This window comes from Citrobacter sp. XT1-2-2, from assembly GCF_023516235.1.
GTDB classification, from domain to species: Bacteria; Pseudomonadota; Gammaproteobacteria; order Enterobacterales; family Enterobacteriaceae; genus Citrobacter; species Citrobacter werkmanii.
Genome location: NZ_CP097324.1, coordinates 3,906,538 through 3,964,208, shown reverse-complemented (window position 1 = coordinate 3,964,208; position 57,671 = coordinate 3,906,538). Strand labels below are relative to the sequence as shown.

Below are 57,671 nucleotides of genomic sequence, written 5' to 3'. Positions count from 1 at the left end.
ATGATATCATTGAATTTTCATCTTGGGAGAAAGGTAAAGATATTTTAATGAATTATGATATCAAACTTCAGGATTAAGTGATTATGCTTAGCGCGAAAACTGTAGTCATTACAGGCTGTCTACAAGGGATTGGTAAAACCACTCTTGAAACCTTCGCGAGATCCGGCGCAACAGTATTTGCCTGTTGCCAGTTCCCTGATCCTGACTTCATGGATTTTATCGGTGATCTTAGCGAAAAATATCAGGCAACTATTATACCAGTATATTTTGATTTGCTGGATGGCAATGCGATTAAGCAAGCAGCTATGTCTATTCAGAAAACTAAAAAACCAGTTGATGTGCTGGTTAATATTGCTGGTGTTAACTTTGATGCTAATTTTCAGATGGTCACACAGGAGCAATTGCAAAAGACATTTGCTATTAACTTCTTCGCGCAGATAGCGTTTACACAATATATTGTTCGGATAATGTTACGTCAGAAAAAAGGTAGCATTATTAATGTATCCAGTATATCTGCTCTTGATGGTAATCCGGGGCAGCTTGCTTATGCTAGTGCTAAAGCAGCATGGATTGCAGCGACCAAAACGATGTCTGCAGAGCTGGGGCCACAGGGGATTCGTGTTAATGCTGTTGCGCCGGGAATTATCAGTACTGCAATGACAGCATCGTTGTCAAATGAAGTAATGACACGTCAAATGGCGCGTTGCAAATTAAAACGCCTGGGAAGACCAGAGGATGTTGCTAGCGCATTACTCTGGTTGGCATCTGATATATCGAGCTACACCACAGGGCAAATTATTCGCATTGATGGCGGTATGGGGTGAGGATGTTACCAATGATGTTAATGCAAGGAAAAACAGTATTAATTACAGGTTGTCGGCGTGGTATAGGACTGGCTATGGTCGAAGTTTTTGCTGCCAGTGGCGCGAATATCTATGCGCATGTGCGTAACATCGATAATGCTTTTATCGAGTGTATGGATGAGATCAGTCATCGCAATAATGTCGAAATCTGGCCAATTAGTTTTGATATGACTGATTATAACGCCATGAAACTGGCCGTTAAAAAGATCATGGCTGACAAACGCTCTCTGGACGCTGTGATAAATAATGCAGGGATTACATTAAACAGCCTGTTTCAAATGACTAGCGAATCGCAGTTGCGGGAGCAGTTTGAGGTCAATTTCTTCTCCGTCTATATCTTTACGCAATATATAGCTAAATTGATGACCCGGAATCAACATGGCAGCATTATTAATATAGCTTCCACAGCGGGTGAAGATGGAAATCCGGGAAAATCGGCTTATGGCGCATCAAAGGCTGCGATTATTGCTATGACTAAATCTATCGCTGCAGAGCTTGGTGAAAAGGGGATCCGTGCTAACTGTATAGCACCTGGTATTACTGATACTGAAATGTTGTTGACGATGCCCGCTCAGGTGGTAGAGGATGCGAAAAATAGCACCGATCTGGGGCGAGTTGGCATGCCTACCGAAATAGCTCGGGCAGCTCTGTTCCTGGCAAGCGAGCTTTCTTGTTATATCACCGGTCAGACGATTCGTGTTGATGGTGGTCTTAGATGACCAAAAATCTCTCACAGCTTCATGGTGCCGCGCGGCGTATACGTACGCGTATTTTGACCGTAGCTCATCATGCACCAGGTGATGGTGTTCATGTTTCACCAGCCTTATCAATAGTCGATATTCTGAGCGCCCTATACGGTAGCGTAATGCACTACGATGCAAGAACTATCACTGATATGCATCGTGATGTATTTATTCTCAGCAAGGGACATGCCGCGTTGGGGCTTTATGCGACGCTCTCTGAGTTTGGTATTATCACTTCCGAACAACTTGAAACCTTCGAGCTAAATGGGTCAGTACTGCAGGTACATCCCACAAAATACGCCGAGTATGGCATTGATTTTTCAGGTGGTAGTCTGGCTCAAGGCCTATCTTTCGCTACGGGACTCGCTTTGGGACGGCATCTGAAAAACGAGGTTTGGCACACCTATGTACTTGTGGGTGATGGTGAATGTAATGAAGGCGCTATATGGGAATGCGCTTTTATGGCTGCACATTATAAAGTAGATAACCTGACGCTGATTGTTGATCGTAACGGCTTACAATCCGATGGTCATACTGACGATATCATGCAGATGGATCTTGAGGCCCTGTGGAGAGCCTGTCATTGGGAGACAATAGTGTGTGACGGTCATAACCTGCGAGCACTGCTTGATGCTTTTGCTGCACCGTCCAACGGTAAACCTAAAGTCATTATAGCCAATACGGTAAAAGGCAAAGGCGTCTCTTTTATGGAAAATAATAAAGAATTTCATCGTAATCGCATTTCGGCACAGCAATTAAATGACGCACTATCTGAGCTTGACGGGAGTTCGTCATGCTAGATATTAAACCTTCTGCTATTCGCGCATGGTCGATGCTGGGATCGCGTGGAACATTTGGTCTGGCGTTGTTGGAAATGGCGCGTGAAAATCATCAGATAGTGGCGCTTTCTGGCGACCTGTGCAAATCTTCTGGTCTTGACCGTTTTAGTAATACCTGGCCTGAGCGTTTCTTTAACACCGGCATTGCAGAACAGAATATGGTGGGTATCGCATCGGGTCTGGCTGCAAGTGGATTTGTACCATTTGTCACGTCGTTTCCTAACTTCCTCACTTTGCGTGCAGCTGAACAGATTCGCTTGAATCTGGGCTATATGCAGGAGAATGTGAAGCTGGTGGGGCTCGCTTCTGGGCTTGCAACCGGTATGTTTGGTGCCACGCATCATGGCATTGAAGAACTGGCTATGCTGCGTTCGGTGTCCAATATTGCCATTTTCTCTCCAGCAGATTGCACTGCAACAGTGAAGATGACGCAGCTTGCTTTTGAACATCAAGGCCCCGTTTACTTGCGGCTGACAGGAGGGATGCGGGCACCAATTGTATATAAAGACGACTTTGAACTGGTGCCAGGTAAAGCGATTCATCTCAAAGATGGTAAAGATATTGCTATCGTTGCAACGGGCAGCATGGTGCATGTTGCGCTGACTGTCGCCAGGCAACTGGCGGATCATGAGGTCGATGCTGCGGTTATTGATATGCATACCCTTAAACCACTTGATGAAGCACTGCTTGCCTTACATCTTGATAAAAAATTATTGGTAACAGTTGAGGAACATAGCGTTATTGGTGGATTAGGAAGTGCGGTTGCTGAGTATGTTGGCGGAGTTGAGGTGCGACCAAAATTGCTTAACATTGGTATCCCACAAGGGTACCCCCCAGCAGGTGACTATAGTTGGATGCTGGAGCAAAGCGGGCTTACTGCAGAGAAAGTTACTTCAAGGATTCTGGGAGCTCTGTAAATTATGGCATTCTGGCACACTGAAAATATTTCATCTACGCAGCCTGCCTTAGTGGACTCTTCCGGCATCAATTTAACCTATGGTGAGCTTACTGACTGTGTACAGGCAGTTGCTAAGGATATACCTGAGCGAGCATTAGTATTTATTTTTTGCAATAACGACTGTGAGACTGTTATCGGTTATCTGGCATGCCTTAGAAAAAATGCTGTCGCATTAATGCTCGATAGTGATCTTGATAATGAACTTCTTTCTAAGCTGATTGATACGTACCGGCCAACGCTGCTTTGGTGCGCTGATGGAGAACATTATCGATTACAACCAACTGGGCTAACACCATGGCCAATGCATGAATCACTTGCACTATTGGTGACAACATCAGGCTCAACAGGTAGCCCAAAACTGGTTCGTCTGAGCCAACGTAATCTGGAAAGTAATGCCAGTAGCATCAAGCGTTATCTGGAAATTGAAAGCAGAGAACGTGGTCTGGTAAACCTACCTGTGAATTATGTGTACGGGCTATCGATTATAAACAGTCATCTGAGCGCTGGCGCAACTCTGCTGCTGACTCGGGACAGTGTTATGCAGCGTGAATTCTGGCAATTTGTGCACACTGAGCAAGCAAGCTCCTTAAGTGGGGTTCCATACACATGGGAGTTGTTGAAAAGACTACGTTTTATGCAAATGAACCTCCCGTATTTGCGCACTTTGACGCAAGCTGGTGGAAAACTTGCGCCTGCTACACAGCAGGAATATACCGATTACGCTGAGCAGTGCGGCAAGAAATTTATTGTGATGTATGGTGCTGCTGAGGCGACCTCTCGTATGGCCTGGCTGGCACCCGAACATGCTCGGTGTAAATATGGATCTATTGGCCGTGCGATTCCTGGTGGCGAGTTTCTACTGCTTGATGCGAATGGTCAGGTTATTACCACACCGGATACTGAGGGTGAATTACTCTATTGTGGTGAAAACGTGGCTCTCGGCTATGCGCAGTGTGGTGAGGATCTGGCGCTCGGCGACATCTTCGGCGGTACATTGCACACTGGTGATATTGCTCGTTTTGATAGTGAAGGTTTCTATACCATTGTTGGGCGTAAGAAACGATTTTTGAAAATATTTGGTAACCGCGTTGGGTTAGATGAGATGGAAGCGTTGCTCAAAACCGCATTTCCAGGGGTGGCTTGTGCATGCGAGGGCCGTGATGATCTTTTGTGCATCTTCATTACCGAAACTTCTTTAGTTCGGGCAGTGAAACAATATGCAAGCAAGATCAGCAAAATACATCATTCTGCATTCCGAGTAATCGTGCTTGAAGAAATTCCTAAAAATGCTGCTGGCAAAACGCTTTATCACAGGCTGAAAGATCATGTGCTGTTCGTTTGAAGATCTCTTATCATTGGGGCCGTACTCGCTTGCGCATAATGAAAAGCAATCAATATTGTTTAATCAATTGCGGTTGCTAACTGAACACCATTATGCACAATGTGAACCCTATCGTCGTATGTTGGATGCCCAGTCATTTATACCTGCCACAATGGATGACGTTGCAAAACTGCCATTTTTACCTGTGTCGCTTTTTAAATTGCTTAATTTGAAAAGTATATCTGATAGTGAGGTAGTTAAAACTATGACCTCCTCAGGGACCACAGGACAACACGTATCACGAATTTATCTGGATAAAATGACTGCCTCCCGTCAGCAAAAAATACTGGTTAAAATTGTTAGCCAGTTTACTGGTGCAGGGCGTTTACCATTGCTGATTATTGATTCGCCAGAAGTATTAAAAAACAGATTTCAATTTTCTGCTCGTGGGGCTGGTATCTTGGGATTTTCGCTTTTTGGCAGCGATCGCGCTTGGGCATTAGATGAGAAAATGTCATTGAATTTTAATCTGGTTCAGGCGTTTCTGCAGAAACATCAAGGGAAACGGATCCTGCTCTTTGGTTTTACCTTTATGGTATGGCAGCATTTTTATAAAGCACTTATTAACAGTAACTGCAAACTGGATTTAAGCAATGCGTTGCTGATCCATGGTGGGGGGTGGAAAAAGCTGCAAAATGAAGCAGTGTCACCTGAAGAATTTATTGAAAAACTTTATTATACCTGCTCGTTATCATCAGTACATGATTATTACGGTATGGTTGAACAAACCGGTTGTATCTACATGCAATGTGAACATGGTCATCTGCATACTTCTATTTTCTCAGATATTATTATCCGTGACCCTCAGGATTTTTCTATTTCAGCTGTTGGTCAACCTGGAATTATTCAGGTGCTATCAATATTGCCCAATTCCTACCCAGGTCATTCACTATTGACCGAAGATGAAGGAGTTTTGCTGGGCGAAGATGACTGTCTATGCGGGCGTAAAGGTAAGTATTTTCGAATTATGGGACGTCTCAAGCAGGCTGAATTACGAGGATGTAGCGATATATATGCCGCACAGTTTTGAAGATTTAACATTTACCCTTGGTAATGAGGCATTGCTACGTGTAATGCCAAACCTTAATTCTCTACCTCCTTTTTCTCCAGAGGTTAAAGCCTTTCTGGACAGTTTTTCACGCTTGGTATTAAGGAGTAGAGAAGCGAAAGTTTGGCCAGACGTGATAAGTCTGGGGTTTTGGTGCCGTTTGGCCTCAGTTGCGTTTATGCAAGCTAACTGTGGTTCACTGGAACATCGCTTTGGGCGTGGTATGGTGTTTCATATTGCTCCGGGGAATGTTGCGGTTAACTTTGCATATTCGCTTTTTACTGGTCTGCTGGCGGGTAATGCAAATGTCGTACGTTTACCTGGGCGTGACTATCCACAGGTTGTTATTATCATCAAGTTGATGGCAGCTGCACTGGAAATTCATCCTGCAATAAAATCAAGAGTTTGTTTGGTTCGTTATGATAAGCAAAAAAATATCAACGATATCCTCTCTGCGATGTGCGATACGCGTATCATTTGGGGAGGGGACGAAACGATTGCCCAGATACGGCTCTCTCCTCTCACAGCGCGTGCGTTCGATATTACTTTTGCTGATCGTTACTCTATCGCATTAATCAATGCGGAACACTATCTTGCGCACGATGAAAAATATCAGCTGGCACAGTCATTTTATAATGACACGTTGCTAAACGACCAAAATGCGTGTTCTTCCCCGTCTTTGGTTGTGTGGCTCGGTAAAGAAACCGAGCGTGCCAGGGAAATATTTTGGCATCACTTCGATGCTCTGGCGACAGCGCGCTACGAGTTTGAACCTATTTATGCAGTTAACAAATTGGCTCAACTCTACATGATAAGTGCTCAATTTTCAGGGGTGAAAAAAATAGGAGGGGAAAACAATAGAATCGTGCGCGTCGAATTGCCATCACTTACAGTTGATACGCTGAATTGGCGTGGTAACTGTGGCTTCTTTCTGGAGTATATAGCAGGCTCGATTGATGATATCAACCCAATTTGTCATTCACGTTGCCAGACATTGGCTGTGTTTGGTATTGAAGATGATATACTTAATGACTGGCTTGCCAGTGGCCACCGAGGAATTGACCGAGTGGTAGGTCTGGGACATACACTTGATTTCTCTCTAAAATGGGACGGCTATGATTTAATATCAATGCTGACGAGGACGATTAATATCAGTGCATAATCGACCCTCTCACTTTTTAATGGGGCATCTTATGGTTTAATCTCGCTAGTACAGAAAATTAGATAAGGGTAACCTTTATTATGAGCCAGTCCCTATGGTTTTTAACTTATCTGATATTTATGGCAACTCTACATATGAATGGTTTTTAATATTTACTCAATGCTTCAATTAAAAAGTTTAAGCGAGAAGTTCTGTATGAGTAATGAAATTTCACTGAAATCCATGTTGGTAGAATAAATTAACAATATCAATACATAAATGATGAATATGAGCAGCTTTATAACAAAATTCAATATGGATATTTCTTGATGATACTCAGTAACAATTTGATCTTATAAAAAACAATAGACATAAAATAGAGGGATAAGTGTCGTACGCGATCTATTCATCTACATATTCTACACCAAAAATTATTTACGAAAGATCCAGTGCTATCAAGTGGTTTTTTTAATTAGAGTGATAGATGTGAAGTCGTTATCAGATAATAATGTCATTCTATCGTAGATGAATGTTAACTATGAACCTACATTTTGTCTGCATATAATACAATGCTTCATTTGTTTCTTCCGGTTTCGTCAGGTGATAATAATATATATTATTTCAATCGTTTTGAGTTTCTCCTGCCTTCTGTGAAGGCAGGGGGAAGAATATGAATGCGTAATTTATTTTTTATTTTTAAACAAAATAGATAACACTTTGACACCAACTTTAGGGTGTTTTTTATGTAGCATACCTAGGATAGTCAGGGCGAGTTCGTAGCTATTACTTTTTATAATATTGGGTAAGCGCCACCAACAAAAATATGTAGAAGAAACTCTGGTAAACCATTCATCAAGCTGATAGCGAGTGAGCCCATTTTTATGGGCTAATTCAATTGTTTCCTCTAGATGGCACATGAAAAGCTCATCTATATATATGTCAGTAGGTGCATTCATATTGAAAGTTATACTTTTTTCATGTATGCGGTATATTGAGGAAATACGGTTTATAAAACCGACATTCCCTGCTAACATTAATCGTGAAAAAAGATGAAAATCACTTACCCCTTCATGTACAATTGCTTTTGTTTTTATTGCAGCAGAACGTCGAAATACTGTAGTTAGAAACATAATGCCTGGGAAACCTGATTTTTGAATGTCTAAAAAATATTTTTTTCCATTAGTTATATTATTTGTTGTGGCATAGTAGTTTGCATTTGATATCATGTTTTTTGCTTCATGCAATTCAAGGTAACGAGCAAAAACAAATGCTAGGCTTTTATCTTTCTCCATTAATAAAACAGCATCCATTAAATAATCTCTATCGAGCAGAAGATCATCATGATCGATAATGAAAATATATTCACCCTTTGTATGTAGATTTAACCCCGACCTGAGATTACCAGCTCCTTTTTGATTTGTCTTATTTCGTATAATTGTCAAGCGCGGATCATCGATTTCAGCTAAACGCGCTGCTGTATGATCAGTAGAAGCATCATCAATTACTACAACTTCTATATTTGGGTAGCGCTGACGAAGAACGCTACTAAGTGTTTTCATCAGGACGTCTACTTGATTATAGGTCGTAATAATGACTGATAATAATGGCCAGTTGGTATCTTGCTGAATTTTTTCATTTTCACCAGTGTACTGATGGTGGAAATAATCAGCTATCTCATACATTCCATGAGAGCGATAAAGTTTCGATAATTCATGATAATCTTCTGCAAGTGCAGTTCCATTATTAAATTTGGCGATAAGTCTTTTTTCCAATTTATTACGTTCTTCAGGAAGGGTTGACAACAACGGATGGAAAAAAGAATATATATTGTTTTCGATTGTTTTATTAGATTTATTGCTATTATTTTTCTTAAAAGCAGCACATGGCCAAATCCCAAGCCATCGATGCTGAGGCATTAATTTATTCCAATAGATATCTATAGGATATTCATGCTTGATTATATTTTTAGCGTTTTTATCAAAATCCTGGACATAATTACCAATTAGTGTTTCATAATAATTTTCATTAACAGCATAAGCTCCCATCATTTGCGCCGCATCAATCTTCAGACAGCAACTGTTTTCTAGAAGCGATGAAGTCTTCTGGTAGTTAGCTGAAAGTATTGCAACATCCCATTTTATATTTTTGAGTAATAGAAAGAAATGATTGCATTGTTTATCTGTTTCAATACTTTGCACAAATGAAACATTATCTTCAATAATGAGTACGTTTTTCCATTTTTGCTCACGAGCCATATGCAATACTGCTATATGAGGTAGCATATGATCTGCACCAATAATATCAGTCTGGATAGCATTGAAGTTGATGATTTTATCTTCTGGTATTTTTAGTCTATCTATATTAAAAGAAAATAGTTCTTCTTCATTGGGGGTGTCTGGTGTTTTAATATATACTATTTTTTCGAAAATAGACCAGTCGATTTTGTGTTGAAAATTAAGTGTGGGTATTTGTACAGAAATATCGTTCCTGGCAAGTTCTGTTGAACGGTAAAATAACCCGGTATTTGTCGCGTATTCCAGGTTATCAATGACGGTTACTGGGCAATTATTTTTGTTCAATTGAATAAAAGGTTTTCCCAGAGATGCTTCATCGCCTTGGGTATTGAACCATATACCCAGTGTTTCATAATGGTGGCGGTGGAAACAGAGTGAGGCTAAATGGCTGAAATGATCAGCCCGGGAATTTATACAGCATAAATAGTCAATAGTAGGAATATAGACTGGTTTTAGTGTTGAACCCAGGATTTTATCGGGAGATTGAGTTGAGAAGTTATTAAAATATTTCTCTGGATACAAAACATCTGGCATAATAAAATGCCAGATATCGCCACGTGCATGTCGATTTAGCAGCGCTACTTTTTCCTCTGGTGTTGAGCATTCAGGTGCATAGAAATAGTGAATTTTCAACATTATTTCTTTATTTATTTTTAGATTTGCGAAGAAATCTTTGCGGTCAATATTTCCTGAGTCAACAAAGAAAAGTTCCCCCGAATTAACTACATTCTTAACAAATGTCATAATGATATTAAGGTATTGCTTTTCACTGCATGGTGTTATACATAACAAATTGATCGTGCGACTGGACATAGTGTTAAGCTCTTTTTTTGATAAAGGGTGACTTAGCTAATACTTCGGAGTTAATAAAGCGCTAAGCGTCTTACGGGTTAGGAACCAAAATTGCAGTATTTTAAAATTTATTCCATGTTTTTCTCTATGCGCATCATGGTATCCCCTCAGTGTTAATATTAACCTTGCATTGTTAAATGGTGGCTATCTAAAGTGGTTAATACCTCCATGTCGGACGGGGTTAATAAATAATTTAACTATCCAGTATCTTGTTAACCATCATTAAAATGGGTGCTGCATTTTGGTCGCTATGTAACTTGTATATTTTTACAATGTCGTTAATGATTGTTTTAAGTAAGGCTCGATATATTGGGCCTATAGTTTTTACGTTTTTTCCTGAATCCGGTTTAAGTAATAGGCCAATTATTTTTATTGGGCTAAGTTTCTGGGTGTTTAATGATTGATTCCTGATGAGAAATATATTTAGTATATGTCTGATGTTAATGTACATGCTTTTTATCGTATCGGGATTTGTTAATTTGTCCGATAATTCTAAGAGTGAGTTGATAGCATCGAGACAACACCTTATCGACTGTACCTGCATAGGAGAAGTCGTGATAGCACCATTTCTTATATAATGAATATGAAGGTTTTTATTTATATGTTTTATTTTTTGTGTTGGGTTTAATAATAAAAGAGCCGTGGTAAAGTATTCATCTTCGAATGTTTTTTGCAAAAAACGTAGGTCGCTATTTGTTTGTCGCTTATAAGCATATGCCCATACAACTGCGGGATAACCGTAGCCATACTTAACCATATATTGTATCGATTTATTATAGAAATCCTCCGTTGTGAATGTCTTGTTATTAATAGGCTCAGGTCTTTTATAATACATTAACATTTTTTTGTCTGGTTTTTTCTCATCGGAAAATATTATTTTTGATGAAAAAGCAACTATATCAGTTTTGTTTTTATTAATCTCATTGCAGATTTCATACAAACAATTTGGCAGCAATTCATCATCAGAATCGAGAAAAAGAATGTAATCACCAGTTGCATTATTTAACAGATGGTTTCGAGCATTACCTAATCCTTGATTAGGTAATGTACTGAGGCGGATTTGTTTATATTTATCGTTATATTCAGCCAGAATAAATGGTGTTCTGTCCGTTGATCCATCATCAATTATATCTAGCTCATAATTACTATAGGTCTGATTTATAACAGATTTTAGGCATCTCTCAATATGCTTTTCGTCGTTGTATACCGATACGATGATACTTATTTTAATTTCCACATTGAATTCCGTTAATTTCTTGTTATTTAATCTTTCTGAGATGACGGTTTTTTAAAATATTTAGTGACTAATTAAATATTTTCTTTCTTAAATTCAACCATAGACTATTAGTTGGTGAGGGTTCATCTAATGAAGTAGCAATCTCATGCGCTGCCCTTTCCCCGGCATTACCATCCATAAAGGCATCGCAATATTGATGGCGAATTTCATTTAGACGCGTCTCTAACGAGGTCCAGTCAAAAGTATTCGCTAACACAAGACGTAACGTTTGAATATTATTGGCTACAGGGAGAATCTTGCGAATATGGCATTCGGCATTTTGCGGAGTAGCCAATTCTCGTTGTTCTTCCGGGTGCGAGTTAGTTTCTGTGCCGCAAAGTAAAATAACGCGCTTATTCATATGAAGAGCGTCAAAAGCAAACTCACTGCTCTCAGTCAAGACGTAATCAACTTGTGCAAGAAGTGCCAGCAGCAGTTGAGGGCTATCGATTCTTCTCTTTAAATGTCGTTGTGCCAGCGCCAGTGAAGGGGCTTCACTTGGGTTATAACAAGTTTCGTGATGGAGCATGGTGACAATATTATACTCATGGCAGAGCCGTCCTAACTGTTCTGCCCACTGTGGGAGCGAGCTTAGGGTGCCATATGTTGGAAGATAAAGAATAGTCTGCTTTTTAGCATTCAACTTAAGACTTGTCGGGAGCATTTTTACGTAAGTGTCGTTGTGCCACTCATCAAAGCGTGGATTTCCTACCAGTTTCGCTTTTCCTCCGATATCCAGTGCCTGCTGACTGTAAGGGCTATGACAAAGGATACGATGATAAAAAATATTCCACCAGGCGTGATTTCGCTCTTCTTCCATCTGACCATGTATTGCCCGGATGTGTATATCAGAAAGGTTGTTGAGCAATGGCGTGTAATAGGGGCTAACAACACATTTATAACGCTGATGTCGTTCCAACACTCCAGAAAGACGAGCGCCTCCTAATGCTGGGTCATCAATGGTTGCTATCATTGCCAGCATCTCGTCCATGAATGACTTATGGACCCGGTCGTTTATCAGTAGTGAGCAGGGATGGCCCATTTTCTGTAGAGCGGCAATAATTGGACGGTACGTCGTGTAATGCGAAGCCTTCTCCAGATAGAAACCGATGGTATTTACCGCTGCAACATTACGTGGATAAGGCGTATTCGCAAGCGTGGTATGGTTTGTCGGTGATTTATTAACTTTATTAAAGTAAAAACCAATGTTATCGGTTACTTTTTTCTCAATATCACTGTACCCAACCCGCTGGTAGCAGATACTTGGGTAACAGGCTAGCCATTTTCCTGTGTGCAGCAACGGTTGCCATTGTTCTTCGGGCGTAGCAGAAAGATCATCTGCCATTTGTTGCGCCAGCGTGGCGTAATATTGACTGTTAACCAGATACGCGCAGACCTTATGGCAGTCCCGGGCATGAACCAGCCCTTCCAGGCTTTTTAGCACCGAACCTTGTTTAATCTGTCCGCCCAGAATAATCACTTCCCAGGGAAGCTTAGTTAACGTTCCCAGAAGAGTACTCAAGACGCGGGTATGTTTTTCCTGTTTCAGGATAACGCAGTCATCCTCTAACAACAGGTAATTCTTCCAGCCTTTTAGCTGTGCCATTTGCAGCGCCTGCAAGTGCGAATGACGGCGGCCCAACAGGCCATTGGTTTCTTCGCAGGCGGCAAGACGGGTGATCTTATCTGTCGGAACGTTCAGTTGCGCCAGTTCCTGTTGGATCTGACTCAGACGATCGATTCGTTTATCCAGGTTGATGACGATGATCTGATCGATGGCCTCCCACTGCATCGGTGAGTTGTGCGTGGCATTATGCAGGCTTTGATACCAATTTTTGAGCATGGGATCGGCAACCCACTGCTCAATGTTCCCTTCTAAAGGTTCACTTGAACCAAGGACAAAATCTTTATCAAAGGTGTTCTGGCTGTGCGATACACAGATAATTGTCCGTTCTCCGGGTAACTGGAGCGGCTCAACGGTGAATTTATTGGTGAACCCTTCTTCCTCGCCTAAATTGCATTCATCAACGTAGCGGTGTTTTTTCAAATAATTGCGGTGATAGCAAAATGTCCCGTTCAAAATATGTCTTTTGCCGAAAGAATGCGTCTTAAAGATGCGGTTGATATGGCTATACCAGATGGGGATCTGATCCGAACCAGAAATTAACGCCCGGTGGCGCAGCATCATGTCGATGGTGTAAGAGATTTTATCTGATGGGTAATAGTCGTCGTCATCCATGCAAAGAATATACTCACCTAACGCCAGCTCATTGAGCATATTGCGTTTTCTGCCCAGGTCGAGCTTTTCCGGATGATAGATATAGCGAATATTAAATCTCTCTGGGTGGTTTTGCGTCAGCCTGTCAATGACCGACTGATGGCTTTGTGGGGAATCATCAAGGATCACCAGCTCCCGACGATCGGCAGGGTAATCCTGGTAGCGGAACATATACAGTAAATAGGGTAAGAAAGCGGCGCGGTTCCATGTTGGGGTAACGACGCTGACAAACGGTTTTTCACGGCCAGTATCCAGCGTTTTGACAATGCCGGTCAGGGCGGAACGAGCTTTAGAGGTTTCAGGCATGGTGATGTGTATTCGCGGTTCGAAAAAGGACCGGGCATTCACCCGGTCAACAGGTGCTAACGTGTAATCAGGGAAAACGCCGAGAGCAGAGGGTCTCCCGGCAATATGTTCACAATATGCTGGCGCAGCGAGATGGCATGCTCGCTATTGCGCCACGCTTCAAACAGCGCGAAAAGGGCATAAATTTCGTCGTGGCTTAATGCGGAACCGTCCAGTGTCCACAGGCAAAACAGTGTACGAATCATAAAGACGTCAGCGACCAACCAGAAGAAACGCTGGAGCGCGCTTTCATCGTCATGTTGCGGGAAGGTATCGTGATAAAGGCGATAAATCAGATAGTTACTGAAAATCCAGGCATCCTGCGCGAAATAGCGCTCCCAGGTCATTAACCACTGATCATGCAATTGCTGTTGGAGCAAGGCTTCACTGTTAGCATCTTGCAGCATCAGCAGGCTTACCTGCAGGGGCAAGGTCAGCTTACGCGCGCTTTCCGGCAACAGTTCCCAATTGAAATCGCAGTTGCCCATTTGGGTGATCATTTCCCGCTGCAACTGGGGCAGACTGGGCAGTTGTGCGAATTGCTCCTGCAGTTTTCCACTTTGCGCATGGTCAGCCAGCACCTGCGGTAGCGAAGCCAGCTTTTCCAGCGTCTCGTCGCTACTGTCTGGGCATTTCTCACAAAAAGAGAGCATGATGCCCAGCGCATAGAGGCGCAGCTCCGGTGACAAGCCTGGCAGGGTAATGGTATTCAGAGCAGATTGATTCAATACTTGATCGCGTGGGGATAACGTCGGGCTGTCAGGGGCGGCCGCACATTTTGAATGATGCAAGACAAAGGCATTGGGATCGCCTAATGCAGCCTGGCAGCTGGCCGGATCGGTTAAGACCAGACTCTGACGAACTTCCGTTTTCCAGCGCACGTTGACCAGTAAAGCGGAATCCGGATGGTGGGATAAAAACAACCGGACAAAGTCAGGCTCGTAACAATCAATCATACTCATAATGTGTTCTCAGTAATCCCAATATTCAAAATCTGGCTATGACAGTGCAATATCCATGCCTGAATTTTAATTATATTTATATCAATTGGTTAGATGAGGCGCGGAAAGCCGGTTTCCGCGTCAGGGAAGGAAGTTTTAGCGCTGGTAAATAAAATCGGGCTCAGTACCTAAAAAAGCCTGAATAAATTCATACTGACGGATCAGCAGATCTCCGTTTTTTTCGTTGTACATCTTGCAGCGTTTCGCTTTTTGCTCAAGGCTTTGCCACCAGCCCTCTGCGGCAGTTTTCTGCACGCCCGGCAGCCAGCTAAAGACCTGTTCTATCCCTGCACGATTGACGCTTACGCCCAGCAGTTGCAGGAGCGACCGGCGCTGTTGGCTGCTGTTTTGCAACTGCTCATAATGCTGTTGAATAAGTTCATTGACGGCCAGTAGTTCGTCGCTGTCGCGACGGATCATACACAGACGTTGTTGTTCCAACTGGTGTCTGAGCGCGTCATACCGCGTCCCGTCCTCGCGGATGCCCTGAAGCAGAGTTTTCACCTGCTGTAGCCTGGTACTCACTGTTGTAGCCTCTTATTTCTGGAAAAAGCTGAGCATGTCCCCAGCCAGTTGATCGGTATCAACCTGCAAATCGCCTGAGGCCAGCATGGCCTGCATTTGCGCCACTTTGTCGTAATCAACGTCACTTTGCGTATCACTGTTCAGCGTTTGCTGCGCCGTTTGTAATCCCGCCTGAGTAATATCGTCGGCGGAAAGCGATGCGGAACTGGACGCGCTCGTCTGCACGCTGCTCTTGTCTGCACGCGCCTGTTCGGTTGTCGATGCAGGGCGATTGCCTGGCAGAGTTGGGGTAATTTTCATAGCAACCTCGTACATATTCCGTTGGGTTGGTTATCTGTTATTGGCTAAAAGCGACGGCAATAGAGGAAAACTTTAATCCCATCACAAAAAATCCCCGCACTATTCCGCCGTCAGCGTGGTGACCACGCCGGTATCGTCCACCATCCCGCTAATGATCCGCTGGCTGCTGCTGTTGCGAATTTTTATCACATCCCCTTTACGACCATTCTTCAACGCCACGCCCGGCATTGAGGCGGTGATCCCGGCCATGTGGGAGACGATCATCACTGGCTGGTCGCGTTTGACCAGTACGGGCAGTACCAGCTCGCTACGGGTAATCGGTTTGCCCGGTTGCAGGGCGCGCTTACTGGTGAGACCAATCGCCTCATCGATATTCGTCATCAACCCTTCGCGCTGGTTGCTGATATTGAATTTTTTAAGCTGCAGGTCGTCGGCGGTGATTACCGTATCTCGCGCAATCAACGACTTTGGCATGACCACCGGAATCGACACATCGGGGCGTACCGCCACGTTAAATTGCCAGCCATTGCTGCCCGGACAACTGACCACAAAGTTCATTCGTGACAGGACCATCTCCGGTGATGTGCTTGAGGTAACCTGCGGCGCCGACGCGCATAGCGCGCTGGTACTCACGGCGGAGGGAATATAAATATTGAACGTGTAGCGATAGTCCTGCCACTGCTGTTTGCGCGCCAGCGCGTCAATTTCATGACTGGCGGCATTGAGAATCTGCGCGTTGATCTGTTCCCGGGCGCTGTGCTGAATGGGATGGACGGCGGCATATACGGGTAAGCCACAGCATATAGCCAGCATCATTTCCACGGCAAAGAGGAAAGAGGGCTTCCTTCTGTGAGGGTGTCTTTTCATAAAGTCATTTCTCATCAATCACTTAAAAGTTGGCATACATATTGCTTATAACAGCGATATCTACGCAGGAGTGATGCAAGAAATGGGAATCAGTTTTCAGCAGGCATTGGGTGTACATCCGCTGGCAGTGAAGTTACGTCTTGAGAGGACCGAGCTACTGACTGCGAATCTGGCAAACGTCGATACACCAAATTTCAAAGCCAAAGATATTGATTTTGCCGCTGAGATGCAACGGGCAAGTCGTACAAATGTTCCGCCCGAGGTTGACGTGAAATACCGTGTGCCGATGCAGCCTTCAGAGGATGGCAATACCGTAGAGCTGAATACCGAGCAGGCCCGGTTTTCACAAAATAGTATGGATTATCAAAGCAGTCTGACTTTTTTGAATCTGCAACTTAGCGGCATCAAAGAGGCCATTGAAGGGAAATAACCATGTCGTTTACTGATATTTACCAGATTTCCGGTTCGGCGATGACGGCGCAAACCATCCGTCTGAATACCGTCGCCAGCAACATGGCGAATGCGGAATCTCCTGCCAGCAGCGAGGCGCAGGCCTATAAGGCGCGCAGCCCGGTTTTTGCCGCGGTTTACAACAATAGCCTGATAGGGGGACATAACCGTCACGCCATTGATGGCGCCAGCGTACAAGTGCAGGACGTCATGCAAAGCGGCGGGGCGGTGAAGCGTTATGAGCCGCATCACCCAATGGCGGATCAGAACGGTTTTGTCTGGTACCCGGACGTCAACGTGGTCGAGCAAATGGCTGACATGATGTCCGCATCACGTGATTTTGAAACCGACGTTGATGTGCTGAATAACGTCAAAAGTATGCAGCAAAGCTTACTCAAACTGGGAGAAGTGTAATGAATACCCTGGCTCTGTATGCCCAATCTCAGGCGCTGGCTTCTTCTCAGGAGAAGACGACGGCGGTTGCTGAAAATAACGTCGGCGCCACGGCGCAAAGCACTAATGTGGGAGACAGCAGTTCTTCGACAACGTCGTCAACGACGGATACCAGCGACACCAGCAGCACCACAACAACCACCACGTCCACCGAAACCTCGGCGGTCGACACGTTTCTGACGCTGTTTGTGGCTGAAATTGAAAACCAGGACCCGACCGATCCCACCGATCCTACGGCCTATATCGATCAGCTCTCCTCAATGGCGCAGGTGGCGATGATGGAAGAGATGAGCGTCCAGGCCAACACCAATGCCGTGCTGATGAGCAACATCCAGGTGATGGCGCTGGGAAATATGGTCGGCGACGACATCATGGTGCAAACCACCTCGCTGGATATCGAAGACAACAGCAAGGCGATCCAGGGGCGCGTCACGTTGGATGACAGTTGTACCGATGTGGATCTGCACTTTACCGATGAAGCGGGTGATGACTACACCGTGTCGCTGATCCCGGAAGGTGAAACCTCCGTTGGACCCGGCCAGGTGGACTTCGACATCAATCCTGCGGATTACGGCATCCCGCCGGGCGATTACAGCGTTTCCGTGGTGACCAATACCGGGGAAGAGGAAGTGCCGATCGAGGTGACGGGCCAGGTGGAAGATGTGCGTATTCCGCTTGATGGCAGCACGCCGGTGCTCAACGTTGACGGCGTTGGCGAAGTGCCATTCACCATGATCACCCAGTTTGGCGTACCGGACAGCACCGACGGAACCAGCGGTTCCGATGACACCACGCCGCCAGATACTGACGACGGAAGCGATAACGCCAACAGCAATATGGTGCTCTGATTTAGTTAATCTTACAGGAAGAAACAATGAGTTATGAAATTGCAGCGACGGGGCTAAACGCCGTCAACGAACAACTGGACGGCATCAGTAACAACATCGCTAACTCCGGTACGGTGGGTTATAAATCAATGACCACCCAGTTCTCCGCCATGTACGCCGGGACGCAGGCGATGGGCGTGAGCGTGGCCGGTTCCGCACAAAGTATCTCCACCGGTGGCTCGATGGTTTCAACCGGCAATGCGCTGGATTTAGCCATTAACGATGATGGTTTTTTCGTCATGTGCGATAGCGCAGGGAATATTTCCTATACGCGTGCCGGCTCTTTTGTGACCGATAAAAACGGCTATATCGTCAATGCGTCCGGTGATTACCTGCAAGGTTATCCGGTTGATGACAGCGGCACGCTGCAAACCGGTACCGTCACTGATATCCAGATTAAAACCGGCAACATCCCGGCGCAGGCCACCGATAGCATGACCTTCACGGCAAACTTTGACGCCAGTGATGAAACGATCGATCGCACCAGCGTACCGTTTGACGCGAACAACAGCGATACCTATACCGACAGCTACACCACCACTGTGTATGACTCGCTGGGTAACGAACACTCGGTTAGCCAGTATTTTACCAAAACCGCCGATAACACCTGGGAAGTACAGTACACCTTTGATGGTGAGGCGCAGAGCGGCGTCCCACCGACCACGCTGACCTTCGACTCAAATACCGGCAAGCTGACATCGCCAACAACACCGCAAACCATCACGTTCACTACTGATGACGCTGCGCCGATTTCGATGACCATTGATTACTCAGACTGTACTCAGTACGGCTCTGATTTCTCGGTGACAACCAACTCCGCAACCGGTTATGCCTCGGCAACGCAGAACGGCGTGCAGGTGGATGATGACGGTAAAGTTTACGCCACCTACAGCAACGGCGAACGTATGCTGCAGGGGCAGGTCGTGCTCGCTACCTTCCCGAATGAGAACGGACTGGAAGCGGTAAGCGGCACAGCCTGGGTACAGACGGGCGAATCCGGCACGCCGCTAATTGGCACGCCTGGCTCCGGCTCTTGCGGCACGCTCTCCTCCGGCATGCTCGAAAGCTCCAATGTGGATATTACCAACGAACTGGTCAATCTCATGACCGCCCAGCGTAATTACCAGGCGAACACCAAGGTGATTTCGACCAGTACGCAGTTGGATCAGGCTCTCTTCCAGGCGATGTAAGGCTAAGAAATGGATCGGTTGATTTATACCGCACTCAGCGGAGCCACCCAGACGCTGCTCGAGCAGCAAATTAGCGCCAATAACCTCGCCAACGTTAACACCAATGGTTTTCGCGCGGATATGGCGATGGCGAGCAACGACAAAGTAAAAGGCGGTGGTTTTGATACGCGTTTTATGGCGAAGGAGAGTCCCAGCGGCGTCAATGACAGCACTGGCGTGGCGGAAAAAACCGAACGCCCGCTAGATGTTGCTATTCAGGGACCCGGCTATATCGCCGTGCAGGATAAAGCGGGAAACGAGGTGTACACCCGTAACGGCAATATTCAGCAGGACGATCAGGGGCAACTGACCATCGACGGTAACGTGGTGCTCGGGGATAACGGCCCGATTATTTTACCGCCAAACGCGATTGCCTCTTTCGGCAGCGACGGCACGCTCTCCGTCACGCCTGACGATGGCGATGTTACTGCAACGATGGATATCGATCGCCTGAAGCTGGTGGATATTCCGGTCGCCAATCTGGCGAAAAATAGCGAGGGGATGCTGGTCACGGCGGACGGCGTACCGGCGCAGCGCGATGAGAACATCAAAGTGAGCGGCGGCTTTCTGGAAGGCAGTAACGTGTCTGCGGTGAGCGAAATGATGTCATCTATCGCGATGAACCGTCAGTTTGAAGCGCAAATCAAGATGATGAAAACGGCTGAAGATCTCAGCGACTCAGGCAACAGGCTGCTACGCGGCTCCTGAGTCGTAGCCTTTAATCAGGGATAAAGTTTTATGAATGCAGCGTTATGGATCAGTAAAACCGGCCTGTCGGCGCAGGATGCTGAGATGAGTGCGATTGCCAACAACATCGCCAACGTCAATACCACGGGCTTTAAGCGCGACCGCGTGATGTTCCAGGATCTGTTTTATCAGACTCAGGAAGCGCCGGGCGCCATGCTCGATCAAAATAACATCATGCCGACCGGAATGCAGTTCGGTAGCGGTGTTCGTATTGTGGGAACGCAAAAAACCTTCACCGAAGGGAATGTAGAAACCACCGACAATACGATGAATGTGGCCATCATGGGACAGGGGTTCTGGCAGGTGCAAAAAGCCAATGGGGATATCGCTTATACCCGTGACGGCAATATGCAGGTTAACGCTGATGGCGTGCTGACCAACTCCCAGGGGTTGCCGTTACAGCCGGAAATTGATGTGCCAGCGGGTTCAACCAGCGTGTCATTTGCTTCCGATGGCACGGTGAGCGCGATTTTACCCGGCGACAGCGATCCCACTGAGCTGGGACAGCTAACGCTGGTGAATTTCGCCAACCCGGCCGGGCTTTCAGCCGAAGGCGACAACCTGTATCTGGAAACGGCGGCCAGCGGTCAACCGACGGAAGGTATTCCGGGGGAAGATGGTCTGGGAACGTTACAGGATAAAGCACTGGAAGGCTCGAACGTGGACATCGTCAACGAAATGGTGGCGATGATCACCGTACAGCGCGCCTATGAGATGAACGCCAAAATGGTCTCTGCGGCAGACGATATGCTGCAGTTTATTAGTCAGACACTGTAACTCAAGAATGTGAAATGCCGGATGGTACAGCGCCATCCGGCAGAAATAGGCAGAACGTGAAAAATTATCTCTGGCTGATGGTACTGCTTCCCCTGTTAAGCGGGTGCGAATCGCAGGCCCTCCTGGTCAAAAAAAATGACGAATTCTTTGCTCCTCCCAAAACGGAAGCGCCGCCAACGGCGGATGGTCGCGCGGGGGGCGTGTTTGAAACGGGGTATAACTGGTCGCTGACGGCGGACCGCCGCGCCTATCGCGTGGGCGATATCCTGACCGTGATGCTGGAAGAATCCACCCAGTCGAGCAAACAGGCGAAAACCAATTTCGGTAAGAACAATACCGTCGACATCGGCGCGCCGACGCTGTTCGGACATACCAAAGATAACCTTTCCGCTTCCGTAGACGCCAATCGTGACTTCAACGGGACGGCGACCTCGCAGCAGCAAAACAGTTTGCGCGGTGAAATTACGGTGTCGGTACACTCGGTACAGTCGAACGGTATCCTGGAAATTCGCGGTGAAAAATGGCTCACCCTTAACCAGGGCGATGAGTACATTCGCCTGAGTGGCCTGGTGCGCGCCGATGACATTCAGAACGACAACTCCGTCTCATCGCAGCGTATTGCGGATGCACGCATCTCCTACGCGGGCCGTGGCGCATTGAGCGATGCCAATGCGGCGGGCTGGTTGACGCGTCTGTTTAACCATCCTCTCTTCCCGATCTAAGCAGGATTTTGATATGCAACACTTAAGCGGGCGCTGGATGAACGCGTTAAACGGCATCGTGATCGCCCTGAGCCTGGCGCTGCCAGGCGCGGCGCAGGCGCAATCTCTGGAATCGCTGGTTAACGTCCAGGGGGTCAGGGAAAACCAACTCGTCGGCTACAGTCTGGTGGTCGGTCTGGACGGAACCGGGGATAAAAACCAGGTCAAATTCACCAACCAGACAATTACCAACATGCTGCGCCAGTTTGGTGTACAACTGCCGAGCAAAATCGATCCGAAGGTGAAGAACGTTGCGGCGGTGGCGGTCAGCGCGACGCTACCGCCCATGTACTCGCGTGGGCAGACCATTGACGTCACGGTCTCGTCGATCGGCGATGCCAAAAGCCTGCGCGGCGGCACACTATTGCTCACCCAATTACACGGCGCGGATGGCGAGGTTTATGCCCTTGCGCAAGGGAGCGTGGTGGTCGGTGGGATGAACGCGACCGGGGCCAGCGGCTCCAGCGTCACCGTGAATACCCCCACCGCCGGGCTGATACCAAACGGCGCGTCGGTAGAACGGGAAATTCCCAGCGACTTCCAGATGGGGGACACCATTACGCTCAATCTGAAACGCCCCTCCTTTAAAGATGCCAATAACATTGCCGCGGCGATCAACGCGTCGTTTGGCGGCATTGCGACGGCACAAAGCTCGACCAACGTTATCGTCCGCGCGCCAACCAGCCCCGGCGCGCGCGTGGCCTTTATGTCTCAGTTAGATGACGTCCAGGTGCAGGCGGAAAAAGTTCGGGCTCGGGTGGTGTTTAACTCGCGTACCGGTACGGTCGTTATGGGCGATGGTATCGCCCTGCATGCGGCGGCGGTATCGCATGGCAGTCTGACGGTTTCCATCAATGAAAGCAGCAACGTCAGCCAGCCGAACGCTTTTGCCGGTGGTCGTACGGCGGTGACGCCGCAAAGCAATATTTCGGTGAATCATGCCCGTCCGGGGATGATCAGTCTGCCAGAGTCCAGCAGTCTGAAAACGTTGGTCAACGCGCTCAATAGCCTGGGGGCAACGCCGGACGACATTATGTCTATTTTGCAGGCCCTGCATGAAGCTGGTGCGCTGGATGCCGATCTGGAGGTGATTTAATGGCCGACATCAAGGTGAATCATAGCGGGGGCATTGACGGTAGCGATGCGTTAATGGGCCCCAAAATCAAAGATAACGATTTGCAGAAAGCTGCCCAGCAATTCGAAGCCATCTTCTTACGCAACATGCTGAAAGAGATGCGTAAAACCAATGAGATCTTCGACTCAAAAGATAACCCGTTTAACAGCGACTCGGTACGCATGATGCAGGGATTTTATGACGATCAGCTGTGCAACAGTCTTGCCCAACAGCACGGCATTGGCATTGCGGAGATGATCGTCAAACAGCTTTCCCCTCATCACCAAGGATAAAGGTTGCGCGGCGGCTTAAGAACTGCGGTTTTTTCGCCGCTCTTAATCGGCAAGGTTGTTAATGACAGACCGGGTAACTGACCGGCGAGGACGCTTTGATGGATATGATTAACATTGGCTACAGCGGCGCATCGACTGCGCAGGTGGAGCTTAACGTAACGGCGCAGAACACCGCCAACGCGATGACTGACGGTTATACCCGGCAGGTTGCCATCACCAGTACCATTGGCGCGAGTTCCGGTTCAGCGAACAGTGCGGGTAACGGTGTGCAGGTTGACAGTATTCGCCGGGTCTCAAACCAGTATCAGGTTAACCAGGTCTGGTATGCCGCCAGCGATTATGGCTATTACAACACCCAGCAAGAGTATTTAACACAGTTGGAAACCGTCCTCAGCGATGATAACAGCAGCCTGAGCGGAGGATTTGATAACTTTTTTGCCGCGCTAAACGAAGCCACCACCAGCCCGGATGATTCCGCCCTGCGTGAGCAGGTGATCAGCGAGTCCGGCGCGCTGGCGCTGCGCGTGGATAACACCCTCGATTACATCGACTCGCAAAGCAGTGAGATCGTCAGCCAGGAGCAGGCGATGGTGGCGCAGGTGAACACCCTGACTACCGGTATTGCCAGTTATAACCAGCAAATTGCTGAAGCTGAAGCCAACGGCGATAACGCTTCGGCGCTGTATGACGCCCGCGATCAGATGGTGGAAGAGTTGAGCGGCATTATGGACGTTCAGGTCAATATCGATGATGAAGGCAACTATAACGTCACGCTGCAAAACGGTCAGCCATTGGTCAGCGGGCAGGAGAGTTCCACCATCGAACTGGATACCAACGCCGATGGCACGCAGAGTATGTCGTTAACGTTTGCCGGAACTACCTCATCCATGAACACCGATACCGGCGGCTCGCTGGGCGCGCTGTTTGATTATCAGAATGAGGTGCTGACGCCGCTGACGGGAACGATTAACAGCATGGCGGAGCAATTTGCCGATGCGGTTAACACCCAACTGGCGCAGGGCTACGATCTGAGCGGTAGTCACCCCGATGACCCGCTGTTTATTTATGATGAAAACTCATCAGATGGCCCGCTGGAGGTGAATCCCGCTATCACCGCCGATGAGCTGGCATTTTCCAGTTCGCCGGACGAAAGCGGCAACAGCGATAACCTGCAGGCGCTGATCAACATCTCAACCGAACCGCTGGAAATTGAAGGACTCGGTAGCGTAACCATTGGCGAGGCTTGTTCATCGATCATCAGCAATATTGGTATCTACAGCCAGCAAAACCAGACGGAGGCCGAAGCCGCAGCGAACGTGTACTCCGAGGCACAGAACCAGCAGAGCAGCGTGAGCGGTGTCAGCATGGACGAAGAAGCGGTCAACCTCATTACCTATCAGCAGATTTATGAGGCCAACCTGAAAGTCATTTCCACGGGCGCAGATATTTTCGACTCTGTGCTGGAAATGTGTAGCTAACCGGAAGGGGAATGAAAAATGCGAGTCACTGCCCAGCAGTCTTATGTGTCTATGACGCAGAGTTTTAACGACCTTTCCAGCGATCTTTCTCATGTCGTCACGCAGATGGCGACGGGGAAAAGCATTCTGTTACCGTCTGACGATCCGATTGCGGCGACCCGTATCACCCAGCTTAACCGCCAGCAATCGGCCCTCGACCAATATCAAACGAATATTGATTCCGCTTCGGCAGGGATGAGCCAGCAGGAATCTATTCTCGACGGCGTCAATAACGATCTGTTGGCGATTCGCGACGATCTGCTGGAAGCCGCGAACGGCACCAATACCGCCGGCTCGCTATCCAGTCTGGGGCAGGATATCCAGTCAATGACTGAAGCGATGGTGGCGGCGTTAAATTACCAGGATGAAGACGGGCACTATGTGTTTGGTGGGACGGTGAACGATCGGCCGCCGATTGTCGCGGTGGATGAGGACGGCGACGGCGTGACCGACAGCTATACCTACCAGGGGAATAGCGAGCATCGCCAGACCACGGTTTCCAATGGCGTCGAGGTTGACACCAATGTGGCCGTCAGCGACTTTTTCGGCGATAGCCTGGATGTGCTGAATAACTTAACGTCATTATCGAAAGAGCTACAGGATCCGTTGGTTGACCCTACCGATCCGCAGGTGCAAAGCGATATTCAGAATGCCATCGACACGGTAGACGTGGCCTCTGATGAGCTCAACGCCTCCATCGCCACCATTGGTGAAACGCAGAATACAATGACCATGCTCAGCGATGCTCAGACGGATATCTCAACGTCCAACGATCAGCTTATCAGCCAGTTGAGCGATCTGGATTACGGCCCAGCCTCCATTACCTTTACCGGACTGGAAATGGCGATGGAAGCCACCTTAAAAACCTACTCTAAAGTGAGTGAGTTGAACCTTTTCAGTGTGATTTAACAGCGAGCAGTAGCTCAGGAATAGTATGCAGGTCGGTTTAAATACAACGTCACTCTCCGGTAGCGGAGCGCTTAATCCTTCTGTGCAGCAGCATACCGTTGCGCAGAATGCCCCTGTCCGTCAAAAGTTACCCGCAACGGCGAGTGATTATCCGGCCTCACCGCTTATTACCACCCGGCCTCAGCGTTATAGCGTGCAGCTTAACGATCAGCTCACCACGCTGCAGCAGGCCGATCACTATCTGGGACAACTGGAACAGCATTTGCTGGATTATCGCCATGCCTCGCGCCGTGGCGGGCAGGCGCAGCAGCAAAAGGGCGCCGAACTTACCCAGTGGCTGGATAAAAGAACGGCGTTATCCGGCGGCGCGGTGGACAGGCAACTGCGTCCGGTTTTGCAGGGCGAGGCGCGAGTGACCTTTCACGCGCCTGAACTGGCGCAGATGCTGCAAAAAGATGCCATAAGCTCGCGCATGTTTAGTGTTTCCGATGGGCGGCAAACGCAGCACTCGGCGGTGGTGGTGGGAGAGGATATGGATCCAGGCCAGTACAAGATAATGATGAGCAACGCGCTGCGTCGCGTCGGCGTACAGGTGCACGATCGGCAGGGCACGTTAACGTTCTCCACCACGGAAAAGCAGTGGTCACAGATCCAGCAAACCCTGAGCGTACGCGATGTCGGTGCGAAGTCATCAGCGTTTACCCCGCTGAAAACATTTGCCGATCCCTCACGTTCAGAGGAGCTTCAACAGTATGTAGCACAGGGCGGAGCCCGAACTCAGGACGGATTACAGCAGGCGTTGGATATTATTGGCGATCAACGTGCGCAAATGGCTGCCCAGCAGGAGAAGGCCCGGCAGCTCATTGACGGTATGGCGCGTTTTCCACAGGCAGAAAGTGCGGTAAAAGCCTCTGAATCATTGGGTGGGGTTTTGGATCATGCTAATCACAATTATCAGGTATTAGCACAGGCGGTGAATGGACAAGCCCGACTTTCCAGCCAGACTGTCCGTAGTTTATTAAGTTAATTCTGCTGGCATGCTTTGGTTGAAAAGTTAAATACAGAGGGGTCTGTGATTAACAGACCTCCGACATCCCGAGTAAAAATCAAATTTTGCTGCGGAGTTATATGGAGCCACCATGTATGCAGGTTGTGCTCAGTGACAAATGCCCCGAAATTAGCCATACGAGAATCGTTTTGATCGGTTTTGGTGGTACTAAAGTGAAACTCACCCTGTTTATATGAGCCGGTATAATGATTAATACACGACGCTACTTTAAACGTAGAGGGCATTTTATTATTTTGCTCCAAAGGGACGAGAGTGATCGTGGTGCTTTTATCCAGAGAACTTGCGATAAGTTCATAATGTACGTTTTTGCCAGTAGTAAGGTCGTAATTGGCAATGACCGTATTTTCAATGCGGGCATGGGCCGTAAATGTGAAAAATAGCGTGAAAGCAGACAGGGCAGGGAAAAAGAAGTTATTTGCATTTTGGCATTTCATTTAACATTTTCTCCACTTCTTTAATTAAAATACCATTCATTTCATTATCTTTATTTAGCCAGTTGTCAAAGCTTAGCGCTAACTGCCACTTATCATTGCATTGATTGCTAAGTACAATATCAAGGGCGAGTTTGTTCAGTGAGACCCGATAATACAAGGTCATCGAGGCGTTATGGCTTACCAACAGTGGATTGAGCTGCTCGATACCGGGAAGAATATGCGTTGAAACAAGCGATGATGATTTCTTATTCTCACCCGGGTCGTAAAGTTGATATACCGTAACATGGTTGGCATTTTCAAGCGTCTCTTTAACCAATTGCGGAGCTTCTTCCATTTTAGTGACAGACGGTGCTTTAAAATAAGAGATTAAAATAAACAACGACAGCGCGATAACGATAACGGGTAAGGTAATCAGAACGGCTCGATAAGGATGCCGCCTGATGGCCGTTTTTCTCTGGTTTCTTGACGATAGTTGACTGTTAAGTAAGGGTATTCCCCCATGATTTGTTGATGGAAGCATTTCATCAAGCGCAGGGGACTCAACAATCTCGGTACGTTTCTCGACCTCATCAATGGTGCTGTCATCAGCCACAGTTTCATTAAGGTCAATAGTTTCAGTGAGGTAGTTCTTATTAAATAAATACCCTTTTTTAGGTATGGTTTTTATAATTTCTTGCTGTTTACCGTCATCATCGATCGCAACGCGCAGCGCATGAACGGCTGTCGGCAGGCTATTTCCACCGACGATGCGATTCTTCCATACTGCGCTCATTAAATATGACCGAGATAAAACGACATCGGCATTTTTAGCTAATGTCTCTAACAGAATAAAATGGTATTCGCCCAGGCGACGTATCTCGCCTGTTTCACAATGGATTAACGCATTAAGCGAGGAATCCATCCGCCAGTTGTTGACTACGATACTCATCGATTTGTATACCCGTGCAAGATTTTATATCCCTGGTGTCACACCGTTAAAAATCAGTGCATTAAAATTCTGGAGAAATTGAAATTTCTTTGTGCTGTGAAGCTGCAGCTGAATCGCTATTGAGTGTTTTTTATGCTGTCCAAAAAAGGATTTGAAATGTAGCGAAAGTGCCCGAGACTCACAATATAAAAGTACAGGGTATTTGCAACTAAATGTAAAACATGGCTATAACCAGGCTTTTTAAAGTGATTTCATCCAGGGATAATCTTATTCTTATCAAAAAGTTAACCCGTGTGGCGCGTAAGCAACCAAGCCGTTATTAGATATTTCTAATAATCTTTTAATTAAATCTTGATTGAGATCTTCCTTAGACGGTGGTTTTTGGGGAAGGTAGCACGCAAAGCTAAAATAGAGGTGGAAGCATTTTTATCTCGCTAATGATGTTGTGTAACGCGTCAAAAAAAATTTCTGCAGCGCTTTAAGTTTTCCAAACGGGTGGTCGTTTTTACAGAGTATCGAAACGAAAACGATTATTCCCAAGGAGCAGTACCATGTTATCGATTAATACCAATACCGCATCAATGTCAGCTGTTAATGCTATCAACAAAAGCAGCACTTCACTGTCTACCTCTATGGAACGTCTGGCGACAGGTAACCGTATTAACTCTTCTGCCGATGATGCTGCGGGCAAACAAATTGCCAGTCGTATGACCTCCCAGTCCGATGGTATGACCGTCGCGCTGCGTAACATCCAGGACGCAACGGCGATGCTGCAAACTGCAGACAGCATGTTTGACGAAATGACCGACGTGCTGGGTCGTATGAAAGATCTGTCCACGCAGGCTGCGAACGGAACCTACAGCACCGATGACCTGCAGGCGATGCAGGACGAATATGATGAACTCGGCAAGCAGATGTCCGATATGCTGGAAAACACCACTTACGGCGGTACTAACCTGTTTGGTAATGCAAGCAACAGCAATACCGGTACTTCTGGTCTGTTCACTGGTTCTGTTCAATTCCAGGTGGGAGCAGAAGCTTCCGATAAAATGACGGTGAACATTTCCGACCAGCTGGATAAAGTGGTTCAAGATCTGTCCGGTCTGAGCGCTACCTTTGATGACGACTGGAGTGCAAGTGGCGGCGTAGGGAGTGATACCGCAACCGGAACTGAATTGATGTCAACGGCTAGTGCGAACAGCAACATTACTGCGGTTCAGACTGCGATGGATGATGTTGCTACAATCCAGTCCAAACTGGGTGCATCTATCAACCGCCTGAACGACACCGCCGCCAACCTGACCAGCATGCAGGACAACACGGAAGTCGCCATCGGTAACATTATGGATACCGACTACGCGACGGAAGCCTCGAACATGACCCAGCAACAGGTGTTGATGCAAACCGGTATCACCATGCTGAAACAGTCCAACAGCATGTCCAGCATGGTTTCCAGCCTGCTACAGTAATTTCGTTAAGTGGTGAAATGACGCCATTCACAACACCGCCGACTGGCGGTGTTGTGCTTTCCGCCGCAAAGAATATGTCTGAAATCCTTCCTTAATGGAGGAAAATCGGTTTCCGTTGTTCTGGTAATGCATTGAATTTAAATAACAAATATATTGGCACGAATTTTGCTAATAGCATGAATAACATTGCACGAGGTCACTCATTATGAGCTATACGAGTCCCATCCAAAAATTAGCCCAAAAATTTGCCTATGCTGATATTGCCACGCAGGCAGCAAACCTACAGAACGAGCAGGCTGATCTGGACGCCGAGAGTAATGGCCTGGACTCGCTTAGTACCGCGCTCACAGACTTTCAGACGGCAATTGATGCACTGAACAGCGATACCGACGGTCCGCTGACGTTTTCTGCCACCTCGAATAATGAGGCGAATACGGTGTCAGCAAACTCACAGGCGCAGCCAGGGACCTATTCATTTTATGTCACTAAACTGGCGCAGGCGCAGCAGACGACCTTTAGCATGGGCGATGACACGTTTAGCGCATCCGGTACGTTTGAGCTAACGATGGATGATGGCACGACCATGGATATCGATCTCGCGGCTGCCGATGAGGATGGCGACAGCTTTATTGATGCCAGCGAACTGGTTGATGCGATTAATAACTCGGATGACAACCCTGGCGTGTCGGCGGCACTGGTTAAAACCGATGGGACAACCACCATCATGCTGACTTCCGATACCACGGGAGCGCAAAGCAAATTCTCAGTAAGCGTAACGGGAAATACCTCTTTCTCTGATCAGATTACAGGCAGCAAAAATAACGTCACAGAGGCGCAGGACGCAGAAATTCATCTGGGGAGTCAAACGGGTCCTGCAATCACCAGCAGTAGCAACACTTTTGACGATGTGATCCCCGGCGTAACGATGACGTTTTCCGAGGTCAGCGATCCTGATGACCCTTCCGATCTGACGACCTTTACGGTTGCGGAAGACTCTGGCGGCTCACAGGAAAAGGTACAGACCTTTGTCGATGCTTATAACACGCTGATCGACACCATTGACTCTCTCACCAGCTACGGCGATGACGACACCGCGGCCGGGGTTTTTGCCGGTGATGCCGGGATGAATTCGCTGGCAAACCAAATGGATGATATCGCTCACGCTTCATACGGCGGCGTATCGATTGTCGACTATGGCATCACGCTGGATTCCGACGGCCACTTACAAATCGACTCCACCCAGTTCAGCGAAGAAATGGAAGAAAATCCGGACGGTTTGACCTCTATTTTTGTTGGGGAAGACAGCATGGTCGCGCAAATGGACGACCTGATGGACAGCTATCTGGATTCCAGTAACGGCATCATTGCCATGCGCCAAGAAAACATTGACGACCAGCAGAGCAAAATCCAGGACGAAAGCGATCAACTGACTGAAACCTATAACACCAACTACGAGCGCTATGTGGAAGAGTACACCAATACGCTGGTTGAGGTGTACACCATGAAAGTGAGTATGGCCGCGTTTATGTAACCGGCCGATTTAAGAGAAGGATTAAGAACCAATATGTACGACACACAGGATGGTTATGCGCAATACAAAGAGATGGATCTTGCTGCGCGTACGGCAGCAGCATCGCCGTTAGAGCTGGTGCTGGTGCTGTTTTCGGGACTGATGGACGAACTGGAACGCGCGAAAAGCCACATTGAGAACAAACGCTACGAGCGTAAAGCGCAAAGCATCAATAAATGCATCGATATTCTCAACGCCTTAACCAGCTCGCTGGAGTTTGAAACCGGCGGAGAGCTGGTGGTGAATCTCTCCCGGCTGTATGACCACTGCGTCTACCGCCTGTATGAAGCCAGCGGCGAATTGTCGTTAGAAAAAATTGATGAAGTGATCCTCATCCTGACGAATCTGCGCACAGGCTGGGAAGGTCTGTCGGCAAAACTTGGATAAGGCGATGGAAAGAGAGCGTCAGCAACAGCAGCTTTATGCCCTGGTGACGGCGATGAACGATGCCCTGGATCAAAAACGGTGGCGTCGATTACCAGGTCTGCATCAGCAGGTGATGTGTGACTTTCATGCCTATGCTGCCTGGGAAACTGACGCCGAGGCGCTACGGGAAGTGAAAAGCAGACTGCTGGTCGCGTTTGAGACATTAATTGCGCGGCGAACGCAGCGTGCGGAAGAACTCAAAACGCGGATGGAGAAACATCAGCAAAACCAGGAAGGAATGTTGGCGTATTCAATGGTTAATTTAATTTCGGAGAAGGCATGAATCCTGTATTACTGGCCTCGGTCAGTGCGTCGGCAGAGGCCACACCGGAAAAGGCGACGATTTCGGCGCCGTCAACCCCTGAGGGCGGCAGCGCATTTTCTTTATCCCAGTCGGGGCTGAACGCCGCGGCTGAGCGGTTGATTGGCGCAAAACTGAGTCATCAGCAGACATCGGCGGCTGCACATAAACAAGACGACGCGAATCCGGCAGCCATGCAGGCATTGCTGGCTATGCTATTGGCGCAACCGACTCAGGCAGCCCCGGCCGATGTACAAAAGCAGCCTGATGGCGACATGTTGAGAATGCTGGCGCAGGTGCAAACCACCCATTCGGGGTCATCATTGCTGCGCCAACTGGCGAGCGCCATGGCCCAGCCGGAAAAAACATCCACGCCATCGGCTGATCAGCACACAACCGACTTATCGTCACTGCCGCCTAAGCTGCAAACGTTACTGGCGTCACTCAGCGAGGATTTGCCGCCAGCAACCCCGGATCAACAGGCTAAGCTGGCGACGTTTTCCGCCCAGGATCTGCGAGCGATTGCGCCGGAGCCTGCGTCACTCTCGACCTCCCAACAAATTTCTGCTCGGGTGAAATCAACCCAGAACCCCAGTCCTCGCCCGGTGGTGGAGAGAAAAACCGCTGGCGTGACGGTCAACCCTGCGCTCTCTACGCAGAATTTGCTCAATACCGCGGCGCAGGGAAATCAGCCAGTGAATCCACTGACCGAGCATAACATCGTGTCGACGCCAGTTTCCGCACCAGTGACGATGTCCACGGAGGAACTCGGGGAGAAACTCACTGCGCTGCTTAAAGACAGAATTCAGTTCCAGATAGGTCAACAACAGCAAATTTCGACCATTCGTCTTGATCCTCCGTCGCTGGGCAAGCTTGAAATTGCCGTGCAACTGGATGCTGGGAAGCTGATGGTACACATCGGCGCAAATCAGAGCGATGTCTGCCGCTCATTGCAGCAGTTTAGCGAAAACCTACGTCAGCACCTGACGGCGCAGAACTTCATGGAAGTCAATGTTCAGGTCTCTTCCGAGGGGCAATCGCAGCAGCAAAAACAGCAGTCAGGTCATCAACAGGATGAGGTGGCGTCAGCATTAGTGCTCAATGATGAACCTCAATTTCAACGGAATGAATCCGTTCTGATCAAAGTGTAAAAGCAAAATGAAGAAAATCGTTATCGCGTGTGTGATCAGTTCCGTCGTCGCTTTGGGTATTGCGGGGGGGGCCGGATGGGGCATTTATCATGCTATGAATAAGGGAACCACGGCTGCGGCAGCGACTCCCGCTCACGAAGCGGAAGATAGCCAGGATGAGTCCAACAATATTTTTGTCTCCCTGCCAGAAACGGTGGTTACGCTGCATGATGATGAAGGCGGCGATCGCTATATGGTCGCTGAGCTGGTGATGGTTGTTGATTCAGAGAAAGATGCTGAAAAAATTAAGCAGGACGAACCGCTCTATCAAAGTATTACCGTAGATGAGCTTTCGAATATGAAGTATGAAGATATTCGGGCGCTGAAGATCTCCGAAATCAGAAAGAAAATATTTGAAAATCTGAAAGTTGAATTAGCGAAACGCAAAATGGCGACACCTTATAAGGAGATATTGGTGAAAAAAGTCGTTTTCCAATAAGCGACAAGCCAGGAAATAACATGATACAGGATGCTTACGAGTCAGAAGACTTTAATGCGACGCCCATGCTTACGCCAAAGCAAGAGAGCCATTATTTACAGGCTTATCTGCCGTTGGTGCGCAAAGTGGTGCGTCAACTTGCGCCGCAATGTACCTGCGTTATGGACAGGCAGGATATGGAACAAACGGCGTTGATGGGATTGCTGAATGCGATTCGACGCTACGGTCAACCAGACGAAGGTTTTGCCGGTTATGCCGTTCACCGCATACGCGGCGCAATTCTGGATGAGCTGCGCAGCCTCGACTGGCGGCCTCGCCAGCTACGCCAAAAATACCATCAGATTAAAGATTTGATTCGTGATGCGCGCACACAGCTTGGGCATGAACCCTCATGGGAGGAGTTGTCCCGACGGGGATTATCGTCTGAGGATTATCAGGAATACCAACAGCTGGAAGGTGCGGAAACGCTGGCCAGCCTGGATGAATTACTGAATGGCGATATGCCGATAGCACCGCTCGAAGGGCGGGGGCTGGAAGAGCAATTCGTCACGCAGGAAATGTTGAGTTACGCCCTGAGCCAACTCAGCGAAAAAGAGGGCCTCGTGCTCTCAATGTATTACCAACACGATATGAATTTAAAAGAGATCGCGCTGGTATTAGGGCTGACCGAAGCCCGAATCTGTCAAATGAATAAAAAAATCACGCACAAGATTCGTGATTGTTTATATCCAGACTAACAATTCCGAATCAACATGCGGAGGACGTAATGCAAAAGATTTTTGGCTTATTAGTGGTTTTGGGCTGCGTATTTGGCGGCTACTTTGAGGCTGGTGGGCAGTTAATTGCTATTTGGCAGCCAGCAGAAATTATTATTATCGTTGGTGCCGGCCTGGGGGCGATGATTATTGGGAACCCGGTACATGTGCTGAAAGAGATCGCCCATCAGATCAAAGGGGTGATCAGTAAAAAGAAAATGGGACCGGAATTTCAGCGTCAGCTACTGATGTGCCTGTATGAGCTGCTGGAAATGGTGCAGAACGGTGGTCTGCGTATGCTGGATCAGCATATCGAACAGCCGGAAGAAAGTACCATTTTCCAGAAATACCCGCTGGTGCTGACTCAGAAGCGACTGGTGACATTTATCGCCGATAACTTCCGTCTGATGGCGATGGGTAAAATCGATGCCCATGAACTGGAAGGGATCCTCGATCAGGAACTGGATACCGCTGAAGAATCTTTGTTAACCCCTTCGCGCTCCTTGCAGCGTACCGCCGAGGCGATGCCTGGATTCGGTATTTGTGCTGCGGTATTGGGCATTATCATCACCATGCAGTCTATCGATGGCTCGATTGCGCTTATCGGTCTGAAAGTGGCGGCGGCGTTGGTGGGGACATTCTTAGGGGTATTCATCTGTTATTGCCTGATGGACCCGCTGGCAAACGCCATGGAACAGCAGGCGCGGGCAGAGCATTCGCTGCTCGAATGCGTTCGTACCGTACTGGTGGCGCAAGCGGGCGGTAAACCGACGCTACTGGCGGTCGATGCTGGCCGTAAACTTCTCCATCTGGCCTCTAAACCCACTTTCGCCAATCTGGATGCGTGGGTTAATGCGATGCTGGAGCAGGAATAAGCATGAGGAAGGGGCCAAATCGTCGCGATCGCGGCGCGAAAACCACCATTATCCGCCGACAAATTAAAAAGAACCATGCAGGTCATCATGGCGGGGCGTGGAAGGTCGCCTTTGCTGACTTTACGCTGGCGATGATGGCGCTGTTTATGACGCTGTGGATTGTGAACAGCGTCAGCAAGGCTGACCGCGAAAATATCGTGGCGGCGCTGCATGGCCAGTCAATCTTTAACGGTGGCGGTATGGCGCCGTTAAACAAGCTGGGCAAACTGCCGATAGCGCCAGGCGCGCAGAAGAAAAACGTCACACGCAACAAGCTTGATAAAACCGTGAATCCACAGGAGACGGCGAGGATCACGGAAGAGAACGCTAAAAAGGCGCTGGATGTGAATGAGAAAACGGCGTTACTGAAACAAAAATCAGCCCAGGAGTTAGGCGAGCTGGCGACCGACATTAACGTCATTGCCCGCAAGGCGCATATGGAGACCAACCTTGAGATGGAGATTGTTCCTCAGGGGTTGCGCGTACTGATTAAAGATGATCAGAACCGTAATATGTTCGAACGCGGTAGCGCCAAAATTATGCCGTTCTTTAAATCGCTGCTGGTTGAGCTGGCCCCCGTGTTTGACTCGCTGGACAATAAGATCATCATCACCGGGCATACGGACGCGATGAGCTATAAGAGTAACATTTACAACAACTGGAACCTGTCAGGCGACCGCGCATTGTCTGCTCGACGCGTACTGGAAGATGCCGGAATGCCGCAGAATAAAGTTATGCAGGTCAGCGCAATGGCCGACCAAATGCTGCTGGATGCGAAAAATCCGGAAAGCGCCGGCAACCGTCGCATTGAGATCATGGTATTAACGCAAAGCGCTTCCGATACGCTGTATCAATATTTTGGCCAACACGGCGAGAAGGTCGTACAACCGCTGATTGATAAGCTGGACAAACAAAAGCAGGTGACTTCTTTACGTCAACATTCTGCTCCCGTCACTCATTAATTTGACTCCCGGTCCTCCACGCAACGTGGGGGGCAAATTATCCCGCAGGAAGGCAATGTGATAGATGTAACCCATATTATTCCATTGGATATTCATACTGATAACGTCACGGATGTGGCCTGTCAGGGCGCGCATTTCGACCAGATTTCAGGGATCTGGTACACCGAACCTCATGAGCTAAACGAGGCGCTTCGTGACTATGTCTACAACACCGACAGTTTTAACATCGTCGCGCCGTACTATCTGGTAATTACCTCGAAGATGCACTGCTGGAACTGCCACCAGCTTACCCATATTCACGGAGTGATGTTTACCCGGTTTATTAGAAAGGATCATGATGGCCAAGGCTGGCAATCTATTCGACGGAATACCTTTCTGTTTCATATTAATTCTCTGCCTGAAGAGATAAAAAAGAACATTAAGGCCAGCAATTACTATCTGGATAAAAGTAAAACCACCGGGCTACGTTACTGGATGAATCATTGTGAAATTTGTGGAGAGCGTCTGGGCGACTACGAGCTTTTCTGCGTTGAAAATGATGCATTTCGCCTGATGACGATCGAAAAATTGCTGCGGGCAAAGATTCGCAAAGTGAATAAGCTTTTTGTCAGTACGGCGGGTAATCCCGCAGAACATAAGACCACGGACATCGTACGTTACCTGTGCGATGCGCGCTTTGTCATGAATGGTCCAGCGTAAGGCATAATCAGACTTCTCACACCATAAAAATACTGTATACTTAAACAGTGTTGTGGGAGGCGAGTCATGCGCAAAATCATACATGTTGATATGGACTGTTTTTTCGCGGCGGTGGAAATGCGTGATAATCCAGCCCTGCGCGACATTCCCATTGCTATCGGCGGCAGTCGTGAACGCCGGGGCGTTATCAGCACTGCCAATTACCCGGCGCGTAAATTTGGCGTACGTAGCGCAATGCCGACCGGAATGGCGTTAAAACTGTGCCCACATCTCACGTTATTGCCTGGTCGATACGAGGCTTATAAAGAAGCCTCCCGCCAGATTCAGGCGATCTTCTCCCGTTATACCTCGCTGATCGAACCTCTTTCGCTGGACGAAGCCTACCTGGATGTGACCGACAGTGCTCACTGTCACGGTTCCGCCACGCTGATAGCGCAGGAGATCCGCCAGACGATTTTCAACGAGTTACAGTTAACCGCTTCAGCCGGGATTGCGCCGGTTAAGTTTTTGGCAAAAATAGCCTCCGATCTCAATAAACCCAACGGGCAATATGTCATTACCCCCGCCGATGTTCCTGAATTTCTCAGAACGCTGCCGTTAGGGAAAATACCCGGCGTTGGCAAAGTTTCTGCCGCTAAGCTGGAAGCGATGGGGTTGCGCACCTGCGAGGATGTTCAAAAATACGACCTGGCCATGTTGCTCAAACGTTTTGGTAAGTTTGGTCGCGTGTTGTGGGAACGCAGCCAGGGCATTGATGAGCGGGATGTCAACAACGACAGACTGCGCAAATCTGTCGGCGTTGAGCGTACGCTGGCAGAAGATATTCATGAATGGGCTGAATGTGAGGAGATTATTGAGCGGCTATATCCCGAACTGGAACGACGTCTGGCAAAGGTAAAACCGGATCTGTTGATCGCCCGGCAGGGAATTAAACTCAAGTTTAATGATTTTCAGCAAACCACGCAGGAGCACGTCTGGCCGCGCTTAAGCAAAGATGACTTAATTGCGACAGCGCGCAAAACCTGGGATGAACGTCGGGGAGGGCGAGGCGTAAGGCTGGTGGGATTACACGTCACGCTGCTTGATCCACAGCTGGAAAGGCAACTGCTGCTGGGAATTTGACTCTGATGTATTGCCGGATGGCGGCGTAACCGCCTTATCCGGCCTACAAATCAGCGCGTAGGCCGGATAAGCGCAGCGCTATCCGGCTTTATTGCAGAGACTTATTTCGCTGGAATCGACTTCAGCAGCTCGGTTAGCAGCGTCCAGTAGTGGCCGACGCTTTCAATATGAACCTGCTCATCCGGGGAGTGCGGACCGGTGATAGTTGGCCCGATGGAAACCATGTCCATATCCGGATACGGTTTCTTGAACAGTCCACATTCCAGACCGGCGTGGATAATCTGGATGTTCGGCGTTTTGTTGAACAGACGCTGATAGGTTTCGCGAACCAGGTGCATAACCGGAGAGTTAGCATCCGGCTGCCAGCCAGGATACGCACCTTTGGCTTCGGTTTTGGCACCGGCGAGCTTGCCCAGTGAATCCAGCATGCTTACCACGTAGTCTTTACCGCTGTCGATCAGCGAGCGAACCAGGCAGTGGATCTGTACATTATCGTCAGTCATGGTCACGACACCGACGTTCAGGGAGGTTTCCACCACGCCTTTCGCCACGTCGGAATTGCGGATCACGCCGTTCGGGGTGGCGTTCAGCAGACGAACAAAGCTATCGCGAGACTGCGTGGTCAGGGCGGCTTTATCGTTGGCGACAGCATCCAGAAGCAGAGCCAGATTCTTCTCTTTGGCTTCCAGTTCGTTTTTCAGGATGTCCTGGTAAGTGTTAACCAGTGCTTTTAACGCATCAACTTTATCTGCGGCCACGGCGAGGGTCGCAAAGGCTTCACGCGGTATCGCGTTACGCAGCGTACCGCCGTTAAAATCAATCAGACGCAGATCCAGCTCTTCAGCGTGGCCCGCCAGGAAGCGTACCAACAGCTTATTCGCGTTACCGAGGCCGACGTGGATTTCGCCGCCGGAGTGACCGCCTTTCAGACCTTTTAAGGTCAGCTTAAAGCTCTGGAAACCAGCCGGAACCGCCTCACGGGACAGCGGCAGGTTTGAGGTAAAGTCGATACCCCCTGCGCAGCCCATGTAGATCTCACCTTCTTCTTCAGAGTCGGTGTTGATCAGGATATCTGCCTGCAGCCAGTTTGCCTGCAAACCGAACGCGCCATCCATACCCGCTTCTTCGGTCATGGTCAGCAACACTTCCAGCGGACCGTGTACCACATTGTCATCCGCCAGTACGGCCAGCGCGGACGCCATACCGATGCCGTTATCCGCACCCAGCGTGGTGCCACGGGCTTTCACCCATTCGCCATCAATATAAGGCTGGATAGGATCTTTGGTGAAGTCGTGCACGGTGTCGTTGTTTTTCTGCGGAACCATATCCAGGTGCGCCTGCAGAACGACCGGTTTGCGGTTTTCCATGCCTGCAGTGGCAGGTTTGCGAATCAGGATATTACCGACCTGGTCGCGCTCGACGTGAAAACCTTTCTCCTGGGCCCAGCTCAGAATGTGTTCAGCGAGCTGCTCTTCATGGTAGGACGGGTGAGGAATAGAACAGATTTTGGCAAAAATATCCCACAGCGGTTGCGGGGATAACTGAGACAGTTCAGACACGTTGAGTCTCCTTGGCGGTGTCCTACAAAACTTGCTTGCAGTCCACGGGGTTAGCTGAATTAAAAACACCACAAGTCGGGCTTGCGCGATGCGATTGAGAATACCACTTTCTCCGCCGACGGCTAGCATAAAGCATGCAAAAAGAGGCGCGGATTCCGCGAAACACTGGTTTTTAGTGCGTCAGATCTCTATAATCTCGCGCAACCTGATTCACCCTCAATTATTAATTAGCCGTAGATACACAGGCTGGGACACTTCACATGAGCGAAAAATACGTCGTCACCTGGGACATGTTGCAGATCCATGCACGTAAACTGGCAAGCCGCTTGATGCCTTCTGAACAATGGAAAGGCATTATTGCCGTTAGCCGTGGTGGTCTGGTGCCGGGCGCATTGCTGGCGCGTGAATTGGGTATTCGTCATGTCGATACCGTATGCATCTCCAGCTACGATCACGACAACCAGCGCGAGCTGAAAGTGCTTAAGCGTGCTGAAGGCGACGGTGAAGGTTTTATCGTCATCGACGACCTGGTTGACACCGGCGGCACCGCGGTTGCGATCCGCGAAATGTATCCTAAAGCGCATTTCGTCACTATTTTCGCTAAGCCGGCAGGTCGTCCGCTGGTAAATGATTATATTGTTGATATCCCTCAGGATACCTGGATTGAGCAGCCTTGGGATATGGGCGTAGTGTTTGTCCCGCCGATCTCTGGTCGCTAATCAACAGCGCTTTCAACGCCTGGCTTTGCCGGGCGTTGTTCTTTATTAATCCCCATCAGGTTACACTATGCCTTAATGAGTATTCATGGAGGCTGCAAGAATGTCACAAGCTAACCTCAGCGAAGTCCTGTTCAAACCCCGCTTCAAACACCCTGAAACGTCTACGCTGGTTCGTCGTTTTAATCACGGCGCGCAGCCGTCCGTACAATCTGCCCTGGATGGCAAAACAATCCCGCACTGGTATCGCATGGTGAATCGTCTGATGTGGATCTGGCGCGGCATCGATCCGCGTGAAATCCTCGAAGTACAGGCGCGTATCGTGATGAGCGAAGCCGAACGTACGGATAAAGAGCTCTATGATACGGTTATTGGCTATCGTGGCGGGAACTGGATCTATGAGTGGGCAAAGCAGGCGATGGAATGGCAACAGAAAGCGTCTATGGAGGAGGATCCGCAGTTAAGCGGACGCCACTGGCTGCATGCCTCTACGCTGTACAACATTGCCGCTTATCCGCATCTGAAAGGCGATGAGCTGGCAGAGCAGGCGCAGGCTCTGGCTAATCGCGCCTATGAAGAAGCCGCTCAACGGCTGCCGGGCACGCTGCGTGAGATGGAGTTTGCGGTCGCTGGCGGCGCGCCGATAACCGGCTTCCTGCATATGCCAAAAGGCGATGGTCCGTTCCCGACGGTACTGATGTGCGGCGGTCTCGATTCCATGCAAACGGACTACTACACGCTGTATGAGCGCTACTTTGCTCCGCGCGGTATTGCCATGTTGACGCTGGATATGCCGTCGGTCGGATTCTCATCAAAATGGAAACTGACTCAGGATTCCAGCCTGCTGCATCAGCATGTATTAAAGGCGCTGCCTAATGTCCCGTGGGTGGATCACACCCGCGTGGCGGCCTTCGGTTTCCGTTTTGGCGCTAACGTAGCGGTACGCCTGGCGTATCTGGAGTCGTCACGGCTGAAGGCGGTGGCCTGCCTGGGACCGGTTGTGCATGCGCTGCTGAGTGACCCGCAGCGTCAGGCAAGCGTCCCGGAAATGTATCTTGACGTTCTGGCCAGCCGACTGGGGATGCACGACGCTTCCGATGAAGCGCTGCGCGTTGAGCTCAATCGCTATTCATTAAAAGTGCAGGGACTGCTCGGTCGACGCTGCCCGACGCCAATGCTGTCTGGGTTCTGGAAAAATGACCCGTTTAGCCCGGAAGAGGAGTCGCGTTTAATCACCTCGTCATCTTCTGACGGTAAGCTGCTGGAGATTCCATTCAACCCGGTGTATCGCAATTTTGACAAAGGACTGCAAGAAATAACCAAGTGGATCAATCAGAGATTGTGTTAAAAGTTTGCTAAATTTTATCGATTTGGTAAAACAGGAGCTTCACCTAAGGAGATCGTAATGACGTTACCGAGTGGGCATCCGAAAAGTAGATTGATCAAGAAATTCACCGCGCTTGGCCCGTACATCCGGGAAGGACAGTGCGAAGATAATCGCTTTTTTTTCGATTGTTTGGCTGTTTGCGTCAACGTGAAACCCGCCCCTGAGAAACGCGAGTTCTGGGGCTGGTGGATGGAGCTTGAGGCGCAGGAAAAACGCTTTACCTACAGCTATCAGTTTGGTTTGTTTGATAAAGATGGCAACTGGACGGCGGTGCCGGTGAAAGAGACTGAAGTGGTAGAGCGACTGGAATACACCTTACGTGAGTTTCATGAAAAATTACGTGGGTTGTTAACGTCGCTGGATTTGGCGCTGGAGCCTGCTGACGATTTTAAAGATGAGCCGGTTAAATTAACCGCATAATGAACAGTAAAATGCCGGATGGCGGCGCAACCCCATCCGGCATTTTTTATCCTAAATCAGAACTGATAAACCATACCGACGGCAACGATATCATCATCGTTGATGCCCAGTTTATTGTCGCTATCCAGCTGGTTGATTTTATAATCGACAAACGCGGACATATTTTTGTTGAAATAATACGTGGCGCCAACGTCGATATAATTCACCAGATCCTCACTGCCGACGCCTTCAATATCTTTACCTTTTGACAGCACATAACCCAGTGACGGACGCAGACCAAAGTCAAATTGGTATTGAACAACCGCTTCGAAGTTCTGCGTTTTATTGGCGAAGCCGCCGGAAATCGGCGTCATATTGCGCGTTTCAGAATAGAACGTCGCAATATAGATATCGTTAGCATCATATTTTAAACCCGTTGCCCAGGCTTCTGCTTTATCGCCCGTACCGCGAGTTTGCAGATTCTGCTGATTGGTACGATCGGAGTTGGTATAAGCGCCGCTTACGGCGAAATCGCTACCGCCAAAGTCATAGGTAACGGATGTACCAAAACCATCGCCGTTCTGTTTTTTCACATCGCGGTCCTGGTTTTTACCCTGATATTGCAGGGTGAGATCCAGGCCATCTACGACGCCGAAGAAATCGGTGTTACGGTAAGTCGCCAGGCCGCTGGCGCGTTTGGTCATAAAGTTATCGGTCTGTGCAGAAGAATCGCCGCCGAACTCCGGGAACATATCAGTCCACGCTTCTACATCGTACAGCGCGCCCAGGTTACGACCATAATCAAACGAGCCAAGATTTTTTAATTTCAGACCGGCAAAGGCCAGACGTGTTTTTTGCTGGTTGGAATCACTTTCAGCTTTATTGCCTGCGAACTCTGCTTCCCAGCGACCATAACCCGTCAGTTCATCATTAATTTGCGTTTCGCCCTTAAAGCCTAAACGGATATAGCTTTGGTCGCCGTCCTTGCTGTCATAATCCGTCATGTAATGCATGGCTTTAACTTTGCCATACAGATCCAGTTTATTACCGTTCTTGTTATACACTTCAGCTGCCTGTACGGATGCCGACGCCACAATCCCCATCACCACTAATGCCAGAGTGCTCTTTTTCATTTTCATTCCTGATTAAAAGTACGCGCTAATATTCACTGGGTGTGATCCCCGTTAAAAGACAGGAAGGTTTTTAACGTCTGGCAATGAACGTTTTATGACAAAGTAAGAATATTTTTAAAAAAGAGTGTTTTTATGTTTCTGTAATAAATGCGTCAAAATCTGCCGCTACGCTTGCTGATCCTGCGCAATAAAATTTCATGCTTTGTGCGCTGGCTGTTGGCAACCGGGGCCAGTCCTGCTAAAACGTTCGTTTGATATCATTTTCCCCAATTTTGAATGGCAGAGAATCATGAGTGACAGCCAGACGCTGGTGGTAAAACTTGGCACCAGTGTGTTAACGGGCGGATCGCGCCGCCTGAACCGCGCCCATATCGTAGAACTGGTTCGCCAGTGCGCGCAGCTTCATGCCGCAGGGCATCGTATTGTTATCGTTACCTCAGGCGCGATCGCCGCCGGGCGTGAGCATCTTGGTTACCCTGAGCTTCCGGCGACGATAGCCTCGAAACAGCTGTTGGCGGCGGTAGGGCAGAGCCGATTGATTCAACTGTGGGAACAGCTGTTCTCTATTTACGGTATCCATATCGGGCAGATGCTGCTGACGCGTGCGGATATGGAAGACCGTGAGCGCTTCCTCAATGCCCGCGATACGTTACGCGCGCTGCTGGACAACAACATCGTTCCTGTCATCAATGAGAATGACGCGGTGGCGACCGCCGAAATTAAAGTCGGCGATAATGACAATCTCTCGGCGCTGGCGGCAATTCTGGCCGGAGCCGATAAGCTACTGTTGCTGACCGATCAGCAAGGACTTTTCACCGCCGATCCGCGCACCAATCCGCAGGCGGAGCTGATCAAAGACGTTCACGGTATTGACGATGCGTTGCGCGCCATTGCCGGCGACAGCGTTTCTGGCCTGGGAACGGGTGGTATGGGCACAAAATTGCAGGCCGCTGATGTCGCGTGCCGCGCAGGGATTGACACCATCATTGCCGCAGGCAGCAAGCCAGGCGTGATTGGCGATGTGATGGAAGGCGTTTCCGTTGGAACGCGTTTTCATGCTCAGGCCTCTCCACTGGAAAACCGTAAACGCTGGATTTTCGGCGCGCCGCCTGCCGGGGAAATTACCGTCGATGAGGGCGCGACCGCAGCGATTCTGGAACGTGGCAGTTCATTACTGCCAAAAGGCATTAAAAGCGTGACAGGCAACTTTTCTCGTGGTGAAGTGATTCGTATCTGCAATCTCGAAGGGCGCGATATCGCCCACGGCGTGACCCGCTATAACAGCGACGCGCTCCGCCGTATTGCCGGACACCACTCACAGCAGATTGACACCATCCTCGGCTATGAATACGGCCCGGTTGCTGTCCATCGCGACGACATGATTACCCGTTAAGGAACAGGCATATGCTGGAACAAATGGGCATTGCTGCCAAAGCTGCGTCATACAAGCTGGCGCTGCTCTCCAGCCGCGAAAAAAATCGCGTGCTGGAAAAAATAGCCGATGAGCTGGAAGCGCAAAGGGAAAGTATCCTTAGCGCTAACAAGCAGGATGTAGAACAGGCGCGTGAAAATGGTCTGAGCGAAGCAATGCTCGACCGCCTGGCATTGACCCCTGCGCGTCTGAAAGCGATTGCTGACGACGTGCGTCAGGTGTGTAATCTTGCTGACCCTGTCGGGCAGGTGATTGACGGGGGCCTGCTGGATAGCGGACTGCGTCTTGAGCGTCGTCGCGTCCCGTTGGGCGTGATTGGCGTGATTTATGAAGCGCGTCCTAACGTTACCGTTGATGTTGCCTCCCTGTGCCTGAAAACCGGTAATGCGGCGATCCTGCGCGGCGGGAAAGAGACTTACCGGACTAACGCTGCGACCGTGGCGGTGATCCAAAAGGCGCTGGAAGCCTGCGGTTTACCCGCAGCAGCGGTGCAGTCAATCGACAATCCGGATCGCGCGCTGGTCGCTGAAATGCTGCGTATGGATAAGTACATCGATATGCTGATCCCGCGCGGTGGCGCGGGCCTGCACAAGCTGTGCCGCGAGCAGTCGACTATCCCGGTCATCACCGGCGGCATTGGCGTGTGTCATATTTATGTGGATGATTCTGCTGAAATCGCGCCTGCGCTGAAGATTATCGTCAATGCCAAAACCCAGCGTCCGAGCACCTGCAATACCGTGGAGACCTTGCTGGTGCATCAGGATATCGCTGAGCGTTTCCTGCCTGCGTTAAGCGACAAGATGGCGGAAAGCGGTGTTACGCTGCACGGCGACGAAATCGTGATGCAGGTACTGCATGGCCCGGCCAAACTGGTGCCGCTGAAACCGGAAGAGCTGGATAACGAGTTTCTGTCTTTGGATCTGAACGTTGTGGTGGTCGAAAATATGGATGGCGCTATCGCGCACATTCGCGAACATGGCACCCAGCACTCCGACGCTATCCTGACGCGCACGCTCAGCAACGCCAACCGTTTCGTGAATGAAGTTGATTCTTCTGCCGTATACGTGAATGCTTCCACCCGTTTTACCGATGGCGCCCAGTTTGGACTGGGGGCTGAAGTGGCGGTGAGTACGCAAAAACTGCACGCGCGTGGCCCAATGGGACTGGAAGCACTGACCACATACAAGTGGATTGGCTTCGGAGATGATACCATTCGCGCGTAATTGAAACCGGGTGATGCAAAACAGGCGTTTGATTCGCAAGGCCAGTAATGCATCGCCCGGTTTGTTTTAACCTTCTTCGCCATACCCGCGTTCGTTTGAGCTCTGCGTTTTTAATCATCCGCAGCAGACTATATTTATTCATATTCTCGTTTGTGCCAGAAAAGTAAGCCAGCACAGAATTTTCCCTGTCTGGAATGAATTTTCCTGGTCTGCGGTTCACGTATTGTTCCCCACGCTTGTTCTATTAGAATCAGTCTCATTTTTATGAGGAGTTGTTGCGTGAAATCGGATATTCACAAACTTAGTATTCCTGTTGTGCCGCTCGGCAATCCGTTCCCACCCCGCCATTGTTCGCTGTGTCCAAAGGGAACGGCTATTGATCGTGATAATGAGTACAAGTTAATAGACAAAAGAAGGAAGTTTAAAGCAGGTGAGATTCTCGCTCGGCAGGATGAAGCCGCAGAGATGCTTTTTGTGATTCATGAGGGATATTGCAAGTCCAGCGTGGAATGTGGCGATAACGTTTTTATCAGCCGCTTTTATGTTCCAGGGGATATCATGGCGCTGGATGCTGTTGAAGGGAGAACGTATCTGACCACCATCAGGGCTGCAACGACTGCGGAAGTTTGCCATATCGACATCGCGCGGTTGTTCAAGGTCGCAGAGAAGGATCCTTCAGTTGCCGCAGCAGTCATCAAGTTTCTGTGCAGAGATAATGGGTTCATTGTTGAGAAATTGCGGCGTTATGCGAATAAACACGCGGAGGCCAGAATCGCCGCTTTCCTGGTGGAGTTTTACGAGATGCATTTGCGTATTGGCAGACCGGAAACGACGCTTCGATTGCCTTTTTCCCGGGAAGAAATTGCCAGTTATCTCGATCTTAAAATTGAAACCGTCAGCCGTTCATTAAAATCACTCGAACAACAAGATTTGATTACCTTACATCGTGTACGTACGGTAACACTTAATAGTTATCTCGGTTTGAAAAGCTTCATCTAATTCTCGCTTTTAGGAATATGATTTTTTTCTTGCAATACCAGGAATATTCTTTTTATATGGAAAATTCCTGGTTTTATTTGTGTGAAATAATTATCAATTCGAGTATTAATCCTCCAGATTTTTGCTTTGTTTATAAGAATATTCCCCTTCAAACGAAAGTTTCATGAGAATTTTCTTGTGAAGATGAAAATTTATCAAAGTTGTAACAAATAGTCAGCATTTTAGAAAAGATATAAATATTTTAATTATCTTTATGTTTTGTAAGGATTTTATTAGGGTTTTATTTGTATGACCTTTTTGATATTTATCAAAAACATAAAAAAGATGAATTGTTTGGTTCGACTTATTTGTGTGGTTAATAATTCTGAAATGCGGCTTATTTTGAGTAAATATATCTTGGGAAAGTTCCTGGAAGACTATTTGTGTAAGAAAATTCTTAGTCTTTTGTAATTTCTGCGTTTCAGGGTTTGTTGAGATGTTACTTAATTCAAATGATAATTTTTTTGCGCGGCAATTCTGGCTCGCAATTAATGGAACCGCTGGAGTGACTTAATAATAAGACTCGGTGGTGAGTTTGTTCTTAGGAGAAGATAAAAATGAAAAAACTATTATTAGTAACCTCTCTGGCTTCTGTATTTGTTGCGGCAAATGCAATGGCAGATGTTACTGCTTCTGCAACTGCCTCGTGGGATGCGACGGCAACAAAAGATACCACCAGCATGTTGGTTGTCACCCCGCTAAACTCTTTGACTTTCCAGTATGCTGAAGGACTGAATGCCTTCAACTCTCAGGACGGTGCTTTTGATGTGACTATTCAGGGCCAGGAGACGGCAACTGATTTTGAGCTGACTGCGCAGATCATTAGCAACACTCTGACCAACGCCAGTGGTGATGCATCTACCCTGAACGTAGGAGTGGCATGGAATGGCACCGCGCTGACTAAGTCTTCAGATACTGTCCTGGTCAACTCCAGCTCGACTTCTGGTCTTGAAAGCCTGATGGCTGATGGCGCTTATAACGGTGCTGCTCGTGTCAGCGATCAATCCAACTTCAAATTTACCATCACGTCAGCGACTTCTGATGGTACCCAGGCAGTAACGGATTACTCTGCCCTGCCAGACGGCTATTGGACTGGTGATGTAAAAGTACAGTTCAATGCAACCTGGACGACTACCTAAGTAATAAAAAATTCGGGAGAATTTTATCTCCCGAATTTATCAGGAATGGTGTCATGAAAAAATATTTACCGACAGCGATGTTGGTAGGGTTAGTAGTATCTTTTCCCGGATGGGCAATTAATGTTGGTGAAATTACATCGATAATGACTTCTGCTGAGAGTTCATTATCGAAAGAAATTACCAATACGACTGATGCGGCGCGTTATGTCAGTGTTTCGGTAAAACAATTGTCATCACCTTTAGCTGGCGGAGTCGAAATAAAGCCTGTTAATTCCGGAGAGTTACTTTCTACACCTGCCAACCTTATTCTTCCTGGTCAGGCGAAGGATGTATTTCGCTTTTTCTATAAAGGACCAGCAGATGATGTTGAGCGTTATTATCGTCTGCAATGGATTGATGAACCGGTTACCGAGAGCGCGGAAACCCGGGCCAATAAAATGGCGGTTGCAACAGCGTCGGCTGAAATTGGAACTATTTTGGTGGTTGCGCCGAGAAAGGAGCGTTTTGAATATAACCGAAATGGCGATGTTATTACCAATACTGGCAATGTTTCGTTTCGAGTGATCGCCTATGGCACGTGTAAAGAGAAGGCCCGCGATCGAGGACGAGGCTGTCGCGAACGTTATTACATTATGCCAGGTACGAAAATAAAATTACAGTTTACCGATATTAATAATAGCCGTTCACGGATCGGTATCTGGCACGGTAAGCAGTTTATTACAGTGAAGTGATGGTCGATTGCAGCCATCTGTACGGGATAAATAAAATACCGGAATGTAAGGATGCATATGACAACAAAAAACATTGTCGGCGGTAGCTTTTGCCTTTTTCTTGCGTTGACACCAGGATTTTCACATGCAGCCCCAGTAAAAGTGGGTAATTACGTTATTCCCAGCGCTTTCGCCCGTTCACTGGAGCAGGGAATGACGGTACCGGTATATATTCGCTACAACGAGACTGACGAGAAAAGTCAGCAAAAAATTGCCGATGCGGTAATTTCGCTTGTTGATGGTAATATTACCGTTAAATCCCTGACGCTTACTGAATTACCTAATAATGCCGTGTTATCTGGAAAAACCCGCGCATTGGTGGAAAAAATTCGTGATGTGAAGTTTCACGATAATACCAATATCGAGCTATCGGCTAATGCACGCCTGCAGCTTAACGTCTCTTCATTTCATCTGGAGATGATTGTTAGTAAAGATGCGCTAACTGAAGCGATTGTCGCACGCAGCAGTCTGCTTGGGCCTTCCAGTGTGGAGACGCTCTCCAATGTCCTGAATTATAACTTTGGTACCTACTACAACGATTATCACAACGGCAGCAGTACTCGCAGCTATCTGACGGTAGACAATACAACATCGCTGCGTGAGCACCATATCAACATTAACGGTTCGTTTTACGGTATAGGCGACAGCAATGGCACCAGCAAACTCTATCGGGCGATGTATGAGCGCGATTATAACGGGTATCGACTGGCGCTTGGGATGCTTGACACCTGGAATGTCCAGTCTATTGCCAGCCTGAATGCGCTGAACGGCGGTAAAATTTACGGTGTGAGCTATGGAAATAAAGGAAGTACGGTTGTTGAAAATACCGCGCTTTCGCTCACGCCGATTACCGTATTTTTGCCAGCCGCTGGCGAGGTTCATGTCTTTCGTGACGGGCGATTGCTCAGCGTGCAGAACTTTAATATGGGCAGCTATGAAATTGATACCAGTCGTTTCCCGTATGGAGTTTATGACGTCACGGTAGATATCGTGGTCAATGGCCGGACAATTAATAGTCGTATCAGCAGGGTAAATAAAATCTTTGCCCGCCAACAAGCAGCCGGAATTGATCAGCTCTCGTGGCAATTTTTTGGCGGCTCACTGGATTATGATCGTGTGAGCTATAAGCGAAATCATTATCAGGATTTGGGCAGCGAGCAGACATGGATTGCTGGCGGGGCCGCATCGGTAACGCTGGCGGTATTGTCGGGACTGGGCCTGAAATCCACGCTCTACGGTTTTGACAACAATGCGGTTAATGAAACGGATGTCACGCTCAATGTGAATGAATACGTAAGCATTGGCACTCAGACGCTGGTGGCGAACGATTCGTCATGGCGAAACATCAGTAACATTAATCTCAATGTGCCTGAGGGGTATGGCTCTCTCTGGGCATCTCGTGAAGACAGTAAAATTGGCGATCGTTTGCCCGTGCAGGAACGTGACAATTATTCCATTGGCGGCACGCTGAATATCGGAAAGTTTATTCCTCATGGCGGTTCGCTCACCGTTAGCCAGACGGAGAATCGCTATTCAGGCAATAAATACCGTAACCTGGACTACAGCACGACCCTTTATTCAGGCAGATATGCCTCGGTTGGACTGCGTGCAGGGATCCAGCGTTATTACTACAACAACCGAAATGACGATGGGCGACAGGAACGTTATGTCAGCCTGGATTTATCGTTGCCGTTGGCTTCCTGGTTGAGCATGGGGGTCTCCCGGGATCGCTATGGCAGCACCCAGGGGAATATCAGCGCGCGTAAGCAGTATACTGAAGGCCCCATTAAATCAGTCGGCCTGGCGGCGTCAACCCGTCTGAGTGGTGAACAATATTACGACAACAACTATTCGATAAACGGCAATTTGAGTTATGACACGAAATATAACGCCGGTACTGTATCGGTAACGCGTTCCGCGGATAACTCCACCAATATGAACTTCTCTTCTCAAGGCTCTCTGGCGTGGGCTGGGAAAGACTTCGGTCTGAGTAAAGAGAGGCAACGGTCAGGTGTCATCGTGAAAACAGATTTGACCGGTGAGGGTAAACTGGCGGCGAAGATTAACAATCGTAATTATCTTCTCAGCGGTAAATCAAATTTCATTGCACTGCCGCCCTATGCCCAGTACAAGCTGGAAATCCTCAATGATAAAAACTCTGAGGACAGCTTCGATATTGTTTCAGGACGCAAGCAGGAACTGACGCTATATCCGGGTAACGTTGGTGTTATTAACCCTGAAGTGAAAAGCATGGTCACCGTGTTTGGGCGTATTCGTTACCCTGATGGGCAGTTAGCTGCAAATACCGATATTCATAACCACATCGGGAAAACACGTACCGATGAAAAGGGTGAGTTTGCTATCGATATTGATAAAAAATATCCGGTCATCACGCTAATTTCAGCCAATGGCAGCGTTTGTGAAGCCGATCTCGATCTGGAAAAAGCACGCGGCGCGGCGTGGGTGGGTGAGGTGAAATGCGCAACGCAAACCACTATGGCACAGAGGTAATAAAATGAAAGTATTAAATAAGTTGGCTATTTTAATCTGTGCTGTGGGAAGCTTTACGCCTTTGCCTGTTTTAGCTTTGAAAGCCTCCTCGTCCGGCTCAGTCAGCAATAATTATTTGTTTATTGAAAATGCTATCGATGGTGAATATTTTATTACCCCATCGGCACTTGATCCGCGCTTCAGCGGGTCAAATACGTGGATAAAATACGGTACCTCGCAGGTCAGTCTCGGATATTTAGGTTTTGTGGGCTGGACTGCACCCGGAAATTATTATCAGGATATGTGGATTGATAATTCCCCGATTAATGGGCCTTTCCGGGGAATACGTTGTTATAGTGGAACCCAGTGTCCATCGACCGGGTTTATTGCCGGGCAAGGAACTGACAATAACGGGTTTTATCATGCACAGGTGGGCTCTGTCGCAGGCGTTGTTGGCGGAGCCTACGGATTCGCCTCTCTGACGGATACTGCCTATGAGTATTTTCGCAATGTGTCTACCGGTAGCAGCGAAACCTACGTATTCAACCGCTGTTATACGTCTGTAAATTATGATTATTCTTCCGGACAGCGTTGCAAAGACCAGTCGACCGGATCATGGAATTACGTTAATTATACGTTGACCAAACGCGGGCATCTGTCGCTTGAATCCACTAATGCGTTTCAGGAACTTTGGGTTGCCAGCGACGGAACGCCGAGCATCACCAAAGACTCTGGTTATTGTGAGCTTGGCGTGGTGGGCGGCACAGACGGTGTGATTTGCAAGATGGTGAGTTATAACCTGCAACAAACGGCTAATCTGACCCCCTCTCTGACGTTTCGCGCTTATGTTGACACGGCGATGCTTGGTTTTACGCCCGGAGCGGCCACCGTGAGATACTCCGGGAATGGCTCAAACTGGTATAACTATGGTTCTTCAACAGCGTATTACAACGTTTTCACCACGTCCGGGGAGTATATTTATATTTTTCTGTCGAAAGTATTTCTGAAAAATCTCGTCGATTCAGGGATCAGTATTACTAACAGTCAGCCGTTTACTTTCGGTTTTTATAATGGCTTAACACCAGAGTCAGGGCACTACCAGTTTACCCCTTCGTTACAGCTCAATATTGTGCCGAAGGAGTATGGAATCAGTATTGTCTCTTCGGACAACACAGCTTCTGCGAGCGGCAGTGGCACGATTGGCGATGCCGCTCCTATAGAAATGGATTACACCGTAACCGTCTCAGGCCCTCGTCAGGCCGATAGCATTACCGCCCAGGTTATCGGGGATAGTACAACGATCAATAGTGTGCCTTATTGCCTGTTTACCTCTACGCAAGGCGGGCTATCCGTCCCAATCCCCGCCTTTCTGCAGTACAACAGCCAGTCGGGGGGCGTAGTGCAGAAACGAAATAGCTGCAGTGAAGCACCAATCAGCATGAGCGATGCGCAGTGGCAACAGACGCCCTGGGATGCAAATAACAATGACGATGGAAGCTATTATACGACTGATTTGAAGTTGCTTTTCCCCATGAATGATTCACGTTCGCTGTTAACCGTTTCCGGAGCAGACTGGGAAGGTGTCGTCAGCGCCAGCGGAGAGATAAAAGTGACGGCGAATTGGGTGGGCGTCACGCCATGAATCGCTACCATTTCGCACTTAGATGGGCATTTGTCTTTTTTTGTGGGCTGACTGCATGCTCTGCACAGGCTGTCTACCTGGAGTCGACCATCTATGAGATGCCATCGGATAAATCATTTATCAGTAAGCGAATCTATAACGATAGCCACAAACAGAATTTGTACAGTATTAGCGCCGTAAAAATTGATAAGCCGGGGCCGGGAGGTGAAAACAGAAGCGCCATTGCTGAAGGCGAACTTCTGTTTACACCGCTGAATTTCTCACTGGCACCGCAGGCGAGTGAGTTTTTTAAGATTTTCTACCGTGGACCGCAGGATGATAAGGAGCGTTATTATAGAATTCTGTTTCGTGAAATGCCGATCACGCTGTTTACCGAGCGTAATCAAGGAAAAGGGGGACAGGCTCTCCCGGTGATCGCTATGGACACCATACTGGTTGTTCGTCCGAGAAAAATAAATCTGACCTACACCATTGATGAGGCTAACGGAACGCTGAAAAACACCGGGAATACTTTTTTTAAAATCATCGTACACCAGGGGTGCAACTCAACCGATGATGAAGCCACCATGCGTTATGTGTTGCCGGGGGAAACCTGGCGTAGTAGCCAACTAAAAACACAAAACAGAAAATTTATAGTTGCCTTGCAGAAATACCTACCCGTGGGGCAGGGGTGCTTCAAACTCAATCGTGAGTAAGTATTGAATCTGATCGGATATGTCATGATGAGATATTGAATCTATACTGTATGTATCTTTATAAAATACAGTCATAAGCTCAGAGTAGATGAAATTTTGGCCATCCGAACTCAATATTACGGTATTTAAGAGTCAGGTTGTATGAAAAGTATAATTAATGATCAGGTTGAGTACGATTCCACCAGGAAAAGCCTGAAACATGGCGATACTACAATAATTCTTTCGCCGTCTACAGCGAGACTACTTGATTTACTCATTACTCATAAAAATCAACAGCTCCACCGCGAATTTATCATTGAGGAAGTATGGGAAAAGCATGGCATGGTGCCATCCGGCCATAGTCTTAATAAAAGTATAAGTGTCTTACGAAAAGCATTTAGCGAGTTGGGGGCGGAGAACCCCATTGAAACATTGCCCAGACAGGGATTTTTGTTCCATGCTGCGGTCCGTGACGCATCGACATCCTCCAGTGAGGATCAAGACAGGCGCTTGGTACCTAAAACGGAAATGGCAGTTCCATCAAGAAAAGCGAAATACGTAAAAATTTTTGTTCTCATTTTATTAATCGCTTTAATCGCAAGCACTTTTTTTATCGTGAAGACTTTTAATACAGGTACCAGGAATTTTATCTACATCAGGACAGTAGGTGATTGTGAACTTTATACTGCAGATGACAATAATGCTGATAAAACGAAAGCATTCTTATCCTCTGATATGTGGCGAAAAGTAAATTCGGTTTGTCATAGCGGTAAGAAAACAATAGTTTTCTATGATGATAATAATTTATCAGCAAGCAATTCTCTTAAAGAGAACTTTCTTGGAGTTTGTTCGCTAGATAAACGAGGTGCTGCGCATGAATGCGAAAACTATATTTATTAGTGGGGTGATCCTCCTTGCAGCGATAACAGTATATTTTTACCTTCATCTGCAACCTGAGACGCTGACTTGTTCTGCCAAAAATTATCTGCATCTGGAAGCTCAAACTCAGGGGGTGAAAATTGAAGGTGAAGTCCTTCTTGTCTTCCGGATATCTTCCGCCACCGAAGGGCGAGTATCTCAGGTAGGAAGTCTCGTCATTCAGGGCAAACATTATGCCGTAGATCGTAATGTCGTCCTGAAATTTATTGGTAAAGATCACGATGGATACCGACAGACTCGCCGCGTGGCTATTGTTAAAAATAAAAATGATAATGTCCCTGATGAAATTACTGAGCTGCTTATGTCACGGCAGGATATTTTCTATTATAAGGTTGTCCGTATCGCCGGAAATGTTTATGGGATAAGAGATTTGCGACGTACGCTTATGGTTTGTCGGGCTGCTTAACAAAGTTGATATATTGTATTACAAATTTTTTTAGTTACATATGTTGTTGTTTTGCTTTTTTATGGTTTTATGTTTCGTCTTGTTGTGAAAGTGAGTAAATTTATTTGTTCTGATTAGAAAATGGGAATTTTCCTTTTTCAATATTTTAAATGGCCTTACTATTTGACGGGGATATTCATATGGACAGTTGTAATCATAAATTCCTAACCTGTGTAATATGACTTATGGAAAAAGTTAACTCACGCACCGCCTTATAATTATTGGAGGTCGAAGGTGTTGTATATGCTCTCGTGCATAAAACGAGGGACCTGCTATGCCATAAATTAAAGTTGGTGATAATTATGAATGTGAAAAAGGCTTTTCTTCTCAGTTATGACATTTTCCTTTTCTCAGGGTTAAAAGCGTCTTTGCCAAATTTAGTACTGGTTGATGCGCGCACATATATTTCTGGAGCGCAACCCGTCATACCACAATATCCATCCTGTGTGTTGGTTATTGATAATCGACTGCCATTATTCCTGGTCAGGAAGTGGCTCCAGAGAAATAGTGCCCAGTTCATCAATATGAGCTGTATTGTTCTTCGGATGAGTGAAAACCAGGCTGTTAATCGGGGGTATGAAGAGTTTGTTTTTATTAATGGATGGGAATTATCAGAGAAGGTGATCTCTCAGTTAAAAGATTATTTATTGGCACCTGGTGAGATAACCGAAATCAACAGAGGTTCACCACTATTTACTTTTTATTTAACCGAGTTTGAGGAAGAAATGTTGTATGCTTCTTTCACTAAAGAAAGATTGCATGATTTTTGTATTGCCAACTCGCTGACAATTAAGTCAGTATATCGATATCGGGAAAAAATTACCACTCGGCTCGGATTTTCTCATTTCAATGAAACAATCATTTTTTTAACCAGGAATAATTTCTTGCGTGAAGACAGTTCACCGCTAAGAAATACAGCGGAGAATATGATTTACGATGAGGTGTATGATGTTTCAGATACTAGTCGACTGAGCATGGCAATAAGGAATGAAGAAATAATTCCTTATTTTCAACCCATAGTAAATACCAGTGGTGATGTTTGCGGCGTTGAGGTTTTGGCTCGTTGGCCACAGGGGCATAACTACGCTATTTCTCAGCGTGAGTTTATTCCATTGGCAGAAAAAAGTGGGTTGATTAATGAGTTGACCAGCTATTTAATGACCATCGTTGCGCGTGATTTCGTCGGCGGAGGTTTAGGGATCAACAACACTTTATTTGTCTCATTTAATGTCAGCCCATCAGGTTTAAGTAACCCTGTCTTTTATTGGGAATGCCTTAACTTTATGGAAATGACGCAAAAATTACCCATAAAACTGATGATAGAAATAACTGAAAATCAGACGCTTACAATCACTCCAGCAATCAAAGAGCTTATTCGTTCATTACGAAACAGAGGCGTTCTGTTTGCTTTAGATGATTTTGGGACCGGTTACGCTAACCTCTGTTATCTCAATGAGTTAGACCTGGATGTAATCAAGATTGATAAAACATTCATTAAGGCTATTAAAGAGGTTGAGCAACATATTCCTATGCTTGAGTCAATTATTCATCTTTCCGGGCTTTTAGGGCTACGCGTAGTGGCGGAGGGCGTTGAACATGACTTTCAACAGCAATGGCTGGAAAAACAGAGAGTTGATTACCTGCAAGGCTATCAATTTTTACCGCCAGTGACATTTAGTGATTTTATCCGGTATTACGAGCACTCTGTTAGTTTGTATGAACCTGTATCTGGTTCAACTTTCTCAACCTAGATCTCAAGAAGGTTTGCTGTTCTGAGCGATGCATCGTTTGTTTGTTTATCCTAAAAGGGTTATTCATAACTGTATTAATGTTCAATACAAAAGTTTTGAGGTTAGCCCTTCACCATGCGTACATTTCTGACAAAAGTAAGAGTATGGTTTCCGCCACCGCTCATCTTAGTATTATTTCTTGTCATGGATGCGTTGACGGCGACCCCGCGTTTTACGTTCGGCGCTGTGAATATCGTCGTAAGCCTATTGCTGGCCTGTGTTAGTCTGGCGGTAGCACTGCATACTGTGTGGCAGATGAGGATGAAACGCACGACGCTGAACCCGCTTCATACGGAAAGAACGACCACGCTTGTTACCGAAGGTTGTTACGCCTGGAGCCGCAACCCTATTTACCTTGGAATGAGCGGACTCCAGTTGGCCTTCGCTTTCTACGTCGGCAGCCTCGCCGGGATACTGGCTGTACCATTATTTATGCTGGTGATAGCCAGATTGCATATCGATTTTGAAGAAGAACAGCTGCGAAACCATTTCGGGCCGGAATGGGAACGCTATGAGCAACGGGTTCGTCGTTGGTTATAGAAATGTCTGATGTAATAACGCGCAATCGCGAACACGGAAAGCGCTGAGCGCGTTCCGCCGTAGCGGGTGATGGCACGATTCGTGCGTAATTGAATCCGGGTGATGCAAAAATAGGCGTTTGATTCACAAGGCCATTGACGCATCGCCCGGTTAGTTTTAACCTTCTACCCCGTGTTCACATTCGTGGACATGTCCTTTTCAGGGCCGATATAGCTCAGTTGGTAGAGCA

57 protein-coding genes and 1 tRNA gene (2 of these 58 only partly in view) are annotated in these 57,671 nt (G+C 47.8%); 47 read left to right on the top strand and 11 right to left on the bottom strand.

The window, feature by feature from the left end; genetic code table 11:
• The 8 genes in view from M4I31_RS18895 to M4I31_RS18860 are tightly spaced (at most 14 nt apart) and all read left to right on the top strand, a layout consistent with a single transcriptional unit that may run on beyond the window.
• On the top strand, positions 1-77 hold the end of the coding sequence (locus tag M4I31_RS18895) for an acyl carrier protein (RefSeq protein WP_137351157.1). It extends 166 nt beyond the left edge of the window; the window shows 77 of its 243 coding nt (coding positions 167-243); its start codon lies off the left edge, out of view; the stop codon is at positions 75-77.
• Positions 78-80: 3 nt separating this feature from the next.
• The gene (locus M4I31_RS18890; protein WP_137351156.1) at positions 81-824 is read left to right on the top strand and encodes an SDR family NAD(P)-dependent oxidoreductase; all 744 of its coding nucleotides are present in this window, start codon (positions 81-83) and stop codon (positions 822-824) included.
• Positions 825-838: 14 nt separating this feature from the next.
• Positions 839-1,582, top strand: a complete 744-nt coding sequence (locus tag M4I31_RS18885; protein ID WP_085047775.1) for an SDR family NAD(P)-dependent oxidoreductase — start codon at positions 839-841, stop codon at positions 1,580-1,582.
• Positions 1,579-2,406 (top strand): transketolase, encoded by an 828-nt coding sequence (locus M4I31_RS18880; RefSeq protein WP_085047744.1) that lies wholly within the window; start codon positions 1,579-1,581, stop codon positions 2,404-2,406. Before M4I31_RS18885 ends, M4I31_RS18880 begins: the two co-directional genes overlap by 4 nt.
• Positions 2,400-3,362, top strand: a complete 963-nt coding sequence (locus tag M4I31_RS18875) for a transketolase family protein (RefSeq protein WP_085047743.1) — start codon at positions 2,400-2,402, stop codon at positions 3,360-3,362. Before M4I31_RS18880 ends, M4I31_RS18875 begins: the two co-directional genes overlap by 7 nt.
• A 3-nt stretch (positions 3,363-3,365) precedes the next feature.
• Positions 3,366-4,745 carry an AMP-binding protein gene (locus M4I31_RS18870; protein ID WP_085047742.1) on the top strand — a complete coding sequence of 460 codons (1,380 nt, stop codon included), beginning with the start codon at positions 3,366-3,368 and terminating at the stop codon, positions 4,743-4,745.
• Positions 4,729-5,814, top strand: coding sequence for an acyl-protein synthetase (locus tag M4I31_RS18865; RefSeq protein WP_085047741.1), 1,086 nt, complete (start codon positions 4,729-4,731; stop codon positions 5,812-5,814). Before M4I31_RS18870 ends, M4I31_RS18865 begins: the two co-directional genes overlap by 17 nt.
• Positions 5,798-6,994, top strand: coding sequence for an acyl-CoA reductase (locus M4I31_RS18860; protein ID WP_085047740.1), 1,197 nt, complete (start codon positions 5,798-5,800; stop codon positions 6,992-6,994). Before M4I31_RS18865 ends, M4I31_RS18860 begins: the two co-directional genes overlap by 17 nt.
• A 662-nt stretch (positions 6,995-7,656) precedes the next feature.
• Here the strand turns inward: M4I31_RS18860 and M4I31_RS18855 are convergent.
• From M4I31_RS18855 to flgA, 7 genes are all read right to left on the bottom strand, one after another.
• Positions 7,657-10,080, bottom strand: coding sequence for a glycosyltransferase family 2 protein (locus tag M4I31_RS18855; RefSeq protein ID WP_085047739.1), 2,424 nt, complete (start codon positions 10,078-10,080; stop codon positions 7,657-7,659).
• 232 nt (positions 10,081-10,312) lie between these two features.
• A complete protein-coding gene (locus M4I31_RS18850; RefSeq protein WP_170973678.1) occupies positions 10,313-11,356 on the bottom strand; it encodes a glycosyltransferase family 2 protein in 1,044 nt (347 codons plus the stop codon).
• A gap of 67 nt (positions 11,357-11,423) precedes the next feature.
• The gene (locus tag M4I31_RS18845; protein WP_085047737.1) at positions 11,424-13,979 is read right to left on the bottom strand and encodes a glycosyltransferase family 2 protein; all 2,556 of its coding nucleotides are present in this window, start codon (positions 13,977-13,979) and stop codon (positions 11,424-11,426) included.
• Between the two features lie 56 nt (positions 13,980-14,035).
• A complete protein-coding gene (locus tag M4I31_RS18840) occupies positions 14,036-14,980 on the bottom strand; it encodes a lysine-N-methylase (protein WP_085047736.1) in 945 nt (314 codons plus the stop codon).
• Positions 14,981-15,115: 135 nt separating this feature from the next.
• Complete coding sequence (gene flgN, locus M4I31_RS18835) at positions 15,116-15,544, bottom strand: flagellar protein FlgN (RefSeq protein ID WP_038637617.1); 429 nt, start codon at positions 15,542-15,544, stop codon at positions 15,116-15,118.
• Between the two features lie 12 nt (positions 15,545-15,556).
• Positions 15,557-15,844 (bottom strand): flagellar biosynthesis anti-sigma factor FlgM, encoded by a 288-nt coding sequence (gene flgM / locus M4I31_RS18830; protein WP_038643000.1) that lies wholly within the window; start codon positions 15,842-15,844, stop codon positions 15,557-15,559.
• 99 nt (positions 15,845-15,943) lie between these two features.
• Complete coding sequence (gene flgA, locus M4I31_RS18825; protein ID WP_085047735.1) at positions 15,944-16,711, bottom strand: flagellar basal body P-ring formation chaperone FlgA; 768 nt, start codon at positions 16,709-16,711, stop codon at positions 15,944-15,946.
• Positions 16,712-16,793: 82 nt separating this feature from the next.
• Here flgA and flgB point away from each other — a divergent pair, with 82 nt between their 5' ends.
• From flgB to M4I31_RS18765, 12 genes are all read left to right on the top strand, one after another.
• On the top strand, positions 16,794-17,141 hold the full coding sequence (flgB, locus tag M4I31_RS18820) for a flagellar biosynthesis protein FlgB (protein ID WP_042310529.1): 348 nt from the start codon (positions 16,794-16,796) through the stop codon (positions 17,139-17,141).
• Between the two features lie 2 nt (positions 17,142-17,143).
• Positions 17,144-17,575: a flagellar basal body rod protein FlgC gene (gene flgC, locus M4I31_RS18815; RefSeq protein ID WP_006685942.1), complete on the top strand. Its 432-nt coding sequence runs from the start codon at positions 17,144-17,146 to the stop codon at positions 17,573-17,575.
• Complete coding sequence (locus M4I31_RS18810) at positions 17,575-18,462, top strand: flagellar hook capping FlgD N-terminal domain-containing protein (protein ID WP_085047734.1); 888 nt, start codon at positions 17,575-17,577, stop codon at positions 18,460-18,462. The genes flgC and M4I31_RS18810 overlap by 1 nt, the downstream gene beginning before the upstream one ends.
• A gap of 26 nt (positions 18,463-18,488) precedes the next feature.
• Positions 18,489-19,691, top strand: a complete 1,203-nt coding sequence (flgE, locus tag M4I31_RS18805) for a flagellar hook protein FlgE (protein ID WP_085047733.1) — start codon at positions 18,489-18,491, stop codon at positions 19,689-19,691.
• 9 nt (positions 19,692-19,700) lie between these two features.
• A complete protein-coding gene (locus M4I31_RS18800) occupies positions 19,701-20,438 on the top strand; it encodes a flagellar basal body rod protein FlgF (protein ID WP_038637629.1) in 738 nt (245 codons plus the stop codon).
• Between the two features lie 30 nt (positions 20,439-20,468).
• A complete protein-coding gene (gene flgG, locus M4I31_RS18795; protein WP_038637632.1) occupies positions 20,469-21,254 on the top strand; it encodes a flagellar basal-body rod protein FlgG in 786 nt (261 codons plus the stop codon).
• Between the two features lie 56 nt (positions 21,255-21,310).
• Positions 21,311-21,976 (top strand): flagellar basal body L-ring protein FlgH, encoded by a 666-nt coding sequence (gene flgH / locus M4I31_RS18790; RefSeq protein ID WP_038643004.1) that lies wholly within the window; start codon positions 21,311-21,313, stop codon positions 21,974-21,976.
• Positions 21,977-21,989: 13 nt separating this feature from the next.
• The gene (locus M4I31_RS18785; protein WP_085047732.1) at positions 21,990-23,111 is read left to right on the top strand and encodes a flagellar basal body P-ring protein FlgI; all 1,122 of its coding nucleotides are present in this window, start codon (positions 21,990-21,992) and stop codon (positions 23,109-23,111) included.
• Between the two features lie 8 nt (positions 23,112-23,119).
• Positions 23,120-23,422, top strand: a complete 303-nt coding sequence (locus M4I31_RS18780; RefSeq protein WP_110498852.1) for a rod-binding protein — start codon at positions 23,120-23,122, stop codon at positions 23,420-23,422.
• A gap of 98 nt (positions 23,423-23,520) precedes the next feature.
• Entirely contained in the window at positions 23,521-24,900 is a 1,380-nt protein-coding gene (flgK, locus tag M4I31_RS18775) for a flagellar hook-associated protein FlgK (protein ID WP_085047731.1), read from the top strand.
• An 18-nt stretch (positions 24,901-24,918) separates the two neighbouring features.
• Positions 24,919-25,848, top strand: a complete 930-nt coding sequence (gene flgL, locus M4I31_RS18770; protein WP_085047730.1) for a flagellar hook-associated protein FlgL — start codon at positions 24,919-24,921, stop codon at positions 25,846-25,848.
• A gap of 25 nt (positions 25,849-25,873) precedes the next feature.
• Positions 25,874-26,875 carry a flagellar hook-associated protein gene (locus tag M4I31_RS18765; protein WP_085047729.1) on the top strand — a complete coding sequence of 334 codons (1,002 nt, stop codon included), beginning with the start codon at positions 25,874-25,876 and terminating at the stop codon, positions 26,873-26,875.
• Here the strand turns inward: M4I31_RS18765 and M4I31_RS18760 are convergent.
• Positions 26,872-27,351: a hypothetical protein gene (locus tag M4I31_RS18760; protein ID WP_085047728.1), complete on the bottom strand. Its 480-nt coding sequence runs from the start codon at positions 27,349-27,351 to the stop codon at positions 26,872-26,874. The genes M4I31_RS18765 and M4I31_RS18760 overlap by 4 nt on opposite strands.
• On the bottom strand, positions 27,329-28,279 hold the full coding sequence (locus tag M4I31_RS18755; RefSeq protein WP_085047727.1) for a transcriptional regulator: 951 nt from the start codon (positions 28,277-28,279) through the stop codon (positions 27,329-27,331). Before M4I31_RS18755 ends, M4I31_RS18760 begins: the two co-directional genes overlap by 23 nt.
• A 551-nt stretch (positions 28,280-28,830) precedes the next feature.
• Here M4I31_RS18755 and lafA point away from each other — a divergent pair.
• The 11 genes from lafA to dinB all read left to right on the top strand — a co-directional run bounded on the left by lafA (position 28,831) and on the right by dinB (position 38,126).
• Positions 28,831-29,748: a lateral flagellin LafA gene (lafA, locus tag M4I31_RS18750; protein ID WP_085047726.1), complete on the top strand. Its 918-nt coding sequence runs from the start codon at positions 28,831-28,833 to the stop codon at positions 29,746-29,748.
• A gap of 205 nt (positions 29,749-29,953) precedes the next feature.
• On the top strand, positions 29,954-31,279 hold the full coding sequence (gene fliD, locus M4I31_RS18745) for a flagellar filament capping protein FliD (protein WP_085047725.1): 1,326 nt from the start codon (positions 29,954-29,956) through the stop codon (positions 31,277-31,279).
• Positions 31,280-31,312: 33 nt separating this feature from the next.
• Positions 31,313-31,705: a flagellar export chaperone FliS gene (gene fliS, locus M4I31_RS18740; RefSeq protein ID WP_085047724.1), complete on the top strand. Its 393-nt coding sequence runs from the start codon at positions 31,313-31,315 to the stop codon at positions 31,703-31,705.
• 4 nt (positions 31,706-31,709) lie between these two features.
• Positions 31,710-32,027 (top strand): flagellar protein FliT, encoded by a 318-nt coding sequence (locus M4I31_RS18735; protein ID WP_085047723.1) that lies wholly within the window; start codon positions 31,710-31,712, stop codon positions 32,025-32,027.
• Complete coding sequence (locus M4I31_RS18730; protein ID WP_085047722.1) at positions 32,024-33,196, top strand: flagellar hook-length control protein FliK; 1,173 nt, start codon at positions 32,024-32,026, stop codon at positions 33,194-33,196. The genes M4I31_RS18735 and M4I31_RS18730 overlap by 4 nt, the downstream gene beginning before the upstream one ends.
• Positions 33,197-33,203: 7 nt before the next feature.
• On the top strand, positions 33,204-33,674 hold the full coding sequence (fliL, locus tag M4I31_RS18725) for a flagellar basal body-associated protein FliL (protein WP_038637667.1): 471 nt from the start codon (positions 33,204-33,206) through the stop codon (positions 33,672-33,674).
• 20 nt (positions 33,675-33,694) lie between these two features.
• On the top strand, positions 33,695-34,411 hold the full coding sequence (locus M4I31_RS18720) for a FliA/WhiG family RNA polymerase sigma factor (RefSeq protein ID WP_038637670.1): 717 nt from the start codon (positions 33,695-33,697) through the stop codon (positions 34,409-34,411).
• Between the two features lie 29 nt (positions 34,412-34,440).
• Entirely contained in the window at positions 34,441-35,304 is an 864-nt protein-coding gene (gene motA, locus M4I31_RS18715; protein ID WP_006685923.1) for a flagellar motor stator protein MotA, read from the top strand.
• Positions 35,305-35,306: 2 nt separating this feature from the next.
• A complete protein-coding gene (gene lafU / locus M4I31_RS18710; RefSeq protein WP_038637675.1) occupies positions 35,307-36,305 on the top strand; it encodes a putative lateral flagellar export/assembly protein LafU in 999 nt (332 codons plus the stop codon).
• 57 nt (positions 36,306-36,362) lie between these two features.
• Entirely contained in the window at positions 36,363-37,004 is a 642-nt protein-coding gene (locus M4I31_RS18705) for a DNA primase (protein WP_085047721.1), read from the top strand.
• A 66-nt stretch (positions 37,005-37,070) separates the two neighbouring features.
• Positions 37,071-38,126, top strand: coding sequence for a DNA polymerase IV (dinB, locus tag M4I31_RS18700; RefSeq protein ID WP_038637679.1), 1,056 nt, complete (start codon positions 37,071-37,073; stop codon positions 38,124-38,126).
• Between the two features lie 101 nt (positions 38,127-38,227).
• On the opposite strand, the gene pepD is transcribed toward dinB, so the two are convergent.
• Entirely contained in the window at positions 38,228-39,685 is a 1,458-nt protein-coding gene (gene pepD / locus M4I31_RS18695; RefSeq protein ID WP_161668047.1) for a cytosol nonspecific dipeptidase, read from the bottom strand.
• A 260-nt stretch (positions 39,686-39,945) separates the two neighbouring features.
• Here pepD and gpt point away from each other — a divergent pair, with 260 nt between their 5' ends.
• The 3 genes from gpt to crl all read left to right on the top strand — a co-directional run bounded on the left by gpt (position 39,946) and on the right by crl (position 42,208).
• A complete protein-coding gene (gene gpt, locus M4I31_RS18690) occupies positions 39,946-40,404 on the top strand; it encodes a xanthine phosphoribosyltransferase (protein WP_038637683.1) in 459 nt (152 codons plus the stop codon).
• 100 nt (positions 40,405-40,504) lie between these two features.
• Entirely contained in the window at positions 40,505-41,749 is a 1,245-nt protein-coding gene (gene frsA / locus M4I31_RS18685) for an esterase FrsA (protein ID WP_038637686.1), read from the top strand.
• Positions 41,750-41,806: 57 nt separating this feature from the next.
• Positions 41,807-42,208: a sigma factor-binding protein Crl gene (gene crl, locus M4I31_RS18680; protein ID WP_061383058.1), complete on the top strand. Its 402-nt coding sequence runs from the start codon at positions 41,807-41,809 to the stop codon at positions 42,206-42,208.
• A 56-nt stretch (positions 42,209-42,264) separates the two neighbouring features.
• On the opposite strand, the gene phoE is transcribed toward crl, so the two are convergent.
• Positions 42,265-43,320 (bottom strand): phosphoporin PhoE, encoded by a 1,056-nt coding sequence (gene phoE / locus M4I31_RS18675; protein WP_085047719.1) that lies wholly within the window; start codon positions 43,318-43,320, stop codon positions 42,265-42,267.
• 289 nt (positions 43,321-43,609) lie between these two features.
• On the opposite strand from phoE, the gene proB reads away from it, so the two are divergent.
• The 13 genes from proB to M4I31_RS18610 form a co-directional block, all read left to right on the top strand.
• Positions 43,610-44,713: a glutamate 5-kinase gene (proB, locus tag M4I31_RS18670; RefSeq protein WP_003031373.1), complete on the top strand. Its 1,104-nt coding sequence runs from the start codon at positions 43,610-43,612 to the stop codon at positions 44,711-44,713.
• An 11-nt stretch (positions 44,714-44,724) separates the two neighbouring features.
• Positions 44,725-45,975, top strand: a complete 1,251-nt coding sequence (gene proA / locus M4I31_RS18665; RefSeq protein WP_085047718.1) for a glutamate-5-semialdehyde dehydrogenase — start codon at positions 44,725-44,727, stop codon at positions 45,973-45,975.
• 279 nt (positions 45,976-46,254) lie between these two features.
• Complete coding sequence (locus M4I31_RS18660) at positions 46,255-46,974, top strand: Crp/Fnr family transcriptional regulator (RefSeq protein WP_069323872.1); 720 nt, start codon at positions 46,255-46,257, stop codon at positions 46,972-46,974.
• Positions 46,975-47,570: 596 nt separating this feature from the next.
• Entirely contained in the window at positions 47,571-48,152 is a 582-nt protein-coding gene (locus M4I31_RS18655) for a common pilus major fimbrillin subunit EcpA (RefSeq protein WP_038637704.1), read from the top strand.
• 53 nt (positions 48,153-48,205) lie between these two features.
• A complete protein-coding gene (locus tag M4I31_RS18650; RefSeq protein ID WP_038637707.1) occupies positions 48,206-48,883 on the top strand; it encodes a hypothetical protein in 678 nt (225 codons plus the stop codon).
• Between the two features lie 57 nt (positions 48,884-48,940).
• Positions 48,941-51,433: a CS1-pili formation C-terminal domain-containing protein gene (locus tag M4I31_RS18645; protein ID WP_085047774.1), complete on the top strand. Its 2,493-nt coding sequence runs from the start codon at positions 48,941-48,943 to the stop codon at positions 51,431-51,433.
• A 4-nt stretch (positions 51,434-51,437) separates the two neighbouring features.
• Positions 51,438-53,054, top strand: a complete 1,617-nt coding sequence (locus tag M4I31_RS18640; protein ID WP_085047717.1) for a fimbrial protein — start codon at positions 51,438-51,440, stop codon at positions 53,052-53,054.
• Positions 53,051-53,749 (top strand): fimbria/pilus periplasmic chaperone, encoded by a 699-nt coding sequence (locus M4I31_RS18635; protein WP_038637713.1) that lies wholly within the window; start codon positions 53,051-53,053, stop codon positions 53,747-53,749. The genes M4I31_RS18640 and M4I31_RS18635 overlap by 4 nt, the downstream gene beginning before the upstream one ends.
• Before the next feature lie 141 nt (positions 53,750-53,890).
• Positions 53,891-54,628, top strand: coding sequence for a winged helix-turn-helix domain-containing protein (locus tag M4I31_RS18630; RefSeq protein WP_085047716.1), 738 nt, complete (start codon positions 53,891-53,893; stop codon positions 54,626-54,628).
• Positions 54,603-55,073, top strand: coding sequence for a hypothetical protein (locus tag M4I31_RS18625; RefSeq protein ID WP_038637718.1), 471 nt, complete (start codon positions 54,603-54,605; stop codon positions 55,071-55,073). The genes M4I31_RS18630 and M4I31_RS18625 overlap by 26 nt, the downstream gene beginning before the upstream one ends.
• A 341-nt stretch (positions 55,074-55,414) precedes the next feature.
• A complete protein-coding gene (locus tag M4I31_RS18620; RefSeq protein WP_085047773.1) occupies positions 55,415-56,863 on the top strand; it encodes an EAL domain-containing protein in 1,449 nt (482 codons plus the stop codon).
• Positions 56,864-56,977: 114 nt separating this feature from the next.
• On the top strand, positions 56,978-57,442 hold the full coding sequence (locus M4I31_RS18615) for an isoprenylcysteine carboxylmethyltransferase family protein (RefSeq protein WP_085047715.1): 465 nt from the start codon (positions 56,978-56,980) through the stop codon (positions 57,440-57,442).
• Positions 57,443-57,645: 203 nt separating this feature from the next.
• Positions 57,646-57,671, top strand: a tRNA-Thr gene (locus M4I31_RS18610); it runs 50 nt beyond the window's last position.

Bases quoted from the DNA above. Each gene is read 5' to 3' on its own strand.
- M4I31_RS18885 (WP_085047775.1), top strand. From the start codon at position 839: ATGTTAATGCAAGGAAAAACAGTATTAATTACAGGTTGTCGGCGTGGT.
- M4I31_RS18880 (WP_085047744.1), top strand. From the start codon at position 1,579: ATGACCAAAAATCTCTCACAGCTTCATGGTGCCGCGCGGCGTATACGT.
- M4I31_RS18875 (WP_085047743.1), top strand. From the start codon at position 2,400: ATGCTAGATATTAAACCTTCTGCTATTCGCGCATGGTCGATGCTGGGA.
- M4I31_RS18870 (WP_085047742.1), top strand. From the start codon at position 3,366: ATGGCATTCTGGCACACTGAAAATATTTCATCTACGCAGCCTGCCTTA.
- M4I31_RS18865 (WP_085047741.1), top strand. From the start codon at position 4,729: ATGTGCTGTTCGTTTGAAGATCTCTTATCATTGGGGCCGTACTCGCTT.
- M4I31_RS18860 (WP_085047740.1), top strand. From the start codon at position 5,798: ATGCCGCACAGTTTTGAAGATTTAACATTTACCCTTGGTAATGAGGCA.
- M4I31_RS18855 (WP_085047739.1), bottom strand. From the start codon at position 10,080: ATGTCCAGTCGCACGATCAATTTGTTATGTATAACACCATGCAGTGAA.
- M4I31_RS18845 (WP_085047737.1), bottom strand. From the start codon at position 13,979: ATGCCTGAAACCTCTAAAGCTCGTTCCGCCCTGACCGGCATTGTCAAA.
- M4I31_RS18840 (WP_085047736.1), bottom strand. From the start codon at position 14,980: ATGAGTATGATTGATTGTTACGAGCCTGACTTTGTCCGGTTGTTTTTA.
- flgM (WP_038643000.1), bottom strand. From the start codon at position 15,844: ATGAAAATTACCCCAACTCTGCCAGGCAATCGCCCTGCATCGACAACC.
- flgA (WP_085047735.1), bottom strand. From the start codon at position 16,711: ATGAAAAGACACCCTCACAGAAGGAAGCCCTCTTTCCTCTTTGCCGTG.
- flgB (WP_042310529.1), top strand. From the start codon at position 16,794: ATGGGAATCAGTTTTCAGCAGGCATTGGGTGTACATCCGCTGGCAGTG.
- flgC (WP_006685942.1), top strand. From the start codon at position 17,144: ATGTCGTTTACTGATATTTACCAGATTTCCGGTTCGGCGATGACGGCG.
- M4I31_RS18810 (WP_085047734.1), top strand. From the start codon at position 17,575: ATGAATACCCTGGCTCTGTATGCCCAATCTCAGGCGCTGGCTTCTTCT.
- flgE (WP_085047733.1), top strand. From the start codon at position 18,489: ATGAGTTATGAAATTGCAGCGACGGGGCTAAACGCCGTCAACGAACAA.
- M4I31_RS18800 (WP_038637629.1), top strand. From the start codon at position 19,701: ATGGATCGGTTGATTTATACCGCACTCAGCGGAGCCACCCAGACGCTG.
- flgG (WP_038637632.1), top strand. From the start codon at position 20,469: ATGAATGCAGCGTTATGGATCAGTAAAACCGGCCTGTCGGCGCAGGAT.
- M4I31_RS18785 (WP_085047732.1), top strand. From the start codon at position 21,990: ATGCAACACTTAAGCGGGCGCTGGATGAACGCGTTAAACGGCATCGTG.
- flgK (WP_085047731.1), top strand. From the start codon at position 23,521: ATGGATATGATTAACATTGGCTACAGCGGCGCATCGACTGCGCAGGTG.
- flgL (WP_085047730.1), top strand. From the start codon at position 24,919: ATGCGAGTCACTGCCCAGCAGTCTTATGTGTCTATGACGCAGAGTTTT.
- M4I31_RS18765 (WP_085047729.1), top strand. From the start codon at position 25,874: ATGCAGGTCGGTTTAAATACAACGTCACTCTCCGGTAGCGGAGCGCTT.
- M4I31_RS18760 (WP_085047728.1), bottom strand. From the start codon at position 27,351: ATGAAATGCCAAAATGCAAATAACTTCTTTTTCCCTGCCCTGTCTGCT.
- M4I31_RS18755 (WP_085047727.1), bottom strand. From the start codon at position 28,279: ATGAGTATCGTAGTCAACAACTGGCGGATGGATTCCTCGCTTAATGCG.
- lafA (WP_085047726.1), top strand. From the start codon at position 28,831: ATGTTATCGATTAATACCAATACCGCATCAATGTCAGCTGTTAATGCT.
- fliD (WP_085047725.1), top strand. From the start codon at position 29,954: ATGAGCTATACGAGTCCCATCCAAAAATTAGCCCAAAAATTTGCCTAT.
- fliS (WP_085047724.1), top strand. From the start codon at position 31,313: ATGTACGACACACAGGATGGTTATGCGCAATACAAAGAGATGGATCTT.
- M4I31_RS18735 (WP_085047723.1), top strand. From the start codon at position 31,710: ATGGAAAGAGAGCGTCAGCAACAGCAGCTTTATGCCCTGGTGACGGCG.
- M4I31_RS18730 (WP_085047722.1), top strand. From the start codon at position 32,024: ATGAATCCTGTATTACTGGCCTCGGTCAGTGCGTCGGCAGAGGCCACA.
- fliL (WP_038637667.1), top strand. From the start codon at position 33,204: ATGAAGAAAATCGTTATCGCGTGTGTGATCAGTTCCGTCGTCGCTTTG.
- M4I31_RS18720 (WP_038637670.1), top strand. From the start codon at position 33,695: ATGATACAGGATGCTTACGAGTCAGAAGACTTTAATGCGACGCCCATG.
- motA (WP_006685923.1), top strand. From the start codon at position 34,441: ATGCAAAAGATTTTTGGCTTATTAGTGGTTTTGGGCTGCGTATTTGGC.
- lafU (WP_038637675.1), top strand. From the start codon at position 35,307: ATGAGGAAGGGGCCAAATCGTCGCGATCGCGGCGCGAAAACCACCATT.
- dinB (WP_038637679.1), top strand. From the start codon at position 37,071: ATGCGCAAAATCATACATGTTGATATGGACTGTTTTTTCGCGGCGGTG.
- gpt (WP_038637683.1), top strand. From the start codon at position 39,946: ATGAGCGAAAAATACGTCGTCACCTGGGACATGTTGCAGATCCATGCA.
- frsA (WP_038637686.1), top strand. From the start codon at position 40,505: ATGTCACAAGCTAACCTCAGCGAAGTCCTGTTCAAACCCCGCTTCAAA.
- crl (WP_061383058.1), top strand. From the start codon at position 41,807: ATGACGTTACCGAGTGGGCATCCGAAAAGTAGATTGATCAAGAAATTC.
- phoE (WP_085047719.1), bottom strand. From the start codon at position 43,320: ATGAAAAAGAGCACTCTGGCATTAGTGGTGATGGGGATTGTGGCGTCG.
- proB (WP_003031373.1), top strand. From the start codon at position 43,610: ATGAGTGACAGCCAGACGCTGGTGGTAAAACTTGGCACCAGTGTGTTA.
- proA (WP_085047718.1), top strand. From the start codon at position 44,725: ATGCTGGAACAAATGGGCATTGCTGCCAAAGCTGCGTCATACAAGCTG.
- M4I31_RS18655 (WP_038637704.1), top strand. From the start codon at position 47,571: ATGAAAAAACTATTATTAGTAACCTCTCTGGCTTCTGTATTTGTTGCG.
- M4I31_RS18650 (WP_038637707.1), top strand. From the start codon at position 48,206: ATGAAAAAATATTTACCGACAGCGATGTTGGTAGGGTTAGTAGTATCT.
- M4I31_RS18645 (WP_085047774.1), top strand. From the start codon at position 48,941: ATGACAACAAAAAACATTGTCGGCGGTAGCTTTTGCCTTTTTCTTGCG.
- M4I31_RS18640 (WP_085047717.1), top strand. From the start codon at position 51,438: ATGAAAGTATTAAATAAGTTGGCTATTTTAATCTGTGCTGTGGGAAGC.
- M4I31_RS18635 (WP_038637713.1), top strand. From the start codon at position 53,051: ATGAATCGCTACCATTTCGCACTTAGATGGGCATTTGTCTTTTTTTGT.
- M4I31_RS18630 (WP_085047716.1), top strand. From the start codon at position 53,891: ATGAAAAGTATAATTAATGATCAGGTTGAGTACGATTCCACCAGGAAA.
- M4I31_RS18625 (WP_038637718.1), top strand. From the start codon at position 54,603: ATGAATGCGAAAACTATATTTATTAGTGGGGTGATCCTCCTTGCAGCG.
- M4I31_RS18620 (WP_085047773.1), top strand. From the start codon at position 55,415: ATGAATGTGAAAAAGGCTTTTCTTCTCAGTTATGACATTTTCCTTTTC.
- M4I31_RS18615 (WP_085047715.1), top strand. From the start codon at position 56,978: ATGCGTACATTTCTGACAAAAGTAAGAGTATGGTTTCCGCCACCGCTC.